This is a genomic window from Photobacterium satsumensis, from assembly GCF_050336935.1.
In the GTDB taxonomy this organism is placed as follows: domain Bacteria; phylum Pseudomonadota; class Gammaproteobacteria; order Enterobacterales; family Vibrionaceae; genus Photobacterium; species Photobacterium satsumensis.
Map to the genome: position 1 here is coordinate 634,387 of NZ_JAKJSK010000007.1, position 57,671 is coordinate 692,057.

Consider the following 57,671-nt stretch of genomic DNA (forward strand, 5'->3'; position numbering starts at 1 on the left):
TTATCGCTTCAAATCGGTGCCCGCAGATACATAGATAGCTCCCCGTTTCTGAAACCAGAAATTCTTCACCTTGGCCACATTGAGAGCAAATTGGCAGATCCTGCATACTGTTTCCAATACCTCACTTAAGAATACAGATAATGACTGAGTTAACCTCAATATTGACGTTACTTGGGTATATAGTAATTGCACTCTTATATATTGAGTATCAACTTAATGAATTTTTTAGAGGAAACACTAAGTTTAGAAATATTGCTGGAAGGTAAGTTTGCAAATACTTGGAAGAGTGCAACTTGAGATAGCTTGGGTATATAACGACAAAATGGTCAGTCTTGAAAAAAAGACCCGCCACTCGGCAGGTCTTTTTATTGAGTACGTTCTATACGGCCCGTATATTAGAAAGAAGTACGCTTGTAACGACGGTATTCTGATTCCCAGAAGTTATCGTTGATCTTTTCTTTAATACGCTCGTCGGTGTTTTTAGGCGCTTTATGCTGTTCTACCGCTTTTTTGGCAACCGCGAATGCAATGTGACGAGAAACGTCTTGGATTTCCTCTAGAGGTGGAAGCAGTGCGCCTTTACCGTCAATCGCAAGTGGAGAGCATTCAGCCAATGCACGGCTACTTTCCATCAGCATTTCATCAGTCACGCGACGCGCGCCGACAGCCAGCACACCCAGACCGATACCAGGGAAGATGTAGCTGTTATTACACTGCGCAATCGGGTAAGTTTTTCCGTTGTGAACCACTGGTTCGAACGGAGAGCCTGTAGCAACTAGGGCATTACCATCAGTCCAGCGGATAATATCAGCAGGTGTTGCTTCGACACGGCTGGTTGGGTTCGATAGTGGGAAGATAATCGGACGCTCGCAATGCTGGTGCATTTCACGGATCACGTCTTCACTAAATAGGCCCGGTACGCCTGATACACCAATCAGTACAGTTGGCTTGGCATTACGCATCACATCGAGAAGAGAGATGTTGTTATCTTCAGTATCCCACTCATTGATCGTTGAGCGTGCCTGAACTAGCTTCTTCTGGAAGTTGATCAGGTTTGGCATGTCATCAACAAGCAGACCCCAACGGTCAACCATGAATACTTGACCGCGAGCCTGTTGGTCAGAAATACCTTCAGATACCATCTGGGCAATAATTGCTTCTGCAATACCACAACCTGCAGAACCGGCACCTAGGAAAGTCACACGCTGCTCAGACAGTTTGCTGCCTGCTGCTTTACATGCCGCCAATAGTGAGCCTACAGTGACTGCCGCTGTACCTTGGATGTCATCGTTGAAGCAGCACACTTTGTCTTTATAGCGCTCAAGCAGTGGCATGGCGTTTTTCTGGGCAAAGTCTTCGAACTGAATTAGTGCATCAGGCCAACGTTGCTTAACTGCTTGGATGAACTCATCAACAAAGTTGTCGTATTCCTGACCAGAAATACGAGGGTGACGCCAACCCATGTACATAGGATCAGATAGGCGCTGAGGGTTGTTGGTACCCACATCAAGAACAACGGGTAGGGTATAAGCCGGGCTGATACCACCACACGCGGTGTACAGCGACAGTTTACCAATAGGAATACCCATACCGCCGATACCTTGGTCGCCCAAACCAAGAATACGCTCACCGTCTGTTACAACGATTACTTTTACGTTGTGGCGCGACGCATTGTTTAGCATGTCTTCAATGCGGTCACGGTTAGGATAAGAAATGAATAGACCACGACCACGGCGGTAAATGTTTGAGAAATCTTCACATGCCGCACCAACGGTAGGGGTGTAGATGATAGGCATCATCTCGGTGATGTGGTTTTCAACTAAACGGTAGAATAGGGTTTCATTAGTATCTTGGATGTTACGCAGGTAAATGTGCTTATCCATGTCGTTTTCGAATTTCAAAAACTGTTTATAAGCACGTTCTGTTTGTTCTTCAATGGTTTCGATAGCTTCTGGAAGCAAGCCTTCCAGGTTGAAGAACATACGTTCCTCGACAGAGAATGCACTACCTTTGTTAAGCAGGGGAGTTTCAAGTAACGCAGGGCCAGCGTAAGGGATGTAGAGGGGGCGTTTATCGTTATTCATGCTATAGACTCTGTTTCATTGGTAGTAAAGGAATGGGCTATCGTAAGATTTTCCATTTAGGCGCTAATCGTAGATCTACCTTGCTGATTATTCAAAGGGAAAGCGCAGAAATTTCGAGGGCTAGATCAAGTTTTGGATGGGTTTTTTACGGTCATTAACACGGTAAAAGGTGCTCGTTTGATTTCTGGTTAAATTTATTGCGTAGCGGTGTGGGTTGTGTGATCTTTTGGTTTCATAATGTTGTGCTTGTGTGGCCAAAAGCTGGGTGATTTTCCCTCCGGACGCGGGAGGGGTAAATGTGACATTTGTGGTTGGTTTATTGTTGTGCTTGTTGTTGCTTGGTTATCGATTGGTTGCGCGTATGTATTGGTTTCGTGTTGTGCGTGTTATTGCTCGTCATCAAGTAATGGGTCAAAAGGAACTCTAAGTACATTCAATATGTCAGTGTCTCGATACTGTAATCGGTGTAACCGTTCTAGAATAAAATCCAGAAATACCTCTGCTTCTGCTGACATAAATTGCCGAGGCGGGTGAACAAGCCACGCGAAATTCCTGTTCGGTGCGTAGTTTGGCAATACGTGTTGGAGTAGACCTCTTTTGGCAAAAATAGAACCAATACGTTTTGAAATAAAGATAAACCCTTTGTGCTGGATAGCCGCTTCAGCGAGCAAGGCAACGCTGTTCACTATTAAGCTTCCCTTGGGCTGGATGATGTCACCATTGTCGAGTACCAGTTTATTGTGCAGTTGACCGTTACTAAAGCGGTAGACAATCATTTCGTGATGGGTGAGGTCCTCTAATGATGAAGGCTCCTGATGAGTCTCTAGATACTGTAGCGATGCATACAATCCATATGGCTCGTTACTGAGTCCTCTTGCAACAAGGTTTTCTTGAGTGACTTCATTGCTTAACCGGAAGGCGGCGTCAATTCCATTCGTAATAAGATCTTGCTCGTAAGGCGAGCTGATAATTTCGACTTCGACTTTTGGGTGTAGAGCCATGAAATCAAATACTAATTTTCCTATGTTCATCATAATAGGGGCGATCATGACTTTCAGTTTGCCTTTGAGTTCTTGCTCAGGATTCTGCAGTTTTAATATCGTTTGATCTAATTTACTGATGATGGAAAGCGTGTCTTTATAAAACGCGGTCCCCGGACTGGTCAGCGTGACGTTTCGGCTATGTCGGTGAAACAGCTTGATCCCCGTATCGCTCTCCAGCTGTTTGATCCTACGGCTAATGTTTGATTTAGGTAAATCCAGCCATTTGGCCGCTTCAGTCAGTGAACCAAACTCCACCACTTTGTGAAACAGTTTTATGTCTTCTGTTTTCATTTCTGGCTCACTTTCAATTGTTTGATGGCTAGAGTTCTAGTTTATCAAACGTAACCCAAGACATCGTTCTATTTTGCAGAACGATAGGTTGCTATTTTGGCGGTTTATCATGGATAAAAGCATTCCTATACTCAGCGACCTAATATGATAGATGAATTACATAAAGACATGGCAGACTCGTGTAAGCACAGAATAGTAGTGAGGGTTAAAAGACGTTGGTGGCAGCGCCTGTTCATTAGGCAGATTTACCGCTGTACCTGCTGTAACGAGGAGTTCAAGCTCTGAGCTTGGATAGCAAAAGGACTCGAGAGCTTGTGCTAAGGAAAAGCGCTAACCATCTTCACGACGTAAGGAAAAGGTTTGTAGAAGGCTATATTGCCAAGAGCTTTAAATCAGCTCCTCAGAATAAAAGAAAACGCCCGCATTCATAGAATGACGGGCGTTTTAGTTTTATCCAAAAGGAAGGATAGTTACTTCATCGTTTCAACTTTTTGCTGTAGAGCATCAAGCTGTTTCATCTTGCCTTGTAATCCCAGTGACTGGTAGTTAATAGAGGCAGGATTCATGATTAGACCTTGTTGCATCGGGTATTCAGGCAATGTCTTGAAGAAATCACCGATCACATCCTGAATTGGGATGAATAGCCACATGTTATCGGCCATCCAACGCAAGTACATAGCTGACTCATGAGGGGCTTTTTCAAACGGATCAGCGCGTAGGTGAATGATCTGCGGCCAGTTTTGCTCGAAGCGAATGGCATCAGCGATATTACCTTCCATAACGGCAAAGTTCAGTTTCCAGTCGTGCCAGCGTACCGCATTCAGCTCACCGTTAGCTGAGAAGTAAAGCAGGGACTCACGAGGCCCTGTGTCTTCCTTACCTTCAAAGTAAGGTTTGAAGTTGTAGCCATCAAGGTGTACTCGCCATTCTTTACCATTTGCTGTGTAGCCGTCAGCCAGTTTATTTTTCACATCAGGTACACCGGCTGCTGCCATAAGAGTTGGTAGCCAGTCTTGGTGAGCCATCATGTCATTGATGCGAGAACCTGACTCAATAACACCAGGCCAGCGAACTAACTGAGGAACACGCATACCGCCTTCCCATGTTGTTCCTTTTTCGCCATGGAATGGTGTTGCGCCACCATCAGGCCAAGTCGCGGTTTCTGCACCGTTATCGGTAGAGTAGATAACAATGGTGTTATCGGCAATCTTCAACTCGTCCAGCTTGTCGAGCAAGATACCAACATGATCATCATGCTCTAGCATACCGTCGGCATAAATACTAATCCCTGATTTTCCTTGGTATTTTTCCTGCAGGCGAGTCCAAACGTGCATGCGTGTGGTGTTGTGCCAGATGAAGAAAGGTTTGTCGGCTTTAACGGCTTTTTCCATGAAGGCCAGAGATGCTTCGAGGAATTCTTCATCCGCGTGTTCCATACGCTTACGCGTCATTGGACCGGTATCTTCAATCTTACCGTCAGCGTAAGACTTGATCACGCCGCGAGGGCCATAGTTCTTACGAAACTCTGGGTCTTTCGGGTAGTAGTAAGTTTCTGGTTCTTCTTCAGCGTTGAGGTGATAGAGATTGCCGAAGAATTCATCAAAGCCATGTGCGGTTGGTAAATGCTGATCTTGATCACCGAGGTGGTTCTTACCAAATTGCGCAGTCATGTAGCCTTGATCTTTTAGTAGATCAGCAAGAGTTGGCGCCCAGTCAGGGATACCGTGAGTAGAGCCTGGCATACCAACAGTCAGTAGGCCTGTACGGAAAGGCTCTTGACCTGTAATAAAAGATGCACGGCCTGCGGTACAGGACTGTTGGCCGTAATGGTCAGTAAACAGTGCACCTTCATTGGCGATACGGTCAATATTAGGGGTTTCATAACCCATCATACCTTGGTTATACGCACTGATATTCCAGTAACCAACATCATCACCAAAAATCGCCAAAATGTTCGGCTTTTCAGCTGCAACAGCAGCGCTTGATGTTGCAAGAACCCCAAGACCGACAGCCAGTTTACTCACATGGTTTGCCATAGTAACTCCATTCAAATTTAGAGAGTTTTTTACTCAGCACATAGCGTGCTTATTTATTGTTGGTGGCTAAACTACTGGTAAATAGGTGCTCTGTCGCTTTATAGCGGTTATAACCTTTGGTTAATTACATTTTGTAAGTCGCTGTTTTGTTTTAGTTTTTGTGGGTTGGTAAACAAGCTCAGTAAAACATCAGTTGTGATGGCTATCACATCATGTTCCTGCTTAGTATTTTCTACGCGGTATGTACCTAAGCAAAAAAACATCTGAATTCTCGCTGAACTAAGTCGCGGAACTACCCATTGTGAGCTATTAATCTTTGTTGCAGGACGCCATTTCACTTAGTGACTGAGGTTTATATGACAGCGAGAAAAGGCTTTAAAAGCCGAATTATGATACTTGCCACACTGCTAGTCAGTGCTGCAAGCAGTAGTATCGCAGCAGAGAAACCCAATATTTTGGTTATTTGGGGTGATGATATTGGGCAAACCAATCTTAGTGCCTACACATTTGGGCTGGTAGGCTACAAAACGCCTAATATCGATAGCATTGCAAAAGAAGGGATGATGTTTACCGATTACTACGGTGAACAATCCTGTACTGCAGGCCGTTCTACCTTCATTACCGGGCAATCAGTGTTGAGAACCGGTTTGAGTAAGGTGGGGCTACCGGGTGCTGATCTAGGTTTGCAGGCGGAAGATGCGACTATCGCTGAATTGCTTAAGCCTCTGGGTTATATGACGGGGCAATTTGGTAAGAATCATCTAGGTGATAAAGATGAGCACCTGCCAACTAACCATGGCTTTGATGAATTCTTCGGCAATCTCTATCACCTCAATGCCGAAGAAGAGCCTGAAAATGTTGATTACCCTAAAGATCCTGAATTCCGTAAGAAATTCGGTCCTCGTGGGGTTATCAAGTCTTATGCTGACGGTAAGATTGAAGATACTGGTCCACTGACCCGGAAACGGATGGAAACGGTGGATGATGAAACCCTTGAAGCTGCACTCGACTTTATGGATCGCGCTGTCAAAGCCGAGAAGCCATTCTTTGTGTGGTGGAATGCAACCCGTATGCACTTCCGTACCCATGTCAAAGAAGAGAACTCGGGTAAGACAGGTATCAGTTTTTATGCCGATGGTATGGTCGAGCACGATAACCATGTCGGTGTATTACTGAAGAAAGTCGATGATCTTGGTATCAAGGATAATACCATTGTCTTCTATTCCACAGATAATGGCCCTCATATGAACTCGTGGCCTGATGCTGGATTAACGCCATTCCGAGGCGAGAAGAACACCAACTGGGAAGGGGCATACCGTGTTCCAGCGATGGTGCGCTGGCCGGGTAAAATTGAGCCAGGCAGTGTTTCGAACGAAATTATGCATCATATGGACTGGATGCCAACCCTACTTGCGGCCGCAGGTGATGATCAGGTTAAAGAGAAGTTGTTAGATGGCTATCAAGCGGGTGATAAGAAGTTCAAAGTTCACCTTGATGGATATAACTTCTTGCCTTATCTGACCGGTGAGGTTGATGTTGGCCCACGAGAGGAGATTTTTTACTTTACCGATGATGGTGATCTGAGCTCACTTCGCTACCATAACTGGAAAATTGTGTTCTTGGAGCAGCGTGCCAAAGGGACACTGCGTATTTGGGCTGAACCCTTTACGCCGCTTCGTGTACCGAAGATCTTCAATCTCAGAATGGATCCTTACGAGGTCGCCGACATCACGTCAAATACCTACTACGATTGGATGTTAGATCGTGCCTACATGCTAGTACCAGCACAGGCTTATGTGGCGAAGTTCCTTGAAACATTTAAGGAGTTCCCGCCAAGGCAAAAAGCAGCGAGTTTCTCGCTTGATCAGGTTATGGAAAAACTCCAACAACCACAAAATAAATAAGATATTGAATAATGGGGCTCTTCGGAGCCCTTTTTATCTTTCGTACTCTATCTTTATTTTAGGGAATGCAAGTCTTCAAGGATGATTATGGCGCGATTGATCCAGTCTGGTAGATGTTTGATCTTAGTTCTTGGGTTGTTGGTTAGTTTATTGATAAGCCTACCAGCAATGGGGCAGTCTTTGGGGTATGTGGGGAGTGAGGCCTGTGCGGGTTGCCATGATGGGCAGGTGAAAGCTTGGCAAGGCTCACACCACGAAATGGCAATGAAGCATGCGACATCGCAATCGGTCTTGGCGAATTTTTCTGATCAGACGTTGCCGCTTGACGGGAAGCAGGAAGGGAAAGCTAACCGCTTCTATAGGAAAGGTGAAGAATTCTGGGTCAATATCGCGGGTGCTGATCAAACATTCTCGGACTTCAAAATTAGTTATACATTTGGTTCCTATCCGCTACAGCAGTACATGGTTGAGTTTCCTGATGGCAGGATCCAATTAATACCGTTTGCATGGGATTCCCGCCCGCCAGAGCAGGGTGGACAGCGCTGGTTTAATCTCTATCCAGAGACAACCCCTATTGATGAGTTCTATTGGACTAATGCCGGTCAGAATTGGAATTTCATGTGTGCCGACTGCCATTCAACCAACCTAAACAAGAATTATGATCAAAAGACCAACTCGTACAAAACCACGTGGTCCGAAATCAATGTTGGCTGTGAGGCCTGCCATGGTCCAGCGAGTGATCACATCGAATATGTTGCGAAACTCGGTGATAAACACGCTGATTCGGATGCGTTAAGAGGCCCGAACTCGAACTCTTTAATGGGCTTTGAGCGAGACCTCAGTGTATCGGTTAAAGAATGGATTGCCCTGAATGGCCATAAAACCTTGCAACCGAAATCCATAAAGCCAACCGACCAAGTCCAAACCTGTGCCCAGTGCCATAGTCGGCGTACACAGCTCAACGAGTCGGCTGATCATGTTAAAGGGGCTTTTTTAGATAAATATCGTCTGAGCCTGATCACGCCTGAGCTGTATTTCCATGACGGCCAGATTTATGACGAAGACTATGTCTATGGTTCTTTTTTGCAATCACGAATGGCGGAAAAAGGGGTGAATTGTACTAATTGTCATGATCCGCATACGGCAAAGTTAACAGTTTCCGAAGAAGCCGTATGTAGTCAGTGCCATATATCCCCTGACTATGCCTCCAGCAAGCACACTCTTCATGATGCTGGAACGGAGGCGGCCAAGTGCACCACTTGCCACATGCCAGAGACAACCTATATGCAAATTGATCCGAGGCGAGACCACAGTTGGCATGTACCACGGCCAGATTTAAGTAAGCATATTAATACCCCAAATGCCTGTACCGGTTGTCACGAAGATAAATCGAATCAGTGGGCGGACGAGGTGTTAGCGAAGCGTTTCCCTAAGTCTGATTACCGACAACAGCATTTCGGGGTGGCTTTCTATGCTGACAGCATTGGCCATAGAGCTGCGCCAGATGCGCTCTCGTATACAGCGCAAGATGCCAGCTTAAGCAACATTATACGTGCATCGGCACTGATCCGAATGGCAGGGAATACGAGCCAGAATACCTTGGTTGCGTTAGCCAGGGCGGTAAAACATGACAGTGAATTAATAAGGTTGGGCGCCATAGAGGGTTCATCGGGTTACGGCTGGCCGGAACGCTGGCAAATATTATCCCCCTTGCTGAATGACCCTGTTTTATCAGTGAGGACAGAAGCGGCAGGTGCATTAGTTGGGTACTGGACGCTGATGAGTTTGCCACAGCGGGATAGCCTCTTTAAGCCTCTTCAAGAGTATATTGAGATACAGCAATTCAACGCAGACCGAGGCTTTGGCCGAACCAATCTTGGCAATGTTCACCGTGCAATGGGTGAGATAGATGAGGCCGTTGAATGGTATCAAGGCGCTATCGAGATTGAACCTTATTTTGCCAACAGCTATGTCAATTTAGCCGACCTTTACCGCAGCCAACAAAACGAAAAGCTTGCCTTGCAAGTACTGCAGCAAGGTATGAAAGCCCAACCGAATGATAGCGCACTGCCTTACAGTACCGGTTTGGCCTATTTACGTGCCGGTGAAATGCAACAAGCCCATCGCTACTTGAAGCAAGCCGCCGAAAAGGCCGCAGAGAACCCTCATTACTGGTATGTCTACGGTTTGGCATTGGAAAAAAATGATGTCTTGGGGTCTAGCAGGGCGCTGTCTACCGCATTTCGTATCAGCGGTAACCCGCAGCACTTGTATGCCCAATGTGAAGTGTTGGCGAGGAATTACCAGCTTGGCGCAGTGGCTAGCGCCTTCGAGAGTTGCACCCAGCAGTTAGGTAAAGTTGTACCGCCTGAAGTGGTTAGTCAATTGAAGTTACAGGTAAGAAAATAAGCATCTCCCACTTAACCTGTAATGGGCTTTATAACCAATAGTTATCGGCCTTCTCGGTACGATAGCGATAAAAATTGTAAAACTCCAAATAGGTGAGGGTAAGTCATGAACCAAGCACAGCAGGCAATTCATCAGCTCATTGAGCAAACAGAGAAAAGTGTGATTGGTCAGCGCCATGTTGTGGAAGCGTTAGTGATTGGTTTGTTGGCAAATGGTCATATCTTATTGGAAGGCTTGCCCGGTACAGCGAAAACACGCTCGGTTAAATCCTTAGCGAACCTGCTGAGTACTGACTTTGGCCGGATTCAGTTTACCCCTGATCTTTTGCCTTCTGATGTGACAGGTACGGAAATCTATCAAGATCTCGATGGTAAGCCTCAGCTGCATTTCCAACCGGGACCTATTTTTAACAGTATTGTTCTTGCCGATGAAGTGAACCGTGCGCCAGCGAAAGTACAGGCAGCTTTGCTCGAAGCAATGGCAGAAGGGACAATCACTGTTGGTGATACGACCCATCAATTACCTGAATTATTTATGGTGCTAGCCACCCAGAACCCAGTAGAGCAGGAAGGTACATACCCGTTACCGGAAGCACAGATGGACCGCTTCATGATGAAAGTGACTGTCGAGTATCCGGAGGACGAGGCTGAACGAGAGATCATCCGCTTAGTTCGAAGTGAGGAAGTTCAAGGTGAAGGAGTTCGTGGTGAAGAGGTTCGTGGAAAAGAGAAGACAGCGGCTTCTGTCACTGACACAAATACAGAGAATTCCCAGAGAGAAGCGCTGAGCAATATCGAGCCGGATGTTGTGCTGGAAGCGCGCCGTCAACTGCCAAATGTCACCGTTTCTGATTTGGTCGAACGCTACATTGTTGCTTTGGTCATGGCAACACGTAAGCCAGAGCGTTACCCCGACTCGAAGTTAGCCAAATGGATTGAAGTGGGCTCCAGCCCGAGAGCGTCTATTGCCCTTGATAAATGCGCACGCGCTTATGCTTGGCTGCAAGGCCGTGATCATGTTTTACCCGACGATGTCCGTGCTATGTCACCAATGGTGTTGGGACACCGCTTCACGCTTACTTACGATGCCCTTGCCGATGGGATCTCTCATTTAAGGATTGTCGAGGAACTGCTCGACCATGTAGAAATCGGATAATCGGGGGCAGTATGGCAAAGCCAAACATAGCACCTCATTCAACTGGACTTGATGCCCGAATTTATTGTGATTACTCGCGTTTGGTACGTCTTCAGTCTCAAATCGGTGCGTTTAGTCTATTACCTCATTTGAAGGCTGGCAGTGTACTGTCGGGCAGACACAACTCTTTGTTTCGTGGACGAGGCCTTAACTTTGAGGAGTTACGTCATTACCAGCTGGGTGATGATATTCGTAATTTGGACTGGAAAGTCACATTGCGCACGGGCAAACCCCATGTGCGAAGCTATACCGAAGAAAAAGATAGAAATGTCATTATTTGCGTTGATCAGCGCAGCCAGATGTTTTTCTCATCGACAACAGTGATGAAGTCGGTTATTGCCGCAGAAATTGCAGCCATGTGCGGTTGGCGGGTACTAAAAGACGGTGATCGTGTCGGTTTAGTTATCGCCTCGGCCGAGAAGATTTATCACAGTAAATCCCAACGTTCGCAACATGCTTTTATGGCGCAGTTAAAGCTATTAGCAAGTGCCAACCAGCAATTGAATGTTGAAACTACCAATAGTGACAGGGTGAGTTTTTCGCTGTGGCTTGAGCAAATCAAACGCATGAATCTGTCTCAGTCGACCATTATTTTTGTTACTGACTGGCGAGATTGTGAGGAAGACCACCTTGAACAGCTCAAGCAATTACAAATACACAATGACGTATTAGCCGTGTTAATTAATGACCCGCTAGAGCAAGCGTTACCCCAAGAATTGGCTAAATCAAATTGGGTCGTGGGCGATGGGCAGTATCAATTGAGCCTAGATACCAAAGAAAAAGTGGATCAGGCCAGTGCGAGCATGAATGAGCGAAGCTTACTGACTCGCCAGTCATTGACCCGTTTGATGGCACTGAAGAACCTACCGTTTATTGAGTTGGACACTTCAGGGGCACATATTGCCCAGTTTCAACGGTTCGTTGGGAGGTAGTTGCCATGAGTATTGAACACTCGCCTCCGAGTACGTACATATTGCGTGAACTCTTTGATGTCACCGTACCCGACAGCGTCAGCTGGATGCCGCAAACCGTCGGCTGGAAAGTCTTGTTGGTCTTGTTAATCGCGATTGCTGGTTATTTAAGTTACCGATGGATACTTCGCTGGTGGCACAACCGTTATCGAACAGAAGCGATAGCCGTATTACATCACCTATCGATTGAACGCCTTCAATTCGAAGATACCGTGTTTTCTATATTAAAAATTGTACTGGTGTATGTAGATCCCGCCAATGGCAAGTTATTTGGTGCTCCCTTTCTCCAAAAGCTTGATGAATTAAGTGATGGAAGCGCCCCTTTTAATGATGAATTAGCCCACAAATGGGTTCAGTCATTGGTAAACCCTTCAACGATCCTTGATAAAGCGGAGCGAGAGGTATTGCGTGAACGTGCTTCGTTATGGGTTAAATCGCACCAAGGAAGAGAGAAGGGGGGAATCCGTCATGTTTAACCTGTCGATATTCAACTTAGAGTTCACTTATCCGTGGTGGTTTCTGGCCTTGCCTTTACCTCTGGTTGTTTTCTTTTTTGTCCCCGCTTACCGGACCAAGCAAAGTGCGATTAAAGTGCCATTCTTCAGCCAGTTAATTGAAGCCTTGGGTGAAGTGCCATCGACAGGGGCGAACCAGTTAACACCATCGTGGTGGCAGCGTATGACCTTGGTGATTTCTTGGGTATTGATCATTACAGCGCTAGCAAAACCGACCATATTGGGGGAACCCCAAGTGCGAGAAAGCTATGGTCGGGATGTCATGGTGTTAGTGGATCTTTCGGGATCAATGGCAGAAACAGATTTTACTTCACCGGATGGGCAAAAAGTGTCACGCCTTGATGCTGTGAAAGAGGTGCTGGCTGAGTTTGTCAAAACCCGACAGGGGGATCGCTTAGGGCTTATTTTGTTTGGTGATGCGGCTTTTTTACAAACCCCCTTTACGGCTGATCAAGATGTATGGCTTGCGCTTCTTAACCAAACCGAAGTGGCTATGGCTGGCCAGAGTACACACCTTGGCGATGCAATGGGGCTGGCAATCAAAGTGTTTGAACAAAGCCATCAGGAAAAAGCTGAGGCGGACAGGGAGAAAGTGGCCATCGTACTCACCGATGGCAATGATACTAATAGCTTTGTTGAACCGATAGAAGCAGCCAAAGTCGCAAAAGCCAAGGGTGTTCGTATCCATATGATAGCGATGGGTGATCCGCAAACGGTCGGTGAAACAGCACTAGATATGGTCACGATCAACCGTGTTGCCAAAGAGTCAGGCGGTCAGGCATTTGTTGCACTCGATCGTGACGCTCTTTCGACCGCCTATGAAGAGATCGGTAAGTTGGAGCCGCAGCTCTATGAAAGTACGACATATCGACCTAAGCAAAGTATCCATCATTATCTGATTGCTGTTGTGGTCGTGATGTACCTAGTCGCAGTTTCGCTGGCAACGCTCACTCGTCGCAGACAGTTAAGTGCAGGCACTGCTGAGTCGGAGAATAATCATGTTTGACAGCCTTAGCCTGCAACAGGTGCTTACTCAATTTCATTTTATCAGGCCACTATGGCTACTGGCTTTTGTGCCAATGGGATTATTGTTCTGGTTACGTTGGCGGAAAGCAAACCAACCGGGCTGGAAAGATATACTGCCCGATCACCTTCGTAAGGTGTTAACCATCGGCGAGAAAGGTTGGAGCAGGCAACTCCCTCTTAAGCTCCTGATGATGATTATTACGATTGCTATTTTGGTCTGTGCGGGACCGACATGGCAGCGACAAGCTTCGCCGTTTGGCGAAGATAAAGCCTCAATGCTGGTGCTTTTTGATAGTAGTGAATCCATGCTGGAGCAAGATTTACCGCCAAGCAGGTTGGAGCGTGCTAAACAAAAGGTACGTGATCTGTTAGTGCTTCGACAGGGTGGCAGCACGGGGTTGGTTGTATTTGCTGGCTCAGCCCATGTTGCCATGCCGATGACTCAAGATACCAAGGTATTCGAGCCAATCTTGGCGGCAATTTCTCCTGAGATTATGCCCGTTGAAGGCAAATTTGCGGAACAAGCTTTTCCGCTAATCGACCAGCTATTACAGGGAAAACCAGGCTCAACGGTGCTATTGGTCTCTGATGGCGTGAACCCGAATACCCTTGCTGCTTTTAAGGAATATTTCAGCGGCCAGCCTTACCAGTTGATGATACTGGGGGCGGGTAATCGCAATGTGGTCAGTGATGCGCCTGCTGATTTTGGTTCTTTGCGCCAATTGGCTAGTGAAGTGGGTGGACGGTTTATCGAAATCACGGTCGATAATAGCGATGTTGAACAACTCAATCGTTCTGTTGAGCGTAATATGCAGCTCAACGGCGAGTCGGCCATGCCGTGGCAGGATATGGGGTATCAACTGCTGCTTCCTATCGCTTTGGTGATGTTGCTTTGGTTCCGAAAAGGCTGGCTGGTTCAGTGGTGTGCAGTGCTAACACTGACTGGAACTTTATTGGCTGCCCCAGCGGTAAAAGCCGAAACGCTTGTTGAATCAAAGGCGCAAACATCTCAGCCTGTTGAAGTGGTGACTGTATGGGATAAAACGGCTCAATGGTGGTGGGATTTGTGGTTAACGTCTGATCAGCAAGGCCAGCGCCTCTTTAATCGAGAAGAATACCTTGAAGCAGCAAAGCACTATGTCGATCCCCTGAGAAAGGGTACCGCGTATTACTATGCCGGTGAGTATAAACAAGCCCACCGCTCTTTTTTGCAAATGGACAATGACTTTGGCTTATATAACGCCGCCAGTGCATTAGCGAGGCAACGAGAATACCTCGCGGCAAGGGACTTGTTACAGATGCTTGCAGATAAAGAATCCCTAGCCGCAGATTTACGGCCGGGTGTTGAGCATAACCTCAAGGTGATAGGCGGTATTGTTGAAGAGATCAATCGAACCAGTGAAAGCCAAGCGGGCACAACCGACGGACCCGAAGAATCGTTTGAACTCAGTGATGATAAACCACGTACGGCTGATGGGGCCGATGAAAAAACAGCGGCTGAGTTAATGATTAAGGAAACACTCAATGCCAATGAAATTTTGGGCAGCAATGAATTGGCAGATAAGTGGTTAAAACGGGTAGAGGCCGATCCTAAATATTTTCTACGGGCTAAATTTCAGATCCAACTTAATGAGTCAAATAAAACAGTTATGCCTAGTGGCCAAAGCGTGTCGACGGGTACAAGCGTGGGCGGAGAAGCGCAGCAATGATATCTCTATTTTCATTTAAGATGTTGAAGCCGTGGACAAAGAGCCTTGTTCACTTCTTCTTGCGTTTAGTGGTTGTTTTCGCCTGTGTGGGTAGTAACTTGAGTTACGCTGTCACAATTTCAGATTTACAACGTAGCAATGATGTTGAGATTAAGTATTGGTTGGCTGACTCTGATACCACTGCAGATACAGGCCAGAAACAAGTGCCTAGCTTCAGTGTCAACCAACAAGTCATTCTCTATATTGAAGTCGCTACTCCGCGCTGGTTCACCGGCGGTACGCGAATAGAGGCGGTAGAAATACCCAATGTCATCGCTAAGCAGCGTAACCAGCTTGCGACTAATTATACCGAGAGAAAGGGGGGCGTCACCTGGTCTAGGCAGCGTTGGGAGATCACTTTATACCCAGTAACATCGGGAACGTACTCTATACCGCCTTTGGCGGTGAATGTACAAGTGTCAGCGCCGGATGGGTCCAATGTGTCGGGCACTTTGTATACCAAACCAATGACTTTCAGCGTCAACCTCCCGTCAGGCTTGCTTAGTGAGCAAACACCATGGTTTACCGCATCCAATGTGGAGGTTAAACAAGAGTGGAAGCAATCGAGTGACGAGCTGAAAGTCGGTGATGCCATTACTCGCAAAGTGACGATTCAGGCGCAAGATAGCCTGTCTGTATTACTGCCTAACCTGTTGAGCAGTGAATCATCGGCATATTTTCAAGGTTATCCTCAACCACATCGTTTAGATGACTCGCAAACACGAGGGGACTATCAATCGAGCAGGATTGAAGAAACCGTGTATGTGATTCAGCAAGGTGGCGATTTTAGCCTTCCTGAGTATCAATTCCAGTGGTGGAATGCCAAGGCAAACCAACTGGAAACCGTAACGGTTGAAGGTAAAAACTTTCATGCTCGCCATACCCTGGCTTCTTTTGTGAAAGCACACCTGCGCATATTGCTTACTGCTGTTGTGGTCGTTGCTGCCGCACTGACAGTCTTCTTTGCTGGACGACGCTTTTATCGTACGCAACCTAAACCACCATGGCTTCTGTTTTTGCTTGACCTCAAAAAGGGTCAGTGGTCGAGCGCGAGGGGGCAACTCTATCGCCACTTACGCCTTTCAACTGACAAACTCGAAATGAATAAAGTCACGAATGATAGCAATTGGTTGAAAACAAGTAGTCAGATCCAAACCGGCGAAGAAAACGCAAACCTATTTAAGAAAATGTGGCGGTTGATCAGTCGCCATCAAAGATCACTTGATAAGCTGACGTTACCTAAAGCGCTCCCTAAGCTAGAGAAGGTTCACAAGGAGCAATGATAGGCCTTTATATTACTGAAAAATAATGCCTATTATTGAGCATTAAAAGAATAATAAAAATGGATCCAAGATGAAAAGTACTGATCTTAATCTCATTCCTATATTTGTGGCGGTTTTTGAAGAGCAAAGCCTATCTAAAGCCGCTGTGCGTATGGAAGTCAGCCAGCCAGCAGTGAGCAAAGGGTTAAAACGTCTTCGTGAAATTTATGATGACCCCTTGTTTCACCGTAATGCAAGCGGCGTAGAGCCGACTGCATTTGCCAGTGATATCTATCCGGCCCTGGCGGCTTCTTTGAAGAACTTCAGTTCGACCTTATCGGCTTCTCGTGGGTTCGATCCGAAAACATCAAAGCGGATATTTTCTATCGCCTGTGTGTCGGTGGCGAGTTATAGCGTTATTCCGGCATTGATTGAGCGGGTGCGTATGGAAGCGCCGAATATTGCTTTTGAGATCCACCCTCTGTTCACCGAAGATATGGAGGCGGACTTACGGTTGCAGCGGTATGATCTGGTGATCGATCTGCCTCCTCGAGGACGTAGCCTGTTAAAATCTCAAGTCCTTTATTCTGAGGAACTTAGCGTGGTGTGCTGTAGGCATCACCCTCGGCTCTCTGATTCGATCACTATCGAAGAGTTTCTTAAAGAAGATCATGTGGTGGTGTCTCGCTGGCACTCGCGCGGTAGTTTATTAAATGCCGAAGACATTCCGGAGCTTGATCAGCGAAATATAGTTGTGCGTGCGCCGGGGGCTGTAGAAATGCTGCCTATAATCGCGGGCTCTGACATGATTGGCATTCTGCCAAAATCCACCATCGACTCCTTTTCTGAGCTGTATTCCATCAAAGCGCTGCCATTACCATTTGGTCAAGATCTTTATGATCTGTGCGCTATTTGGCACCCCAGTCGGACTTCGGAAACCAGTCACCGCTGGCTACGGCAATTGCTGTTTAAAGTGGTCAAAGATAATTAACACTGGGATTACCTAGTGGTTGAGTGACTGTTTTCGTTACGCTATCTCGTCGTTCATGGTTACACCTTTCTACATTTAAACGTCAGCTAATGCCTTTTCGTCGATGTAGACGTATCATTGCTAATAGACACTTAAGTGTAAGTTGAATACATGGAGACTTAAAGCGATGAGTAAACGAGAAGGGGCTGAAAAAGCTACCAACATTTTCACACTTAATGAGTTTGCGAAGGTCTCGGATTATTCTTTCTTGGATACACTTAATCCAGACCCTGATGCCACAGAAGATGGAGTCGACTTTTTTCCTAGGCAAGTTTTTTCTGGGCATTATGTGCCAGTTAAACCTTCTCCAATTGCAGATCCTATCTACGTCAGCCATGGCCATCAGTTTTTTAAGGAGCTGGGATTAGACGATAGCTTGGCGTTTACGGATGAGTTTGCAAAGCTATTCTCTGGTGATATCGCCGAGGTCCCTGAACCTATGCGAAAAATGGGGTGGGCGACAGGTTATGCGCTGTCTATTTTTGGCAATGAGTACACAGAGCAATGCCCTTTTAAGACGGGTAACGGTTATGGCGATGGCCGTGCCATTTCGGTGTTTGAAGGCGTGTTAAATAACAAGCGGTGGGAGATGCAGTTAAAAGGCGGCGGACCCACGCCATATTGCCGTGGTGCAGATGGCAGGGCAGTACTGCGTTCTAGTGTAAGGGAATTTCTCGCTCAGGAGTATATGCATGCACTTGGCGTTCCTTCGACCCGATCGTTAAGCCTGTTTGTATCGCAATCCGAAACCGTTGACCGTCCATGGTATAGCGAGGGCTCCCGTTCGGAAAACCCAGATATTATGGTCTCCAACCCTGTTGCTATTTCCACCCGTGTCGCGCCATCCTTCTTAAGGGTGGGCCAGTTGGAACTCTTTAGCCGAAGGGCTCGTATTGGAGGCCGACCAAATGCAATGGCCGAGCTGGAAATGATCGTTTTGCACGTTATCGAGCGGGAATATAAAGCGCAGATTGATGCTGGTTTGCCCATAGCAGATAAAGTACTTACCTTAGCTACTGAGTTTAGGGACAGGTTGACGTCCTTGGTCGCGAACTGGCTGCGAGTCGGTTATTGCCAAGGTAATTTCAACAGTGATAACTGCGCCGTGGGCGGGTTCACCATTGATTACGGCCCATTTGGTTTCTGTGAATACTTTGACCCTTATTTCCAACCATGGACGGGTGGTGGCCGCCATTTCGCTTTCTTCAACCAACCTCTGGCTGCCGAGAAGAACTTCGAATCATTCTGCTCAGCGTTAAAACCTCTATTGCAATCAAGTCCAAAAGCATTAGAGCAACTGGAACAGATCATCGAAGGTTTCTCCACTGTGATGGAGGATAAGGTCGGTAACATGTGGGCTGCAAAGCTTGGGTTGGAATCACTTGATAATGAGCTGTTTAGCCAGCTCTTATCACTGATGATGAAAACCCACGTTGATTACACAATCTTCTTCCGCCAGCTATCAAACCTGCCCAAAGAGGTTTCAGGAATATCGGATAGCTTCTATGCCGCGCCAAGCGAAGAGCTTGAAGAAGCATGGAATCAGTGGTTGAACGCGTGGCGTGAGAAGTTCAATCCGGAGCAAGATCTTAACGAGATTTCAAATCAAATGAAGCAGGTAAATCCAAAATATACCTGGCGTGAGTGGCTAATTGTTCCTGCTTACGAGCAAGCGAAGAGTGGAGACTTTACCCTTATCCATGAACTGCAAAAAGTTCTAGCCAATCCATACGATGAACAGTCTGAGTGGGTGGAGCAGAAATATAATCAGTTAAGACCGTTAGATCTTTTCACCGCTGGTGGGGTATCTCATTACAGTTGCTCATCATAGCGGTTTTACACAAGCGCCAAAAATAATATCAAAACTTATGGCTGGCGCTATTAATCATGCATTATGAATTTTCCTCATATTCTAAGTGAAACAAAAGCAATTCTATTCAACTGGTGAACAAAGTATAAAAAAGACTGCTCTTTGCGTTAGATAGATTACAGTCTTTTTTATATCAGACTCTTTGTTGTAAATAGCAAAGGACTGTGAAAGTTAACGATTGGGAAAAATATAAATAGAACTATCCCCATAAAAACAGTCAGGAATAAGTTCAGCTTTTTCAAAGGAAATAGGATACCAAACCACGATGAATAACGATTTCACATTTGCTATTAAGAGCATTTGTTTTGATGAGAATTACCAGCCATCAGATAACACCCGAATCACGACTAACTTCGCTAATTTAGCTCGAGGAAACTGCCGCCAAGAGAATCTGCGCAATGCACTTCGCATGATCGACAATCGATTTAATGCCTTAGCGCATTGGGATAACCCGAATGGTGACCGGTATTCTGTCGAGCTTGAAATTATCTCTGTAGATATGGAGATTCAAGGCAGGGGAGAAAGCTTCCCATCAATTGAAGTACTGAAAACCAATATTATTGACCGCAATACCAACGAACGTATTGAAGGTATTGTCGGGAATAATTTTTCGTCTTATGTACGAGATTACGATTTTAGCGTTCGACTGCTGGCTCATAATAAGGACCAATCCCAGTTTAGCATTCCGGATGATTTTGGAAATTTGCATGGTAATTTATTTAAGTACTTTGTTAACTCAGGATCGTATAAGCAGCACTTCCAAAAGCCACCAGTGATCTGTCTGAGCGTGTCGGATAATAAGGTGTATCGCCGTACTGAAAATCAGCACCCTGTTTTGGGCTTTGAATATCAGCCAAGTGAATCGTCATTGACCGAGCAATATTTCCAAAAGATGGGCTTACAGGTTCGCTACTTTATGCCGCCGAATAGCGTTGCACCATTGGCGTTTTATTTCTTTGGTGACTTGCTCAACGATTATTCAAACCTTGAGCTAATCAGCACGATTAGCACCATGGAGACGTTCCAAAAGATCTACCGACCTGAAATCTATAATGCCAATGCTGTCGCAGGTAAGTGTTATCAACCAAACCTGAAAAATCTAGATCATTCGTTAACTCAAATCGTTTATGACCGAGAAGAACGCAGCCAGTTAGCGGTTGAGCAAGGAAGGTTTGCTGAGGAGCATTTCATCAAACCCTATCAATCGATTCTTGAGCAATGGTCTGCAAATTACGCTTAATAGATAACGAGAAACCATATCTAGAATCCATACCTCGAATCTATACCTTGAATTACGGGTAGCATTTACTATGAAAACATTATTACCAACATCAACGGCTGGCAGCTTGCCTAAACCTTCTTGGCTGGCTCAACCTGAAACACTTTGGTCGCCTTGGAAATTGCAAGGTGAGGAGCTCTTAGATGGCAAACGCGATGCTTTACGTGTGTCTTTGCAAGAACAGCAATTTGCTGGGATTGATATCGTGAGCGATGGTGAACAAACGCGCCAACACTTTGTGACCACGTTCATTGAGCACCTGAGTGGGGTGGATTTTGAGAACCGTAAGACAGTTAAGATCCGTGACCGTTATGAGGCGAGCGTACCAACAGTTGTTGGTCCAGTGAGTCGCCAAAAGCCCGTTTTTGTTGAAGATGCCAAGTTTCTGCGTCAGCAAACCAAGCAACCTATTAAATGGGCTTTGCCAGGCCCCATGACGATGATCGACACGCTTTACGATAGCCATTATCAAAGCCGTGAAAAGCTCGCGTGGGAATTTGCCAAAATACTTAATCAGGAAGCCAAAGAACTGGAAGCGGCAGGTGTTGATATCATTCAATTTGATGAGCCAGCCTTTAATGTATTTTTTGACGAGGTTAATGATTGGGGGATTGCTTGTTTAGAAAGAGCAATTGAAGGCCTGAAGTGTGAGACAGTTGTCCATATTTGCTATGGCTACGGCATCAAAGCCAATACCGATTGGAAAATGACGTTAGGCTCTGAGTGGCGACAATACGAAGAAGTGTTTCCTAAGCTGCAGAAATCTAATATCGATATTATCTCGCTAGAATGTCACAACTCTCGTGTGCCTATCGAGCTACTTGAGCTTATTCGAGGTAAGAAAGTAATGGTCGGGGCGATTGATGTCGCAACCAACATCATTGAAACGCCAGAGGAGGTCGCCAGCACGTTACGAGAAGCGCTTAAGTATGTTGATGCCGACAAGCTTTATCCTTGCACCAACTGTGGCATGGCCCCTTTATCTCGTGAAGTCTCGACTGCCAAACTCAATGCCCTAAGTGCCGGCGCAGAAATCGTCCGACGAGAGCTATCTGCTTAGCATTACTTGAAACAACTCGATTTTTTTGAACAGTAAAAGCCAAGAGTTACTCTCTTGGTTTTACTCCCTCTGGGCTTTTTTTTCTTTCACAGCTCTGCAGTTTATCCCCAAGTTTGCTATCGCTGCGCACTGCCTAAAGTTGGCATCCATCTTGACTGTTTTTCTGTATCAGGAATAGGGCGTCGTAATTACAACAACTCGCCCTTATACATATTGAATTTGTTAGCAGAAAGATAATGGAGGTTGCAACATGCGAATCAATTTGAAAAGTACAATCACAGTAGCGGCTTTATCAATCTCAGTATGGTTTTCTGGTAGTGCATTGGCTAACTCAGAACTTGGTGACGATAAACAAAGCCTAGTATTCGGTGTGGTGCCGCAACAATCAGCAGCAAAGCTAGCCAGACAGTGGGGGCCTCTACTGAAGGCATGGAGTGATGTCACCGGGATTGATATGCGTTTTGCGACTGCAAGAGATATTCCTACTTTTGAAGAACGTTTGGCCGCGGGTGAGTATGATATTGCTTATATGAATCCATATCACTTCACCTTGGTTAACCAAACGCCGGGATTTACAGCGCTTGCTCGAGCCAAAGATAAGCGGATTACAGGGATCATGGTGGCTAAAAAGGGCTGGCAGGGTGACGTTGAGGATTTGAATAATGCTTCTTTGGCGTTTCCTGCGCCGCGCGCCTTTGCGGCCTCTATACTGACACAATCAGAGTTACGTCAAAAAGGGCTTTCAATTACTCCCAATTATGTCGGTGCTCATGACTCGGTTTATATGGCTGTTGCTAAGGGGATATACCCTGCTGGTGGTGGTGTTATGCGAACCTTTAACAGTTTGGATGAGTCAATAAAAAAACAGTTGACTATAATTTATCGAACTAACAGTTATACCCCTCACGCCATTGCTTTCTCTGACAATTTAGATGAAGTCACCGCATTGAAATTAAAGCAAAGCCTTAAACCATTAAACCAAAATGCCGAAGCGCAAGCGATGTTTGAGCAGTTGAGTATTAAAGGTTTAGAGCCTGCTAAAGATAGCGACTGGGATGATGTTGTAGCCCTAGATATTAAACTATAGCTATCAGCATGGGTGAGGCGGAGTATGACACTACGAACTAAAACCATACTAGGTATCGCATTAATTGAAGCCTTGGTTTTGGCGCTATTAATCTTTACTGGTTTGCAGTGGTTGAAGACGTCTAACAATAGCCGCCTTGAAACGGGTAGTAAGCAGTTAGTGAGTGTTTTCGCCAGCGCAACACGAGATGCGGTACTGGCTACGGATCTTGCCTACCTTGATAGTTTTGCTGAGTCGATAACCAATGAACATAACCTTGCTTACATACGTATCGTTGACCGTAATGGCGTTGAACTCACCCGCCACGGTGAATACCAAGATGTAACGGTGGATAGCTTGCCTTCAGAAGTTATTGATGGTGTTTACGATGTTTATAGCAACATTGAAGTCGCTGGTCAGTATTACGGCAAAGTTGAAATGGGGGTGAGAGTTAGCGATTTCCAGGCTTTAATGTCGCAAGCCACTCGCCTGAGCATACTTATAGCCGTATTGGAAATGGTGCTTGTCGCGATTTTCTCCTTTGCTCTAGGGACTTATCTGCTACGACGTTTAGATAAGCTCAAACAAGGCGTTGAGCGTATTGAGAAAATAGGGCCGGGTGCGCAAATCACGGTTACCGGTAATGATGAAGTTAGCCAAGTGAGTGAAGCCTTTAATTCAATGTCCCGATCTCTGGCGAATGCCCAAGAAAATCTTGCTAAGAAACATGAACAGCAAGTTGTATTGACCGAGAAAATAACCGAACTGGCACAAGTGGCTGAGCATGCAAGGGATGCCATTATTATTACGGACGCAAAAGGGCTTATTACGTGGGTTAACCCTGCCTTCGAGGTGCTGACGGGGTATCGCTCGGCTGACGTCATTGGCAAGCAACCCGGTAAATTATTACAGGGGGCAGGGACAGATGCCGCTACGGTAGAGCAAATGTCGAAAGCGCTGGATGAAAAACGGCCAGTAAAAGTAGAGTTACTTAATTATTCTAGTAATGGACAGCCGTACTGGGTCGAGATGGATATCTCCCCGGTACTGGACTCTGACGGAGAGGTTATTCGATTTATTGCCGTTGAGCGAGATATAACTGAGCGGCGACAGGTGAATAAACAACTTGAATCAGCATTGGAACAAGCAACAAAAGCTAACAATGCTAAATCTGAATTTTTAGCGAATATGAGCCATGAAATTCGTACCCCGATGAATGCGATTATGGGGCTAAGTGAAATGCTGCTTGATCAAGTCACTGTTCCTGAGCTGCATGGGAAACTGAAGATCATCAATAAGTCTGCAGAAAACCTCGTCACCGTTATCAACGACATTCTTGATTACAGCAAAATTGAAGCAGGAAAGTTAACGCTTACACAGTCGCCGTTTGATTTACGCGAAGTTCTGGAACAAGCCATCGAGCTCAGTGCTTATCAGGCAAAGAGCAAAGGTTTACCGGTAATACTGGATATGCCATCAGATATAGATACCCGAGTTGTTGGCGATAAAGGGCGCTTGAACCAGGTATTGCTGAACCTATTGGGCAATGCAGTGAAGTTTACCGAGAAAGGGCACATTAAGCTGACGGTTGCTGAAGTCGAGTCTATGGCCTCCCAAAGTGTTAGTTATCGGTTCATTATCGAAGATACGGGAATGGGTATTCCATCCGACCGTCTCCCTTTTATCATGGAAAAGTTCGAACAGGTTGATAATTCAGCGACTCGAGAATTTGAAGGAACAGGTCTTGGCTTAGCTATCTGCAAACATCTCATTGCGATGTTTGGTGGGCAGTTGGCAGTAGAGTCTGAAGAAGGGGTTGGTTCACGTTTTTCATTTACTATCCCCCTTGAACCGCAACCCGCCCAACAAGAACAAACAGTCCAGCCATTGCGTACTGTTGCAACTGTCGATGAAAGTGTTTTACCTAAGCTTACCGTGCTGGTGGCTGAAGACAGCCAAGTAAACCGGATGCTGGTCGAAGCCATGCTAGCGAACAGTCAATTAGAGTTGGTTTTCGCCAAAGACGGTATCGAAGCCGTGGAGTTATATCAACGACACCAGCCAGATATGGTCATTACCGATATCTCGATGCCGCGCAAAGATGGTTACGCGGCAACAGCCGAGATAAGGGCGTTACAGAAAAATGGACGGTTCCCTTGGTGCCCTGTGATAGCGTTATCTGCCCATGCGATGGTAGAAGAAAAAGAAAACAGCCACCAACGCGGACTGGATGATTATTTAACCAAACCAGTTAAGAAAGTTGAACTGGTCAATATGATAGCGAAGTGGAGTGAGGTTATTAGCCAGCAGGTAAAGGCAAAGAAAATGATTGATTGAGCTTTCACTGACCGTTACGCGCTGTTATTTATTGCTAACCCCATCTTCCTCATCATTATATCGCCGAACCTGATGCAGCACTTGTTTACTCTTATACATGATAATGAGCGCTAGGTCATAGCTCTATAACTTAGGGTTATACTCTCTGCTTCTTAACGAATTGGTCAATAATTTACAAAGCTGTAACACTCAATTTAACTAAAGCGGATTAGTTAAAGAGAGTATTTATGACTAGACAAATAAAAGTGGCCGGTGCACAACTAGGCCCGATACAGCGCTCAGAATCAAAACAAATAGTAGTGAAAAGAATGCTACTTCTTTTGGACCAAGCTCATAAGAGCAATTGTGATTTTGTAGTGTTCCCCGAGTTAGCTTTGACGACATTTTTCCCTCGCTGGAATATTGAAGACAAGCAAGAAGTTGATGGCTATTTTGAAGAAGAAATGCCTAATGCTGTTACTCAGGAGCTATTCAATAGAGCCAAAGAATATCGGATCGGCTTCTATTTGGGTTATGCCGAGGCCGTGGTAGAAGGAAATTCGAAGCGCTACTTCAATACTTCTATCTTGGTAGATGCCAATGGTCAGATTATTGGTAAATATCGGAAAATCCACCTGCCCGGACACGACAAATTTGATCCTGATAGAACTTTCCAACACTTAGAAAAAAAATATTTCGAAGTTGGAAACCTAGGCTTCCCAGTTTATCGCAATGAACATGGCTTGTTTGGGATGTGTATTTGTAATGACAGACGTTGGCCAGAAACCTATAGAGTTATGGGTCTACAAGGTGTTGAGTTGGTAGCTTTAGGCTACAACACCCCGACTACAAATTCACAGCGCCCCGAAGAAGGGGCAGAAGACCGTACCTTTCATAGTGAGCTTTCTATTCAGTCCGGAGCCTATCAAAACGGAACTTTTGTTGTTGCCGTAGCAAAAGCTGGGTTAGAAAACGGCTTCCCGCTTCTTGGCGGTTCTATCATTGTTCACCCCTCGGGAAAAGTACTCGCAAAGGCCACCACACTTGAAGATGAGCTAATTACAGCCGAAATCGACCTTGATGACACTGTATTTTATAAGCAAACAATTTTTGACTTTGCGCGGCACCGACAGCCTCAGCATTACGGTCGAATCGTGGAACAAAAAGGTGTTCTTCTACCAGAGTGATTGATTATGTATAGAGTGACCGTAATAAATCCAAACAGTTCACCAGAGGTAACGGAGGTTATTCAAAAATCCATTGGTAATAAGTTTGATCATATTTTAGATATTAAGTGCCTAACGTTAAATGATGGTCCAAAAGGTATTGAGAGCCAGAGAGATGCCGATAGTGTTATTGCCCCTTTGCTGGAATTGATCTCTGATTGTGAAGCCTATACAGATGTATTTATTTTGGCTTGCTACTCGGATCCGGGAATATTTTCAGCAAGGGAAGTTACCAATAAACCCGTATTAGGTATCGCGCAATCGGCGCTGTCCTATGCATCGAACCTTGGGCAAAGGGTGGGGGTTATTTCAATTACAGATTCTTCTGTAGAGCGCCATACTCGCTATGCCCGAGCGATTCAATATGATCCATTTATTGTGGCAGATATCTCCGCCAACCTATCCATTAGAGAGTTATCGGATCCTGATGTGGCTCTCAGTAAGTTGCTTAGGGTGGCGAGAACCCTAAAGCAGGACTACGCCACTGATATCATCGTGTTGGGTTGTGCAGGTATGGGGAGTTATCGCCACTCAATTGAGAAAGAGCTGAATATCGCAGTGATTGACCCTATACAAGCGTCAATAGGGTTAGCGTTGTCAACGGCTGCCTACCGCTATTCTGCATCAGTCTAGATAAATTAAGTTCGACACATATTAAGCAAGGAGAGGCTATGGGAATCTCTACATATTTCCAATTTGATACTGTTGTTCGAAATGGAACCGTGATTACTGCAACAGAGAAAATGCACTGTGATATTGGAATCAAAGATGGTGTGATTACTGCCCTTGGTGCTGGGCTTCCTTCAGGGGAAAATGAAGTTGATGCTCAAGGAAAATACATCTTACCCGGAGGGGTTGAGGCTCATTGCCATATAGAGCAATCGTCTTCCCACGGGATCATGACTGCAGATGATTTCTATTCAGGCTCAGTTTCTGCGGCATTTGGAGGTAATACCACCATAGTACCCTTTGCCTGCCAACATAAAGGCCAATCCCTTTTACAGGTGGCGGATAGCTACGAGCAGAGTGGTAAAGAAAAGTCGGTAATTGATTTCTCTTACCATGTGATTGTTTCAGATCCCACAGAAGAGGTGCTCAACGATGAGCTACCCACACTTATCCGCCGGGGAATTACCTCGTTTAAGGTTTATACCACCTATGAGCTACTCAAATTAGACGATTATCAGATGTTAGAGATCCTAGCTCTTGCTAGAAAAGAGCAAGCCTTGGTGATGGTTCATGCTGAGAATTACGACATGATTCGCTGGCTTACAGATAGGCTATTAGCAAAAGGGCACACTGAACCTAAGTTTCATGCCATTAGCCATCCACAGATTGGTGAAGGTGAAGCAGCCAATCGAGTTATAAGCTTATCTGAGTTTATTGATGTACCTCTGCTTATCGTTCATGTCTCCTGCGCGGAGGCTACCAAAGCTATTCGGGAGGCTCAGACTAAAGGACTTAAGATTTACGGTGAGACCTGCCCCCAATATCTCACTCTAACGATGCAAGATTTAGATCGAGAGGGGATGGAAGGGGCGAAATTTTGCTGCAGTCCGCCACCTCGAGACTCTGATTCGCAGGAATCGATATGGAATGGCTTGAGTAATGGTACCTTCCAAATCCTTTCTTCGGACCATGCCCCTTATCGTTTCGATGACTCTGGCAAGCTCAATCAGGGGGTGAAAACTCCGTTCAATAAGATCGCCAACGGTCTTCCCGGTATAGAGGTGCGATTGCCTCTGTTTTATAACGAAGCTGTGAATACGGGAAGGTTAGATATCCACCAGTTTGTTGCTTTAACTTCAACAAATGCCGCTCGAATCTATGGTCTGTTTCCACAAAAGGGCACGATTGCCATCGGCTCGGATGCAGATTTAGCAATCTGGGATATGGAAAAAGAGGTAGAGATAAGATCTGAGGATTTGCACGACAACGTTGACTACACCCCTTATGAAGGAAAGCAAGTTAAGGGGTGGCCAGTACAGGTGATGCAGCGTGGAAAGTTAATTGTCGATGGTCAAAAGCTGGTTGCAAGTAAAGGTGAAGGGCAGTTCCTCCCTCGGGTAAGTTCGTCCTTTAGTAAACCTTTAGGAAGAAAGATCAAAGAGATGGATGTCACTAGAAATTTTGGGGCCGATCTATTTTCGTAACACTCTATAAGTAAGGGATTTAGCTATGGAACGATTTAATAGAAAATTGAAAACACTGCCACTTTTACTCCTTCCCCTTTTGGCTGCGCCGAGTTATGCAGAACAGGTGACGATCCGCGTGTTAGGCTTTTGGGGTAACCAGCCTCAGGTAGATGATGTTGATAAAGGTGTATGGCAATCGATAGAAAAAGAGACAGATGGCCGTATTAAGGTTGAATATGTCACGCTAAACGAAGCGGGAGTAAAAGGAAATCAAGGCCTTAGATTTTTAAAAAAAGGCACATTTGATATCATGACTATCTCCGTCAGCTATGTGAGTGGTGATGAACCTTCGCTTGTTGCTGTTGACCTCCCTGCAATCGCCTACGACTTCGATACGCTAAAGAATATTTCAGACTCTTATCGAGACACCATGGCGGAACGTCTTGAGCGTTTCAATGGTGTGCTCTTATCCCATTGGCCTTTCAACCCTCAAATCATGTTCTGTAAAGACCCTATTAATTCATTAGATGACCTAAAAGGGAAGAAGGTAAGGGTAAGTGGCGCACCAGCCGCTGATGCGCTTGAGAAGTTGGGTGGAACAGCCGTGAACATGACAGGGGGTGAGGTATACCAAGCCCTGCAACGTGGGCTCGTTGATTGTGCGTCGACAGGCACTACATTTGGGTTCAAGAACAAGCTTCACGAGGTAACTAACTATCTCTACGACTTGCCTATTGGTGGTTATTCTCAGGTCATTCAGGTGGCTAATAGCAAGTTTTGGGATCGACTCGATGGCAGTGACCGAGAGCTCATCCGCAGTAAGTTACAACATTCAGAAAAAGAGCTTTGGGCGATGGCGCCTGCAGTACATGAGATAGGTATAAGTTGCAATACCTCTAGCAGCCCTTGTGCTTTACAAGGTGAGCCTGGGGTTATGAAGTACTCTGCGGTATCGGTAAGCGATAGGGATAAACTGGCGAAGATCCTCCATGAGGATGTAGTACCTAAATGGGTTTCTAGCTGTAACCGCGTTTATAAAGAGTGTGGTGATCGATTTGAAGCTTTGATTTTACCTGAAACTGAATAGCATTTTAGGAGTTCTATCATGAATACAGTTCATCGGATAGAGTTTAGGTTAAAACAGGCCTCATCAAAGCTGTGTATTGTGTCTGGGTGGTTGCTTATATTGCTTTCGCTAGCGGTATGTTTTGAGGTTTTAGTAAGGAAGATTTTTAACTATTCATTACAAGGAGTAGATGAGTATGGCGGCTATATCCTCGCTATCTCGTCTGCATTGGGCTTCGTTTACGCCTTTTACGCCAACTCCCATATAAAGATCGATTTGTTGGTGCGTAGGTTACCGAAGAAAGCTCAGCTTATCCTTAGTTTATTTAGCAATGCGTGTTTGATGTTTGTGGTTCTGTTATTTGCTTACCAGACATTACTTCTTGCCTATGAGTCGTGGGAATTTATGGCAATATCGAACACACCGTTACGGACACCTATTTATATTCCTCAGCTAATTTGGTCCCTTGCATGGTTTAGTTTTGCCATCGCTATAGCTTTTCGTATCACAAATATGCTGATTTATATTCGCGTCAATGATTGGGGGAAACTTCAAGAATTACAGAAAAGCTATGATCCGGAAGAGGAGCAAAGTCAGGCATTGCGACCAGTGAATGCCGAAGGTGGTTTGGTTTCAGTACAAGAGGGGCAATCATGATTTATACAATGGGTTTGGCGGTCGGTCTGATTGTACTTCTGTTCATTGGTTTACACGTTGCCAGCGCTATTTCGGTATTGGCGTTTACGGCAGATTTCTTCCTATTGGATGGCCGTATGATGGCGAGTGCTGCATCAATAGCCTGGGATAGGATGAATGAGTTTTCTCTAATTGCGATTCCGTTATTTGTGTTACTCGGTGAAATCCTGCTTCGCTCCGGGATTGCTAATCGGCTTTATACGGCCTTGGCTGCATGGTTAGAAAACCTACCTGGAGGGCTATTGCATACGAATACAGTGGCGAGCTCTCTGTTTGCGGCAATGTCAGGATCCAGTGTTGCTACAGCAGCAACGATCGGTACTGTGGCAATCCCGACCCTAGAAGAAAGAGGCTATAACAAGCAGATGGTGCTTGGTTCATTGGCGGCCGGGGGAACTTTGGGGGTTCTGATTCCTCCAAGCATCTTGATGATTGTTTACGGTGCGCTAGCCGATGTGTCTGTTGGTAAGCTGTTTGTTGCGGCTGTCATACCTGGGCTGATCTTAACCCTATTGATGTCTGCCATCATTATCACAGTGACACTGTTTATAGGCTCTGATTACAAGAAGGGTGAGAGCATGAGTTTTAAGAAGAAGATCAAACTTCTTCTGGACATATTGCCGGTGACCACTATTTTTGTCGTAATTCTGGGGAGTATCTATTTTGGTTTCGCAACACCAACGGAAGCCGCGGCACTAGGTATTATTGCAGCACTTGGATTGACCCTCTACGAAAAGAAACTCAGCATATCCATGCTACACAATGCCTTCTATGGCACCTTTAAAACCACGTCAATGATCATCCTGATCATAGCGAGTGCATTTTGTTTGAACTTTGTGCTGTCGTTGCTTGGTATCCCCCAAGCTGCATCCAAGGCGATAATGGAGGCTGGGCTATCTCCCTACACCATGATCTGGATGTTAGTTATCTTTTACATCATTCTTGGGTGTTTTCTCGAAGCCGTATCGATGATGGTAACGACAGTAGGCATTGTCGTACCGATTGCCGTTGCTGCCGGTTTTGATTCCTTGTGGTTTGGCATATTCTTAACCGTATTGATGGAACTGTCGCTGATCACACCGCCTGTCGGCCTGAACTTATATGTAGTCCAAAATTTGAGGAAAGGGCAGACGGATATTACCGATGTGTTTGTTGGCGTGCTCCCATTCGTGATGGCATTTTTTATCTTGATAGCCATACTTATCTATTATCCTCAGGTGGCATTGTGGCTGCCTTCGATGATGAAATAATGAGTAAAGGAGCTTTTTAAAGCTCCTTTTTTTTGGGAAATTGGAAGTAATCGTTAAAGAATATCTTAGCTATTCTTGATAAAGGCTTGGTTCTTGGAGTGGCCGAAAATATAGTTATCGAGTGCTTACCAGTAATGGGAATAAAGCGGATATTATCAAAGGCTCGATTACGCAAGGTAAACTCGTCAACAATGGCAACTCCAACACCGGCATTAATCAAGTTACATGCAGTAGCACAGTACCTTACCTCGATATCAACTTGTTGTTCGACTTGGCTTTGAAGGAAAACATCGTTGATGATCTGCCCTATGGGTGAGCTCCTAGGATAAGAGATGAGTTTGTTGTTGTTGATTTGCTCTATCGAGATGCAATCAAGTTGGTTGAACTCATGCTCTTTATGAAATGCACAAACAAGTTTTGCTTGGCTTAAAGGCTTGCTAATGATCAAGGGGTGGGCCAGTGGCGTGATGGTTAAGCCAATTTCATATTGATGTTCTAATAAAAGCTGAGTCATGCTTTCTTGGTTAGGTGTGTCAAAGTAGAGTTTCACCTTAGGGTAATCATCAGAAAAGTTAACAAGGGCATCCGTTAAGATAGATTGGCTGAAGCTAGGGCTTGCAAGGATCTTTAAAGCGCCTGATTTTGAGTCCCTTATTCTGTCGACCTCTGAGCTGAACTGGTTAAAGGAAGAAAAAATACTGTTTGAGCTTTCAAAGAGTTGCTCAGCTTCAAATGTGGGAACAAGGCGTCCACCAATCCTTTTAAATAACGTAAACCCCAACTGACGTTCAAATTGAGCCAGCATTTTGCTTACTGCGGGCTGAGAGATCAGAAGTATTTTAGCTGCGTTTTTAGTGGAACCTGTTTCCATTACCCTGCGGAATATTTCGACATGGCGTAAATTCATAGCATTTCCATATACTAGAACATTGAGATGCCTACAAGGTATCGAGGGTCGGCTGGTGTTGTCAATGTGGAGGGATGTTGCGTTTGCTTTAAATCCTTTTGTTTATAGAGCATGCTGAATTTACAGAGCCTGCTCAGGTGGAGTAGGCTCTTTATAAACTTATGAATTATTAGTTATTTGAATTTACTTCTTTTAACACCTTCCCGGTCGCACCACTAGGCAATGTAATGCCGAGAGCATTCGATAAGGTCGGTGCAATATCATAAGGGGTGATCTCGCGTGAGACTTGATTGGCTTTAATGCCATTGCCCGCAAAAATAACCGGTACATGGGTATCGTAGCGCCATGGGGAGCCATGAGTCGACGCGATGGTTAGGCCATCCATATCATTAATATAAGTACGCGGCGCAAATACCAAGTAGATATCACCAGACCGCTGTGGGTGATGGTTATTCTTTACCAGTTGCATCAAGCGGGTATCTGGTAGATTGTTTTCCATGATGTCGGTACTGGTGACCGCATGATCGATCCCATTGATTTTTTGAGCTTCTTCAGACACGACCCGTTGAACCGCTTCCAGTGAAACGCCTTTATCTTTGATGACTTCATGGTTGAGGTAAATATATGGCTGTGCATACAAGCGAATAGCGTCTTCATTCAAACCAAATTCTTTATTCAAACGACTGAGCAGTGATTCGCTGATAATAGTGTCTTTGTTGAAGTACTTGGCGGTGCTGTAACCCAGCGCATTCACGGTGGGTGCAGCTTCCGGTACGCCGTGATCTGCTGACAACACGATAAGGGTGTTATTCAGTCCAACTTGTTTTTCGACATTGGCTAAGAAATTGGCCAGCGTTTGATCTAAGCGGATCAAGTTATCTTCAGCCTCTAAGCTGGATGGGCCGTACATGTGAATCACATAGTCATTGGATGAAAAGCTGACGGCTAGGTAGTCGGTGAATTTACTCTGGCCGAGCTTTTCTTGTTCAATAAGTGCAGAAGCAAAGTCGGCGGTTAGTTCATCTCCTGCAGGGCTTAGCGTCAGCATCGTGCTGAAGTACTGAAAGCTTGATGGGCCATAAGGGTGAGGGAAGCTGCGCTTAAAGCCAGCAAGGTCGACCTTGTGTTCTTGTGGTCCTTCTTTAAGGGTGTAATTATCCCTTTCTAAACTGAGGTCCCACTTCTGCTTGCTGTAGCGGGAAGGATGATCCTCCGCATTCCATGCAGTTACCCAAGCCGGGTATTGCTCGTAGTAATAATTGCTGGTGACAAATTCCGATTGTGCCTTGGAGAACCAGAAGGCTTTTCCTGAGTGTCCTGCCAATGAAATCGCGCCACGGTCTTTTACCGACACCGAGAAGATTTTCGATTCGCCATTACTGGCAACGGCGAGTTCGTCACTAAAGGTGGTGGATAGAATCGGTACCGGTGAGCGGCCGTCAAGCTTGGCGGTTCTTTGAGTAGGGTCGATTTCAGTGGATTGGTTAACGCCTGCGCCTTGGGTCAGCATGGTATAGTCACCGTCTTCGACGTTATAGACCAACCGCTCTTTTTGGCGGTCGTACCAGACATTACCCACCATGCCGTGCACACTCGGTGGCGCGCCGGTTGCTAGGGATACATGACCAACAATCGTTTCGGTATTACCATGCTGATAATGCGCATTGGTGTAATAAGCCCCCTCATCCATTAAGTAACGGAAACCTTTATCGCCAAAGTTGTGTTTATAGCGCTCTAGCAGATCTCCACGCAGTCCGTCGACAGTAATTTGCAGAACCAGTTTTGGTGCTGGTGAAGGCGCGGCAACGGCATTGGCGGTGATTAAACTTAAGCTAAGACATAACAGGCGGGGTACTGTTGCTATCTTCATTGATAGAAGCTCCGTTTTTATGAAAAAGAACACTTGAAGTGTAGAAGAGAAAGTCCTCGATACTAAACAGAGGACTATGAGACAAATAGCTCTTAAATAGAGGGTTATTAGATGTCGCGAGCCAGCCTTAACCCCATATCGGCCATAATGACGTTTTGGCTGGCAAAATCACGTCGATAGCTTTCAGATAATGTTTCGTCGTAAGAAAAGCTTCCACCACGTACAGATTTGTGGGCAAGGCCAACTTTGGTATCGTGTGCATTACTCGGGTTGTCGGTTGGGCCATAGCGGTAGAAGCCTTCATCGTAGGCATCGATAACAAATTCACCGACGTTACCTGTCATATCGTAGAGCCCCAGCTCATTGGGTTTTTTCTGGCCAACGTGATGGGCGCGGTTGTTGGCATTCTCGGAATACCAGGCCACATCATCGATATTGTTTGAGCCACTATAGATATAGCCTTGGCTCTGGTTCCCACCTTTGGCGGCATACTCCCACTCGGCTTCAGTAGGCATGCGGTAGTTTCCACCGGTAAGGGTGTTGAGCTGCTCGATAAAGTAATTGGCTTGCTGCCAGCTCAAGTTATTCACCGGGACGTTGGGATCGGAGAAGTAGCTCATCGAAGAGCCCATCACGCTTTCAAATAATTCCTGCGTGACTTCAAACTTGGAAATGTAGAAGCTATCGACCGAAACGGTTCTGGCGGGGCGCTCTGCTTTACTGGCTTCAGCGAGGTTGGAACCCATTTCGAATTGTCCACCTTCAACCAGCACCATATCGGCTTCTATTTGCTGCATGATAGGGTGAGGCTCTTTGGCAAAAAGATCTGTATTAAACCAAGCCGTTGCGGCAACCAATGTGAGCCCAGACAGGGTGAACAAAACAGTTCGCTTTCGGGTTGGTGATAGCATTAAAGCCTCCGTGAATCAGTCATGAATTCATTAAACTGGGAGGGTTATTGTAATGAAAATCCCCATACCTAAAGGTTATAAGGGGTATAACAAGCGTTGGTGTGTAGCACGCATTAAAATCAGCGTACTTAAATCTTTATAAGTAGGTGAAATATGCTGATTACTCAGGGCCCGCAATACAATGGCAAGGCATCAAAGCGACTACATGTCATGGCAAAACCCATTGGTGCCGCGTGCAACATTGATTGCACCTATTGCTATTACCTGAGTAAACAGGACTTACTGGAGTACAAGAAGGGCTGCTCGCCAATGATGGATGAGGCCACACTCGAGACCTATATACGCCAATATATCGATGGCCAGAATACCCCTGAGATCATTTTCTCCTGGCAGGGCGGTGAGCCTACCATGTTGGGTGTTGATTACTTCCGCAAGATTGTTGAACTGCAGAAGAAGTACCAACCAGAAGGCATCGTGATATCTAACGATCTTCAAACCAATGGTACGTTGCTCAACGATGAATGGTGTGAGTTCCTGGCTGAAAACAAATTCCTGGTTGGATTGAGTATCGATGGCCCGGAGATGCTGCATAACGCCTATCGTACCAACCGTGCTGGCCGTGGCACATTTAAGCAAGTTATGGCTGCAGTTGAGTTACTCCATAAACACCATGTGAAGTTTGCCACCCTAACTTGTATTAATAACCTAACGAGCAAGAACCCACTCGAAGTCTATCGTTTCTTGAGAGATGAAGTAAGATCGCCCCAGATCCAGTTTATTCCTATCGTTGAGCAAAAGACGTTCAGAACAACGGCACCGCAGAAATGGGAGGCCAATGAGCAGTTACGTCAAGGTGATAAACGATTAAACCCATGGCATAAGAACTCGGTGGTGGAACCTTGGTGTGTGTCGGCAAATGGTTGGGGTGACTTCCTTATTGCTGTTTTCGATGAGTGGGTGAAGCATGATGTCGGCAAGGTTTTTGTTCAGTATTTTGAAGCCAGTGTTGAAACTTGGATGGGACGGAAAAACCCGCTTTGTACATTAGGTGAAATCTGCGGCAAAGGGTTGGCCATGGAGCCAAATGGCGATGTCTTCACCTGTGACCACTATGTTTACCCTGATTACCGAGTTGGAAATATCCACCATCAAAAGATTGATGAGATGGCCTACTCAGACGCTCAGCAGAAATTTGGTTTTGCCAAGTCACGGTCACTGACCAGCCAGTGCCAACAGTGCGACTACAAATTTGCGTGTTTTGGAGAGTGCCCGAAGAACCGTTTTATCCGCACCAAAGACGGTGAGCCGGGGCTGAACTACCTTTGTGCGGGCTGGAAAAAGTTTTTTAGCCATGCTGATAAAGCATTGGCTTTTGTATTACGAGCAACAGGGAACCCTGTCATCCATGGACAGTTCTCTGATGAGCGGTTAAAGGCCGTTGCACCTCGTCATCCTTATTTTCCCACCCGATTTTAATCTGAGGTAGTGGTAATGAAACGTACTATCACAACGATGCTTCTGTGCTCTGTTTTAGTGTCTCCTTTAACGGTTGCTGCCGAGAAGGGAAATGCTGATCTGTTTGCTGGAAGTCCCCTTACAAGCCAGCAAGATATTCAAGCCCAGCAGATCCAGCAATGGGTCATGATTGCTCAGGATAATCGCCAAGATGATGAAAAGCGTGCCGATGCGCTAAGGCAATTGGCCAGATACCCGAACCAGAATAGCTTAGTTGCAGTAGCCCGCGGCCTCCAAGATGATAACCCTTTGATACGAGAGGCTGCTGTTGTGGGCGCCGAGCCTTATCAATTTGCCCATCGTTGGCGCATGCTTTCCCCATTGATTCAAGATAGCGAACAAAACGCCCGACTGACGGCGACTATGAACTTAATCCGTAACTACGGAGAAATGGACACAGAGCAGCAAGCATTGATGGATCCTGTTACCGCAGAGCTGATTAATTACCTCATAGATAAAAAAGACCTGCCGTCTCAACTGTTATTGGCCGATGTTTACCGCTGGCACCAAGAGTTTGACAAGGCGCACGAGTCATATATCGCTTTGCAGGGTACTGATGATCAGAATCCTCAAATTTGGTTGGGTCTTGCAGATAATTACCGTGCTCAAGGGGATGACCTGCAAGCCAATATTGTTTTGGAACATGCACAAAAAGTACTGCCAGAAGAAGCCAACCTGTTTTATTCCCAGGCTTTGACGCTGGTGAGGCTAGACGAGAAAAAGCGGGCAGCTGCAGCTATAAAGGTAGCGACAGAGTTAGCACCAGATAATAGCTATTTCTGGTATTTAAACGGTGTATTGCAAGAAGCTTTCAATGTTGATGACGCAACGACATCATTCGAAAAAGCTTATGAAATCTCTGGGGCACCAGAGCAGTTGTACGCCGTGTGTGATATTTACGTGAGATATGGCCATCTTAATACTGATGCATGTTTGGAATCACTGGGTAAAGTTGCCCCCGACTTTGTTATAGACGAACTAAAATCTAAACAGGGCTAATAAGCCTAATTAACTATTAAAAATAATAATGAGGGAGCAAATGCGACCATTAAAATCAACGCTGGCAGTGATGTCGGTATTGTCTTTACCTGTTCAAGCGAGTGGTATTTTCTTGCAGGAAGCGGTAACCGCAAATGCAGGTACAGCGGGCGCGGGTGATGGTGTTTATACCGGTTCAGCAGCGGCAATGTGGGTTAACCCCGCAACAATGAGTGGCATGGGGGAGAGCCTGACAACGTTTAACGTGCTCGGCTTTGATCTCGAAATGAAATATCGCGATAACGCAGATAATGGCGACGGTAAAGCCCATTCTGTACTGCCATCCGCTGGGGCTTTTCATGCCCGCCAAATTACCGATGATCTCCATGTCGGCATTGCACTTGGTGCTGTGGGGGGATCAAGCCTTTCTTATGGAACGGACTGGGCAGGTGCAGCGGCACTGGATGAAATTACCCTAACCGCAATGCAAATTAACCCAGCTGTCAGTTATCAAATCAACCCGCAGTGGTCGGTTGGCGCAGGAGTTCAGCTAAGCTGGGCCTCATTAGAGCAATCGACCAACCTACTCGATATCGATAAGGATACTGACTGGGCCTTTGGCGCGAACTTTGGTGTGATGTATCAGCACGATGAGCGATTGGCGTTGGGAGCGAGTTACCGAACCAAATTGGAGCATGAATTTGGTACCCGAGTATCGGGGCCATTGAATGGCCCAATTATCAGTAGTCTGCGTACAGATATAACTGTTCCAGCCATTGCAGACATCAGCGCCAGCTATGCGGTTAACTCAAAGCTAGACCTACTGGCTTCGGTGCAGTGGCACCAGTGGAGTGAGTGGGATAACACCGTGATGGAGTTTGGTCTTGTTGCCGACCAAACGAGGACGGCTACGATTGATCGAGACTGGGATGATGTATGGAAGTTTGCCTTTGGTGCGGATTATCAGCTTAACAACCAGTGGCGACTGAAAGCCGGTTTCTCATACGAGACGTCACCACAAGATGATCCAACCAAGCAATGGGTAGATGTCCCGGTCGGCGAACAATATCGATATTCGGTCGGCGCAGCGACGAAGTGGAATGACGTGACGATTGATATGTTCTATGAATACGCTGATTTGGGTGAAGTGGATATAAACCGAAGCTTTGACCGAGTTCTACTAAATGATATCAATGGCACCTTCGATAGCCGGATTCACTTTTTGGGTGTGAGTTTTACCTACTAAAACAAGTAGATAATGACTGTTGGTTAATAGGAAAAGCCAAATCATCATGATTTGGCTTTTTCTTTTTGCTTTGCTTTTTGTACTAAAATTGACTTTCGTACTTGCTTTAGGTGCTGTTGGGCTAAAAATTTCACCCGCTGGGAATGATTCATCACTTGATACTCAAAGGTGTAAATTCAAAAGGATTATATAAGTGATATTGACGCTTGTGATGGTAGCCGAAATTCCCACAGGAATAATTGTTGCTGTTAATAGCCCTCGAAGGTTGCAATTATGGGAGTCAGAAGCTTAGTTAACCATTGAATTTTTTCTGACTGTCTTTGTGACGCTTTGGTGATGATAGCGACGGTAAGGTCAATATCGTAATCGGTTTGCTGTTCCTTGTCAGGAGCGTAACGAAGGGTATAGCAAGTATCCATTAATTGAGTGGTAAGAATATGATTATCAGTGACAATTTTGGTTTCGATTGTAGGGTCTATTTTCTCATACCGGTTTTCGAATTCGTTAACGCCTGAAATAATGTATTTGACGTATTCTCCCTTGATATTCCCCTCAAAATGCGCCCGCCCTTTAAACAAAGGCTTCTGGTGTAACGTCTGTGGTTTGTTGTTCAAGATGTGTATGCCTATATCGACAATTTCTTCTTGAATCATGGTTTCGCTTAACGGACTCCATTGTCGTATATCGATAACTGCATCCGTTTCTATACGTATAGCATCAATAATATCCTTGCCGATGGTGATTAGATAAGGCTCGATAACATGTAGGGTAATTTTATCGAGTCGCTTGGGGTCAAACTCTTCAGGCTCCAAGGCGGCACTGACTTGATCTAAAGCCAAACGTAATCTTGGTTCAATACTAACGGCGTAACTGGTCGGGGATAATCCTTCAGCACTGCGGACAAATAGCGGGTCATTTAGCTTTTCGCGCAACTGAGCTAGAACTTTTGATACATAGGATTGGGAGCGACCTAACTTTTGGGCGGCCCTAGTGGTCGAGTGGGTTTGCATCAAAGCAATAAAGACATGGAGCGCATTTAAATCATTCATAATTCAATAATTTCTAATATTCCATTTCTACAATTATCCAATAATCTTAGTTGGTTTGAAAGCTTAATAGTGTGCTCGTTGTTTGGAATATCGATAATTCCAAATTCAACGGAGTGAATCGATATAATCTTGTCGTCTCTCAGAAAAGGTGCTGTTTCACGGCAGATTTGTCTTTGTTAGTACTCCTGGTTGACAGCTAATAATAACCATTATGCTAGGGATTTGCCTTTATGTTATATGATGTAAAGGCATTTTTTATTTATGTTCAAGACAAACACACAATTGCAACAACATATCCAGCAGCATAATGAAAAGTATATTTTTCAGGTGATTATTGCTGTTGTTATTATTGCTGTCGTTTTATCGCAAGTGACAGAATATTGGTTGGATGAGAGTGTTATTATCGACAACGCGCTTGAAAGGGAGCATGTTAAAAATCTCTTTTTGTTTGGTATTCCGACCGTCGGAATTGGACTGTTGCTCTCTGGAAGTATCACGAATCAGGTTGCACTTCATCAGAAAATCTCTATATTAGTGGTCGTAAGTATTGTTGCTACCATTCATACTTTATCTATGTCTATGCTATCAGATATCTCTATTATCAGCTTGATAATGATAACACTGGTCGCAAAGCTACTGCTTATTACTCCTGCTTTTTCATTGCTTGTCTATACGATATATATTGTTCAAGCTAATATCATGGTTGCTGTCTTTCATACAAGTGTTGTTTTATATTCCAATTATTATTTTTCATTGATCGCTATGTTTTTATGGCTTAACTACTTATCTATTGATAATTATAAGCGATTCGTCAATGAATATAATCATGAGAAAAAGAAGAAAACATGGATGGCGAGAGCGGTTATTCATAATAGGGAAATAGCAGCTAAAAATATTATGCTCAACTGTTACTCGTATATTGATGAGGTCACTGGTTTATATAACAGAAGGTATTTACAAGAGAAAATGACGCTTTTGAATCAAGGTAACAGGCAACTTCAACTCGGAGTGTTACTGATCGATATCGACCATTTCAAGCAGATCAATGACGCATACGGTCATTCCAAAGGTGATGAGTACTTGAAGGCGGTATCACAAGCTTTGCGGTGTGTTTTCAAACGAAAATCGGATTTGGTTGCCCGTTATGGCGGTGAGGAAATTGTCGTGATGCTAACAGAAATCACCAAAAGTGATTTGGAAGAAAAGGCGAGGCAAGCGTGTGCAGCGGTAAGAGCGTTGGCATTGAAACATCCTTTACGAGAATGCGTGAGTGTGAGCATTGGTGGTATTCATACAGGCTTGGATTATCATCCGGCAGAGCATTACCTTGATGAAGCCGATGCATGTATGTATCGAGTAAAGTCGAACGGGCGTAATGGTTATCGGGTTGAATCTCGCTGAACCAGGCAGCTTGAAGTTACTTGGGGATATGTATAAAAACGCGCCCTCGGATCTTATATAGAGTCTGCGGGCGCTGTATATTCTTATGGTGTCGCTATTAGTAGTGCCAAGGGAACTTACTAAAGTCTTGGTCGCGCTTTTCAAGGAAGGCATCACGACCTTCTTGCGCTTCATCGGTACCATAAGCAAGACGAGTGGCTTCGCCCGCAAACAGTTGTTGGCCAACCAGACCATCATCCGGTAGGTTGAAGCCATATTTCAGCATGCGCATGGCTGTTGGCGACTTGCTGTTGATTTCTTTGGCCCAGCGAAGCGCTTCTTCTTCCAGCTCGAAGTGGTCAACAACCTTGTTTACCATACCCATTTCATAAGCTTCTTGTGCACTGTAGTTGAAGCCACAGAAGAATATTTCACGAGCACGCTTCTGGCCGATCATTTTCGCGAGGTAAGCTGAGCCGTAGCCTGAATCAAATGAAGCAACATCTGGATCAGTTTGCTTGAAAACGGCGTGTTCTTTCGATGCCAGTGTCAGATCACAAACTACATGCAGGCTATGACCGCCACCAACAGCCCAGCCAGGAACGACAGCGATAACCACTTTAGGCATAAAGCGGATCAAACGCTGAACTTCAAGGATGTGAAGGCGACCCATACGAGCAACGTCTGCTTTGCCAGCTTCTTCACCTTCACCTTCGTATTTGTAACCGTCTTTACCGCGAATGCGCTGATCGCCGCCTGAAGAGAATGACCATTGGCCTTTTTCAGACGGGCCGTTACCGGTAATGAAGACACAACCAACATCAGACCATTGGCGAGCGTGATCTAGCGCTGTGTAAAGCTCGTCTACCGTTTTTGGGCGGAAGGCGTTAAGGCAGTCTGGACGGTTGAGTGCAACACGAACAGTACCTTGATCTTTGGCGCGGTGGTAAGTGATATCTTCAAAATCAAACCCCGGGACTTCTTCCCAAAGCTCTGGATTAAAAATCTCTTTGCGAGTCATGATGACGTTTGCCTCATTGGATAATGCTCAGTGTGGTATAAGCTAGGGAGTTACAGCTAAATGTCAATGGTTTATGAAAGAATGTGACTGGATGGCGAGGGATTTAAGCGAGGTGGGGTATTTATCAATCAGGCACGCCCTAGCTACGCTCTGGTTAAGCGATGAAGCCACCAACCAAAGGCTGGTGGCTTTACAGGGGAGGCTGAAGCTTATGCTTTATAGTTTAACCAGCATCTTACCCTTGTTCTTGCCTTCGAATAGGCCAATGAACGCATTGGGGGCTTGTGCGATACCCTCGAACACGGTTTCTTCCCATTTAATTTTGCCTTCGGTGATCCACTGGCTCATCTGCTTGGCAAATTCGCCGTAGTGTGCCCAGTGATCAAAGACAATGAAGCCCTGCATTTTTAGCTTTTTGATGATAAGCATCGCCATGTTACTAGGGCCGGGCTGTGGCTCCGTTGTATTGTACTGAGAAATCAAACCGCATACCGCAATGCGACCGTAGTCATTCATATTGTTAAGGGCGGCTTCCAAGTGCTCTCCACCAACATTTTCAAAATAAACATCAATACCTTGCGGAGAAGCTTCTGCTAGGGCTTGAGTCAAGTTGGTTGCTTCTTTGTAGTTGATCACTGCATCGACACCCATTGAAAGCAGGTAATCGGCTTTCTCTTGCGAACCGACCGAGCCGATCACCGTACAGCCATGCATTTTTGCAATCTGGCAGGCAATGCTCCCCACAGCGCCAGATGCAGCCGAAATAAACACCGTATCTGTTGGCTTTAGCTCTGCGATGCGGAATAAACCGGTCCAAGCTGTCATGCCTGGCATCCCCATGATGCCAAGAAAGCTCTGGTCTGGCAGGGGACTTTCAGGCAGACGCGTTAACCCTTCGCCATTGCTGATAAAGTGGGTGCGCCAACCAAGCATGCTGCTTACCTTGCAGCCAACTGGGAAGTCAGGGTTGTTGGACTCGGTCACTTCACCAATTGCACCACCTTCGAGTGCTTCACCAATCTGAAATGGCGGCACATAGCTTTTGCGGTCAATCATCCGGCCTCGCATATAAGGGTCGACTGACATCCAGGTGTTTTTTACCAGCACGTCACCGGCTTTAAGTTCCTGGTGGGGGAGGGTTACTAGTTCAAAATTGTCAGCGGTTGGAGTGCCTTCTGGGCGGGATGCAAGATGGATCTGTTGGCTGTTCATTCTCAATCCTTATCAGTTCAGTTTGATACGGTTTAACTTGTTTGATGGTTATCGTGTTAGTTATTGCGATAAATATTTGTGCGCAAACTATTTGCCTATTAACTTACTGATAGAGCCGGTAACATGCAATAGCTTTGTGGTAAAATAATTTGCGCGCAATGTATTTCGTTCCTCAGTGTTTCTGTTATCATCACAAGCAAATAGAAATTACAGATAAATTAACTTGGATCTTAGTATGGCCCAGAAGCTTTCTGACAATGTGTGTTTTGCCTTGTATACCGCCTCGAACGCGCTGGTTAGGGCCTACCGTCCATTGCTCGATGAATTTGATTTAACCTATCCGCAATACATTGTGATGCAGTCGCTGTGGTACAGCGATGGAGTGAGTCTGAAAGAGCTTTCAATGAGCGCTCGTTTAGATTCAGGAACGCTAACGCCGATTGTTAAACGTCTTGAGGCTAAGCAGTTGTTGACTAGAAAAGTTTCTGTTGAGGATGAGAGAAAAAAAGTCATTTCACTGACCCGTGAAGGCCTAGCTCTGCGTGATAAAGCCAAAGATCTAAAAGCACAGTTAGAGGCAAAATCCAGTATGAAGACCGAAGATGTGGAGTCGCTTCGGAAACTGTGTTTGGAGTTGGCGAATAATTTGGCTTAATTCCTCGGCTAAGCAGGGTAGAATTTGAATTGCTTACCATGACATAGTCAGTAATTCTTGTCACAATACGATTCATGTTGTTGAAATAAAACCTGTCATGACTATCTCATTGCCTATTGACTCGCTCAAAGCCGAGTTCCTTGCCTCCCTTGAACAGTCCCACCTTGTCGTTTCGGCAGAAACCGGCTCGGGTAAATCGACTCGACTCCCTATTTGGGCTGCAAAGTGCGGCCGTGTTTTGGTGGTCGAACCCCGAAGAGTCGCCTGCCGCTCCTTGGCTGAATTTATTGCCAGTGAAAGGGGTGAGAAAATAGGTGAGTCGGTTGGTTACGCCATCCGGTTTGAGAATTTCTTTTCAGATGACACTCAGGTTGTGTTTGTCACCCCAGGGGTCGCTTTGCGTTGGCTGAATGAAGATGGGTTGGCAAGCTTTACCACCATTATCATTGATGAATTCCACGAAAGGCGCTGGGACACCGATTTGCTGTTGGCGATGCTTAAGCAGAAAGGCAATCACAGGTTGGTTGTGACCTCGGCTACCTTGGACAGCGAACGGCTGGCGACTTACCTTCAAGGGAGATGCCTGCGGGCGGAAGGACGCAACTTCCAAGTTTCAGTCGAGCATATTGCTTCAGATAGCCGCAACATGCCGGATATTCGCCATGTTGAAAACAAAGTCAGAGAGGCTCTGGTTGCCCGCTACGAATCTCATCAAGATATCTTGGTGTTCTTGCCGGGCAGAAAAGAAATCGCTCAATGTTTATCGACGCTGAAGCAGGTGTTAAGGGATCAGATTGAACTGGGTATGCTAGACATCATTCCTTTGCATGCATCAGTGAGTGATGATGAGAGACACCGTGCCCTGACCGAAAGTGATAAACAGCGGATTATACTGGCTACCAATGTGGCGGAGACCTCCCTGACTATCCCCGGCGTGACCCTGATTATTGATACCGGTTTAGAGCGCCGAACTCACCAGCGCAACGGGCGAACGGTGCTTGGATTGCATGCTATTTCCAAGGCCAGTGCCGAGCAGCGTAAAGGGCGGGCAGGGCGTGTGACTGACGGTACGTGCGTTAGGTTATATGGCAAGGCGGCACCGCTTGAATGTATCACACCTCCAGAAATGCACCGTGAAGAACTTGTTGAACCCATGCTTGCTGCGGCTTGTTGTGGTTACCCGATAGATACGCTGGATTTTGTTGATACGGTTCCTGAAAAGTCTTTGCTACTTGCCAAGGAAAAACTTATCCAAATGCAAGCCATTGATAAGGAAGGCAAGGCGACCGAACACGGTCAGATCTTGTACCCATTGCCAATTGATACCTTGTTTGCCCATTTGATCACGGCCATGCCTGATAAATCTAGCCGTGAAGCCATGGTCGATCTCGCCGCCTCGTTAAGTGTGTATCAGCGGATTTGGCAGATGCCGTCGGGTGAAGAAGCCCGTGAAAAGCTGGCTCAATGGGAGACTAAGCACTGTGATGCGATGGCGCTTATCAAGCTGTTGCGCGGTAGTGAGCCGGAATGGTTAAGCTTTGATAAAGATGTGCTGGCTGAAGCAAGAATGCTATCCGATCAGGTGCGTGAGGCCCTTGGGCTGCCAGCGCTTGAAGTGGCGTCATCCGTAAAAAGGGATGCTTGGTTGATTGAAGTTATGAAAGCAGTTCCTGAGCTGGTTTTTGTCCGGCGACAGAAAAGGCGACAGGCATTGGGTAATGGTTATAGTGAAGTAAGTACAGGTCGTGATAGTCGGTTCCCTGACAATGCAGAAGCTGCGATTGTGTTTGACCAGTTCGCTTTGCCGGGTAAAGGGGTAAAACAAAACTTGGTGTTGGCAACCTGTATGGCACCGATCAATGTCGATTTAATGAACCAGCTCGATATGGGGGAAGAGATCTTCGGCGAAACGCGGGTGTCGGAGACGGGTTGTTTGGTTGAAAAGCAGCGGGTTTATGCTGGACGTGTGATTAAATCTGATTGGGTGGCACCGGAGGGGGCTTCTGCTCACGATACTTTTGTCGATATGATTTTAGCCGGTTCAATTTTGCTTGGTTTAAGCGGAAAAATCACCGCGGATATCCATCAATGGAATCTGTATTTGGCTCTGGGTAAATACCAAGCTGATGTGTGTACCCGTTCAGCCCAGCCTGTCGACGTTCGCCAATGGCTTAGCGAGCAGATAGAAGCGCTAGGGGTTGAGTCAGCAGACGACTTTGAACTGTTCACCATTGATGATTTTATCTTTGACGGGATCCCGGAGTGGGAGAGAGCGGACTTTGATCAAGCCTATCCTTACAAGGTTTCGCTGACCGATCTCATCATGCGGATTGAATATCATATAGCACGAAAACTGGTATTGGCCGTCCATGAAAGCGGTAACCGTAAGGCCGATCCTAAACGGTGGGAACTCCCTCGTTGGCAGGGCTGGAAGGTACAATACCGTAAAGCCAGCCGGACCATTGATATCAGGTAGCGAGCGATTTAATGAACGTTATCCCACCTAGTTGGTAGTTATTCGTCGTATCATCTTTCTCGAAAACTTGGAAAGTTGGAGGTTAATCAACCATTATCTTTATGGTTATTTTCTCGTGGAGAGGGATGATGAACAACCTCAAAAGAAGCACTCGCTCTACATTTACCTATTCAGTTTTATGGTTCTTCGCTATTTGTAGTTTAGGACTCACAGGCTGTACTACCTCGGAAACAGCCAAGGACGAAGAGTTCTCAGGTTTTCTTAGTGATTATTCACAGTTGACTAAAGGCTCGAGTGTTGACGACCAAACAGTGGTACTTAAATGGATGAGTCCAGTATTAACAAGCCGGCAATATACGAAGGTTATGCTCGATCCTGTTGTTATATACCCTGCACCTCAGCCTGGGCCGCAGCTGCGTTCAGAGGTGCTCAAAAGTATGCTGGCTTATTTAGATAAAGCGGTTGAGAGAGAAGTGGGTAAAAACTATGAGATAGTCACTCAGCCCGGTAGCGATGTGGTTCGTCTTCGCGGAGCGATAACGGGGGTTAGAACCAAAGCGGAAGATTTAGCGGCTTACGAATATATACCCATTGCCCTTGCTGTAGCGAGCGTTTCAACTGCAGCTGGAACTAGAGACCAAATGGTAGAACTTTTTTTAGAAGCCGAGCTCACGGATAGTCAATCAGGGGAACGTTTGGCGGCTGCGGTAAGGAAAGGATTTGGTGAACCTGTAGGGAATACCAGTGAGCAAGTGAAGCTTGAAAATGTACGACCTGTGCTGGATGGTTGGGCACGGTCAGCTGCAAACCTTTTGGAAGCAACGATTAAGTAGTGTATAGCGACCTTGATGGCAAGCGGCATGTTTCGAGTATCGAAACATGCCGTATTTTCATTTGGCTATGACGCTCGTAAATCTTTGAATGGGTGACAAGCGACTTCATCGCCGTGGTAGTGACAAAATTCACCATTAGCATTTATCCATGCTTCTTCTTTCTCTTCATATGTTCCGTCAAGGATGGATGCCAATGTCATAGCATCTCGGGTGATACCCAGTGAAAGTCCTTCTTCAGCAGCACAAGCAAAGACATTACTCGTAAATAGCAGGCTAGCTAGCAGACCGAATAAAATAATAAGATTTTTCATATTGGTTAAGAGGGCTATTGCTAGCCCTCACCTCTGTATTATTGATGGACAATCCTGGTTAGCAGTTACAATGACGGCGAATGTTATTGATTAGCGAACAATCATTGGGATTTCAGAGCCGTCTTTCGGTTCTTCAAACTTAGCAATAAAGTTAGCCATGTCTTCCGCCGTTCCTGTCGTTAAGCCAAACTCTCCAGCCTTTGCGGCCTTGGCCATGGCTGCATCTCCGCCGCCGGCGAGAAGATCTTCAAGTAAGCTTCGAGTCATCTTTATTTCTAGTTTCGGCTCAGGTTTGCTGAAGTGCTGAACTTCCACAATGCCATTGCGAATCTCAAAGCTGTATGCCTGCTCAATGTCGGTAAAGTGGATATTCACCACATAATTCACTCCAATGGTATCTTCCGCTTTGAGCTTAACGGTCATCATATCCATTACCATTTCAGTGGGTAGGTTCTTCAGGACATCGGTAGACGTGAAATCAATTTTCTGGTGGTAGTCTAAATCGCCGCGAAGCTCACCAGCGGCAGTCATTGCCCAATTTCGCCAATTGATATTGCTTTGCTTGTATCCCCACTCGGTGTAAGCCTGCGCTTTTAATTCACGGGCTTCGGTATCGTCGTTATCAACTCGGATAGGGTAGGTCAGTATTTCTGCTGCGTACGTAAAATCACCGTTCTTGATATAGGATCTGGCTGCATTGACGATATTGTCCCGGCCACCCATCATCCTGACATATTCCTCGGCGCGCTGGGCGTGTGCCATTGGTTCTAGTTGCCAAGGATCACCATGGAAAAAGCCAATATAGTTACTAAATTGCTGCTGCACGGCGTGAGAAACCGTACCATAGCGCTGTAATAGCCAAGGGTGAGTTTCAAGGTGCTCTGGTAGTTTGACGACTTCGATCATTTCAAAAGGTGTCAAACCATCGTTTATTGCCCGTACAGACTGGTCATGGACGAACTGAATGCCATCGCGATAGGCGGTAAGAACATCCATGACTTCCCAGTTACCTTCAACCGGGCGACCATGGGCCACAAGCATGATTTCAACATCGTGGAAGGTGTTGCGCATATAGTCGATGCCCTTGTACCACACCTCTGCATCACGAGCTTTGGTGCCGCGGATAGTATGCAAATTCGGGAAGTTCTCGCCTTGCAGCACTTCGGCGGCATGCAATATTTTCTGATCTGGTAGCCACATGACGATTTCATCATCAGTTTCTGAAGGCACATAGTGAAGCTCAAAGTCTAAGCCACCGTTGCTGACTTTAATAACATCATCAAATTCAACCGTTGGTGGAATAAAGCCGACTTCACCAAGTTGAACCTGTGGGCCCAGACCATCGGTCACCGAGCCATGAACACCGGCGCCAGTGCCAGCATATGTCGCGGCAGTGTAGGTGGTGCGGTGGCCAAGGATCGTACCCACGTTTGAAGCCCAGTTAGCAACGGCAGCAGTAAGAGTAGAGTGTGCGTAGATTTCCACTTTTCCTGCAGCGACATCTTCAGGTGTTACCCAGCCTTTGACTCCCGCAAGATGATCAAAGTGATTGTGTGAGTAGATGATGCCGGTGACGGGTAAATCAATGCCGGTGACATCCCGGAAAACCTTTTCGGTTTCTGCACCGTGTTCGGTTGACTCCCCTGGATCCATAACGACGAGACCGGTTTCACCGACAAAGACAACCGGTGATGTTAGGCCGTAACCAAAAATTTTATATACATTGTCGTCAATCTTAAGTACGGCTTCGCCTTGTGATGCGCCAAGATTACGAAGGTCTTTATGGATACGTACATCAGATTGACCTTCAGGTGTGCCAGCAAAGGCGCGGTTTTCACCTGTAGTATGTATAAGCTGGACACGTTGGCCTTCGCCAAAAGAAAAGCCATGCTCCGAAACAGCCAACTGCTTATCGTTTGCCCATGTACCAAAAGAGGTGATGCTTGCGATTGTAAGTGCCAGGAATGTCTTTTTCATCTGTCTATCCCACTTGTGTCGTTGATATGGCGGTATCATAGCGACAATAAGGGTGATTAAAAATTAGGCAGTTGATATGCTTCACATAAGCATTGCTTATGTAAAAACCAATGAAGCTGAAAGGAGAGACAGCTATCCTGCTGATTGCTCTAGCGGGGTTGGGTAAGGATTGATTTTAGTGTATTTCTAAGTTGAATATGACGGTTGCTACCTGACATTCGCTTATGGTAGAGCATGTTGTAGTTGAGCTTATCTACCTCGAATGGCAGTTCTATCATTTTCAATCCTAGCTTACTGGCGAGTGGCTTCATCGACTCTAATGCTGCGCAGACAGACTCTGTACCTATGATAGACAGCAACATATTCGAAGGGCTGGTAACGGTTCTCACTACTTTTCGTTCCAAGCTCTTACCGGAGAACGCTTCAATGGCGTAAACATTATTTCTCCTGAGCTTTAATACAATATGTGTGCGGGATAGGTATTCCTCGAGTGAGATTTTATCGCCTATAGAGCTGTTCTTGTCACAGGCTAACATGATTCTATCGCTCACTATGTGCTCAGAGGTAAAGCTCGATTCAGTTGAGTTGACGAAATCTATCACCATGTCTACTTTCTGCTGACGTATATCTTCAAGTATCCGTTCTTGTGATGCAGGACTCTCTATCATGTGGACATCTTCCATTATCGGCATCTGCATCATCAAGCTTTCGTGTACATAGACCACTAAGGGCCTGTCGAAATCAAGCGCTCGTTGGTAGTGCTCTGCCATTTTGGAAAAATGTGATGCGAGCTCATGAGCATCTTGCGTCGGTTCTATTCTCCGTCCATGCCTGATAAACAGTTGGCGGTTTAAGCTCTCTTCTAAGCGCTTAATCGCCAAGCTCATTGCTGGCTGGGAAACATCCAGTGCTTGAGCGGCTTTGGTAATGCTATTGAGCTCGTATATTTTCAAAAATGGCGTGATTAAGTTCCAATCGATCATTGTTATTACCCATTAGCAATAAAAGCCGTAAATTAAAGCGCGAGAGTTTTCATATGTTTACTATGGCAAATATCGGTAAGGAAATCATGAATAACAGCAAACCACGCCTTATTAGCCAACGGCCAGTCGGCTTGATAATTATCGATGTTGGTGATGATTGAGATTGCACGGGAAGTGTTAGCTGCCAAGTGACAGTGATTCCACAGTAGGGAGTGATAAGCTAAATAGTATTGCTTAGCTTTTATTTCTCAATTTGCTTTTTAGGTTGTTTATAAACGTTTTAAAGTGCGGGAAGAAGTCTACAAACAAAGGATGTTTGCGATCTTGCATCATCACTGGGCCCAGAAGGCGCAAGGCCACACCAAGGCGAGTTGAATTGTTTTCGTTCAAACCACTGCCTTGTTTAATTGCTTCAACAATGGCAAACATATCTTCGCGGTCCTGGATCTCAAACTGCATAGCTTGCTCATTACCTTCATTGGTACGTTCGATCGTAATACGGTAGTTGTGTGGTTGTTTCATAATATTCTCCGGTCTTGAATTTGCGCTCAATTAAGTTGATAATGTCAACTATAGTGCTTTAGTTGATAATGTCAACTTAATTTTATTCAAGGGAGTCAAGATGTCAGAGTCAAAGTCACTAGAAAGCCTGTTTCAATTAGTCCATATGCTAAAGCGCCACATGCATGAACATATTGAACAGTTGGATTTGAGCATTACGCCAATGCATCTACGAGTACTTAAAATTATCAAAAGAAAACAAACATGTACTGCTATTGGTATTGCTCAGTTCATGAACCGCGACAAAGCTCAGGTGACCCGCTTGCTCAATGAACTGATTAAACAGAGCATGATCGAGAAAGTGCCAAATCCAGAAGATAAACGAAGCCAACGTTTGTTGGTTACTCGCGAGGGAGAAAAGATTTTGGCTCAATTAGCCATTATTGATGGCAAGATGAATGAGAAAATGATGAAAGGGGTTTCGCCTGAAGAGCTGAAAGAGTTCAAGCGCATAACAGGCTTGATGGCAGCAAACCTTACAGATATAGCATTAAAGTAACCTGAGCGCTGAGTTACCAATGCCTTCTATATCAATATGGAAGGCTTCTGTGATTTTAATAAAGCTCTTCAATCGCTTCTTGTATTGTATGTACTAGCCACTTTGAAAAAGGCGTAGAGCGGAACTTATATGACATATAGCAAGCGATAGGACGATGATTTATTTCTTCCCAGTGATTGATATCAATTAGGGTTAACTCCTCAAACAACTGCGATTTAACAACTTCACTAACCGCCATGAAGCTGGGGATTTTGCGTATCGTTTCTAAACAAATATCTACCTTATCCGATCTCAATAAGATATTCGGGCTATAGCCTCTTTTTTTGAAGTAATTAACGACATAGCTCTCTTTTTGGACAAAGTGTGGCTGTATAGCTAACACGAGAGGGTATTTGGCGGCGTCTTCAACTGTGATGGATTTAGCTTTCGCTAGTGGACTATCTTCATGGCAGCAAATCTTAAATTCGGGATAACAAATCGGAATTTGACTAATGTCTTTTGCTACCTCAAGGGGATAAAAATTGAGGCCAACATCGACAGATCCCTTTCGCAAACTGAACTCCGTTCCTGCCGACCAATTTTCGAGAACAATGGTTGCTTTTGGGGCAAGACGATGCAAAGTCTCAAAGAGCTTAGTCATTGTGCCGTAGCAGAGTATTGAATTGATGTGTATCCGGATAGTCCCTTCATAATTTGCTGGGGAAAATTGATTAATCTCGCCGTAAAGTTCGTCCAAACCGGTCATTATGCTTGGTAATTTATTTAGCAATCGAGCGCATTTCTCCGTCGGCTCTAAACCATCTCTCCCTCGAGTAAACAAGTCATCATCAAATTGCTCCCTCAGCCGAGATAGCGCTTTACTGACTGCTGATTGGGTGACATATAAGCGCTCAGCTGCGCGTTTTGTATTTTCTTCTTCACCAAGCACCTTGAGTACTTTCAAGCTATTGAAGTCAAGGTTGAATAATTCTTCATCTTTCACGTACTCGCCTCACTTAAAGCTATCTTTAGACAAACGAGGGTAGGCATATTGAAATTTCGGGTTTTGGTACATTGCTGTAAGCTCGCTCAAAATCTGGGTTGTGATTTCTATTAACCATTTTGAATAGGCTGAGTCTTTGACCCTATCATGGATAAAGTATGCGATCGGATAGTGTGGAACACCATCCAGGTGGTCAATATCAAGCAATATTAACCCTTCCTCATCCATGATTGGAGCAACCACCTCACTGACAGGCATTAGGGCATGAGTACTTTTAAGCACCTTACTACAAATATCTAACCTGTCTGTTCGAAGTACTACATTGGGTTGGTAGCCCCTACGTTTCAAATAGGTTTCGGCCTCGCTCTGTTTTACTTCGTAGTCAGGCATGATTGCCAGTATCAAAGGGCTATTTGCAATGTCTTCGAGGGAAATTTTATCAATTTGAGCCAATGGGCTATCTTTCGCGCAGCATAACTTAAATTTTTGATAACAGATGGGTTGTTGAAAAATTTCAGGAGAAACGTCTAAGGGGTGATAATTGATACCTAAATCTACTTGACCAACTTTTAATTGCTGCTCGGTATCGTATGACCAATCTTCTAATTGAAGCATCGCCTTAGGCGCATATAGGTGAAGACGTTCGATAAGAATACTGGTGAGAGGGTGGCACAGTGAAGCGTTAATGTGGATCTTAATTGAGCCCTCATAATGCTCTGGCTCAAAGGTATTGCTGTCTTGGAATAATTCGCCTATTTCTCCCAATATTTGAGGGAGTTTATACAGAATCAGCTCACATTTTGGGGTCGGTTCTAGGCCGTGTAGCGTGCGAGTGAAAAGTGGGTCATCAAACTGCTCTCTCAGGCGCTTTAAAGCCTTACTAATTGCAGACTGCCCAATCTTAAGCCTATCAGCAGCTCGATGAGTATTATTTTCTTCACCGAGTATTTTCAATATTTTCAGAGTGTTAAAGTCTAGCCTGAACATATCCTCATCTTTCATTGCTACCTTCTCCCTGTTTATCCTCTTCATTCATCATATATGAATTTGAGGACTTTTTTAAAGTCTCTTGATTCCATTTGAGAAAACAATTCTCTCGGTTAAATTACACGCATCGAAACGCTTTAGCTCAAACATGAATGGGCATTTAATTTACCGATAAGGGGCACAATATGTGGAAACTTACTCAATCACCAATCGCATTAGCAACAACACTAGCACTATCTTTGGGCGCTGCGAGCGCATTTGCAACCAACGACGCACCTATCCCGGTTACCGTTGAAAACTTTGCTGAAGTTGAGATGGATGCACGTATTCAACGCTTTTTTGATGCGGGTGGTATGAATACGGGGTTAGTTTTTTCTGAGCCAACGCCGGTTGACCTACAACCTGTACCACGTATGAATCGCGATACTCTGTACGCCGGTATTTCTGTCGATACATCTGAAGGTTTCACTATTACGATTCCTGAACATCCAGAAAACCGTTATGTGACTGTCTACCTATTGGATAACGAGCACAAAACCATTGAAATCCTCAGGGGCTCAAACTCGGTGCACGAGTTTGAAAAACAAGCAGATACACGTTACATCGTTGCACTTCCTCGCATCCAATTATTCGATGCACAAGATGAAGCGGACATTAAAATTGCTCGAGACATTCTTGCTGGCGTAAAAGTTGAATCTGGAAGTATGGAGCCGAAAGTTCTACCTAATTGGGATTGGGCTGGCATGTTAGAACTTCGTTCTTCTTATGAGCAAGAGATGCGAAAAACGATTACTCAATATCCAAATGATTGGCAAGGTAAGCGTGGCGAAGTTGACCGTTATGAAGGCCACAATATGGCCGTTGCAACGTCGTGGGGGCTCTTCCCTAGCTCTGAAACGGTCTATATCGCTCAAGCACCTGATCTAGATACAAATAAGTGCTACACCGCAACCTATGAAGTGCCTGAGAACGATGCATTCTGGTCTATTACCGTTTACAACGACACTGGCTACATGTTCTCAGAGAACAACAACATTAACAGTGAAGTTGCACAAATGAATCAAGACGGTACGTTCACGATGCACTATGGCAACACAGATGTATGTGGTGATATAGCAAACCGTCTCGACACGACAGAAGGCTGGAATCTGCTGATGCGTGTGTACGAACCTGCTCAGAAAATTATTGATGGCGTATATAAAATGCCAGAAATCACAACGCAATAAATCCAGGGAATATTCGCACAAGGACGTGTCTGTTAATTACGAATTAAAATTATAAGATTAAAATTAAAGGCACAAAAATGAAAAGCAGCAAAACACTTCTTTCTGTTGGCTTAGCAGCCGTAATGGCACTTTCGGCAACAACGGTCGCGGCAGATGAAGTTCACGACGCAGATCCTCGAAATACTGCGTGGCGTGGTGGTATCGCAACGGATAATAACGGTGAAATAAAGCTCGTTGCGGGTGGTGGATTTAATAATCTCTATGGCGGCGGCGACTACACAACACAAACAATAATGATTGGTGAGTATTTTACCCAATCAGAAAACTTCAGATTCCGTCTAGCTAACTTTGATGAGCGATTTGGCGGTGTATATGCCGATGTGAATCTGACTGAAGGGGTAGATTTCTATACTGCAGGTTATATGCTTCCCCTCACAGCAACAAATGGAACGACGTTATTTTTCCCATCGGTTAACTACTCATATGTAGATTTTGACACCGCAGAAATAGCTAATGGGTTTAATGAGCAGGCCAGCAACAGTGCGCTTGGCGGGTACTCGATGGGAAGTAATAGCTATCGACTTCAAGGGGCTGATGTAAAACACTTATTAGGTGGCGACCACGCACATGTGGCGTCGGTAAACCTATATGGCCTTCAGCCTTGGAATGACACTCATTATACCGTATTTCAAGCGTTTGGTGGTTCCAGTTATGGCGGCGTAGATATGCAGATGGTTGATTTAGTACTATTACAGGGTATGCGTACGCAACTGGGTGATGCTGTGTTCAATATTTACCTTGAAGGTAAGTATACGAATATTAAAGTGAATGATGTGAACGACCCAACGGGTAACGTTAGTCATTTACGCGGAGAAGAAACAAAAGTATCCGTTGGTTTTGATTGGCGTTTTTAACCGTCACTGTGCTTAATGTTTATCTACTAGTAAAAGCCGTAGTATAAAACTACGGCTTTAGCATTTTTTAACTATTCTACAAACGAGTTCGCCAACTTATTGAGCGTTCTTCTGCACCGCCAATTTCGCTCGAATATACTCGGAATGGTCGACATAGATAAGCTCGGACACTTGGCGGATCACCGCTTCTTCCATCGGATCCAATACACCGTCGGCATAGGCAACCTGCCACATTGCTTCAATGAGTTCATATCGTTGCTCGGGCTCTAAGGTGCGCAGTTTACTGGTGAAGTCATATAATGATACGGACGACTTACTCTGCATTCGCGCTTTATCCAGTAGCGCATCGGCATTCTCTTCACTGATATCTAGTAAATATATGAGCTGGTGGCGCTTGGCTTGGATTTCTCTCGGGTCGTCACTGTGATCAGCATTTGATACTTCGCATAGCAAACATGCCATGGAAAGGTGGAGAGTAGGGGTGTCGACAGTACCGCCATCCGTTCCTTCATTCATGACTTGGCGGAAAATGGTACGCAATTGTTTGAACATGCTGAGCCTCAGGTTTCATTTCTATTAAGTATATGACTCTTTAGATAGGCTTGGAGTTCCTTGCGTGCTGTTTAGTTGGATGTTTAGTCAGCAGTTGTTCAACAAAGAGGGTCGGGGGGAATGCGCAGCTAATACTGGAGAAAAAGAAATAGAAATAGAAATAGTAGTCTGGAGACTTGGCTCCAGACTACAATCATTTTTCAGTGTTGGTGATTAGAAACGGGCGTTAATAATCGGGAATACTGGGATATCTTTGCTGATAAAGGTACCGGATTTGTCGTAGTTGATTAGACCAATCTGAACACCTTTCTCGATGCGATCTGTGGCGTTGATGAAACCAAACTGAAGACCGTTTAGGCTACCTGCGTAGTTAAGCGCACCAAACTGAAGGCCAGTGAACTGGCTGCCCGTGTAGTTGGCAAAACCAAAATCTGCACCTGTTGCTGTGTTGTCGTTCCAGTTAGCTAGACCGAATTTAACACCTGTAGAATCACCAGTAACACGGTTGGCACCAAACAGGATACCAAAGCTTAGGCCCTTGAACGTTTGAGATTCAGCCAAACCTAGCATAGGAAGCTGGAAACCAGTTACCGATGGCGTTTGTCCATATAGAAGAGATGCGCGGAAACCGTGAACGTTACCATCAGGTAGGTTGTTGCCAGGAACAGATAGCTGTACAGGTTGGTTAGCAAAAGCAGGTGATGCCATCACAGCTGCAAGCGCAAGGCTAACTAGTGTTTTTTTCATTATTTTTACTCTATGTATGAAGTTGCGACAAAATAATACCTGAAGACATAATTCTGCTGCAAATTATGTCACACAAAATCTCTCAATTTTGAGCTGTGATTCTCCTATGCCGCAAATCAACAGATTTGTGGTAGAATTCGTGCAATTTTGTGAAATACCCAGCTGAAATATCAGGAATTCCATTGACTCAGTCGAATACTCCTCAGGCTAACGTTTTAAACAACGAAAAAACACTTAAAGCCGCGATTAAAGATTGCATGATGCGCGATCAGTTTCGTTTGCACAAACGCGTGCAAGGTGCGGCCAGAATCAAGAAAGAGCAGGCAAAGCACGCCGTGTTTGATGAAATCGCACTCGATATTGCGAAATCTATGCAAACCGTTCAGATGCGTACTACCCAGC

At 45.4% G+C, this 57,671-nt stretch carries 47 protein-coding genes and 1 pseudogene (1 of these 48 running past the window's edge); 31 read left to right on the plus strand and 17 right to left on the minus strand.

Going from position 1 to position 57,671, the window contains the following annotated elements:
* Window positions 1-395: 395 nt before the first annotated feature.
* From L4D79_RS14445 to L4D79_RS14455, 3 genes are all read right to left on the minus strand, one after another.
* Window positions 396-2,084, minus strand: a complete 1,689-nt coding sequence (locus L4D79_RS14445) for an NAD-dependent malic enzyme (protein WP_428652258.1) — start codon at window positions 2,082-2,084, stop codon at window positions 396-398.
* A 386-nt stretch (window positions 2,085-2,470) separates the two neighbouring features.
* Window positions 2,471-3,418 carry a LysR family transcriptional regulator gene (locus L4D79_RS14450; protein ID WP_428652259.1) on the minus strand — a complete coding sequence of 316 codons (948 nt, stop codon included), beginning with the start codon at window positions 3,416-3,418 and terminating at the stop codon, window positions 2,471-2,473.
* A gap of 470 nt (window positions 3,419-3,888) precedes the next feature.
* Window positions 3,889-5,454 (minus strand): arylsulfatase, encoded by a 1,566-nt coding sequence (locus L4D79_RS14455; RefSeq protein WP_428652260.1) that lies wholly within the window; start codon window positions 5,452-5,454, stop codon window positions 3,889-3,891.
* 356 nt (window positions 5,455-5,810) lie between these two features.
* Between L4D79_RS14455 and L4D79_RS14460 the strand changes: the two genes are divergently transcribed.
* From L4D79_RS14460 to L4D79_RS14555, 20 genes are all read left to right on the plus strand, one after another.
* Window positions 5,811-7,358: an arylsulfatase gene (locus L4D79_RS14460; protein ID WP_428652261.1), complete on the plus strand. Its 1,548-nt coding sequence runs from the start codon at window positions 5,811-5,813 to the stop codon at window positions 7,356-7,358.
* Window positions 7,359-7,445: 87 nt separating this feature from the next.
* On the plus strand, window positions 7,446-9,767 hold the full coding sequence (locus L4D79_RS14465) for a multiheme c-type cytochrome (RefSeq protein ID WP_428652262.1): 2,322 nt from the start codon (window positions 7,446-7,448) through the stop codon (window positions 9,765-9,767).
* 105 nt (window positions 9,768-9,872) lie between these two features.
* Window positions 9,873-10,922 (plus strand): AAA family ATPase, encoded by a 1,050-nt coding sequence (locus tag L4D79_RS14470; protein WP_428652263.1) that lies wholly within the window; start codon window positions 9,873-9,875, stop codon window positions 10,920-10,922.
* 11 nt (window positions 10,923-10,933) lie between these two features.
* Entirely contained in the window at window positions 10,934-11,893 is a 960-nt protein-coding gene (locus L4D79_RS14475; protein WP_428652264.1) for a DUF58 domain-containing protein, read from the plus strand.
* A 5-nt stretch (window positions 11,894-11,898) separates the two neighbouring features.
* Window positions 11,899-12,408: a DUF4381 domain-containing protein gene (locus tag L4D79_RS14480; protein WP_428652265.1), complete on the plus strand. Its 510-nt coding sequence runs from the start codon at window positions 11,899-11,901 to the stop codon at window positions 12,406-12,408.
* The gene (locus L4D79_RS14485) at window positions 12,401-13,453 is read left to right on the plus strand and encodes a vWA domain-containing protein (RefSeq protein WP_428652266.1); all 1,053 of its coding nucleotides are present in this window, start codon (window positions 12,401-12,403) and stop codon (window positions 13,451-13,453) included. Before L4D79_RS14480 ends, L4D79_RS14485 begins: the two co-directional genes overlap by 8 nt.
* Window positions 13,446-15,182 (plus strand): VWA domain-containing protein, encoded by a 1,737-nt coding sequence (locus L4D79_RS14490; protein ID WP_428652267.1) that lies wholly within the window; start codon window positions 13,446-13,448, stop codon window positions 15,180-15,182. Before L4D79_RS14485 ends, L4D79_RS14490 begins: the two co-directional genes overlap by 8 nt.
* A 20-nt stretch (window positions 15,183-15,202) precedes the next feature.
* Window positions 15,203-16,504 carry a BatD family protein gene (locus tag L4D79_RS14495; protein WP_428652605.1) on the plus strand — a complete coding sequence of 434 codons (1,302 nt, stop codon included), beginning with the start codon at window positions 15,203-15,205 and terminating at the stop codon, window positions 16,502-16,504.
* 70 nt (window positions 16,505-16,574) lie between these two features.
* A complete protein-coding gene (locus tag L4D79_RS14500) occupies window positions 16,575-17,474 on the plus strand; it encodes a LysR family transcriptional regulator (protein ID WP_428652268.1) in 900 nt (299 codons plus the stop codon).
* A gap of 166 nt (window positions 17,475-17,640) precedes the next feature.
* On the plus strand, window positions 17,641-19,344 hold the full coding sequence (locus L4D79_RS14505; protein ID WP_428652269.1) for a protein adenylyltransferase SelO: 1,704 nt from the start codon (window positions 17,641-17,643) through the stop codon (window positions 19,342-19,344).
* Between the two features lie 304 nt (window positions 19,345-19,648).
* Window positions 19,649-20,623 (plus strand): DUF1852 domain-containing protein, encoded by a 975-nt coding sequence (locus L4D79_RS14510; RefSeq protein WP_428652270.1) that lies wholly within the window; start codon window positions 19,649-19,651, stop codon window positions 20,621-20,623.
* 70 nt (window positions 20,624-20,693) lie between these two features.
* The gene (locus L4D79_RS14515) at window positions 20,694-21,722 is read left to right on the plus strand and encodes a methionine synthase (protein ID WP_428652271.1); all 1,029 of its coding nucleotides are present in this window, start codon (window positions 20,694-20,696) and stop codon (window positions 21,720-21,722) included.
* 250 nt (window positions 21,723-21,972) lie between these two features.
* The gene (locus L4D79_RS14520; RefSeq protein ID WP_428652272.1) at window positions 21,973-22,809 is read left to right on the plus strand and encodes a phosphate/phosphite/phosphonate ABC transporter substrate-binding protein; all 837 of its coding nucleotides are present in this window, start codon (window positions 21,973-21,975) and stop codon (window positions 22,807-22,809) included.
* A gap of 24 nt (window positions 22,810-22,833) precedes the next feature.
* Window positions 22,834-25,125 (plus strand): hybrid sensor histidine kinase/response regulator, encoded by a 2,292-nt coding sequence (locus L4D79_RS14525; RefSeq protein WP_428652273.1) that lies wholly within the window; start codon window positions 22,834-22,836, stop codon window positions 25,123-25,125.
* A gap of 227 nt (window positions 25,126-25,352) precedes the next feature.
* A complete protein-coding gene (locus L4D79_RS14530; protein ID WP_428652274.1) occupies window positions 25,353-26,291 on the plus strand; it encodes an N-carbamoyl-D-amino-acid hydrolase in 939 nt (312 codons plus the stop codon).
* A gap of 6 nt (window positions 26,292-26,297) precedes the next feature.
* Window positions 26,298-26,963, plus strand: coding sequence for an aspartate/glutamate racemase family protein (locus tag L4D79_RS14535; protein WP_428652275.1), 666 nt, complete (start codon window positions 26,298-26,300; stop codon window positions 26,961-26,963).
* 38 nt (window positions 26,964-27,001) lie between these two features.
* A complete protein-coding gene (gene hydA, locus L4D79_RS14540; protein WP_428652276.1) occupies window positions 27,002-28,483 on the plus strand; it encodes a dihydropyrimidinase in 1,482 nt (493 codons plus the stop codon).
* A gap of 25 nt (window positions 28,484-28,508) precedes the next feature.
* Entirely contained in the window at window positions 28,509-29,552 is a 1,044-nt protein-coding gene (locus tag L4D79_RS14545) for a TRAP transporter substrate-binding protein (RefSeq protein ID WP_428652277.1), read from the plus strand.
* 18 nt (window positions 29,553-29,570) lie between these two features.
* Window positions 29,571-30,188: a TRAP transporter small permease subunit gene (locus L4D79_RS14550; RefSeq protein ID WP_428652278.1), complete on the plus strand. Its 618-nt coding sequence runs from the start codon at window positions 29,571-29,573 to the stop codon at window positions 30,186-30,188.
* On the plus strand, window positions 30,185-31,477 hold the full coding sequence (locus L4D79_RS14555; RefSeq protein ID WP_428652279.1) for a TRAP transporter large permease: 1,293 nt from the start codon (window positions 30,185-30,187) through the stop codon (window positions 31,475-31,477). Before L4D79_RS14550 ends, L4D79_RS14555 begins: the two co-directional genes overlap by 4 nt.
* Before the next feature lie 16 nt (window positions 31,478-31,493).
* On the opposite strand, the gene L4D79_RS14560 is transcribed toward L4D79_RS14555, so the two are convergent.
* The 3 genes and pseudogenes from L4D79_RS14560 to L4D79_RS14570 all read right to left on the minus strand — a co-directional run.
* Window positions 31,494-32,384 (minus strand): LysR substrate-binding domain-containing protein, encoded by an 891-nt coding sequence (locus L4D79_RS14560; protein ID WP_428652280.1) that lies wholly within the window; start codon window positions 32,382-32,384, stop codon window positions 31,494-31,496.
* Between the two features lie 169 nt (window positions 32,385-32,553).
* Complete coding sequence (locus tag L4D79_RS14565; RefSeq protein WP_428652281.1) at window positions 32,554-34,254, minus strand: alkaline phosphatase family protein; 1,701 nt, start codon at window positions 34,252-34,254, stop codon at window positions 32,554-32,556.
* A gap of 107 nt (window positions 34,255-34,361) precedes the next feature.
* Window positions 34,362-35,060, minus strand: a pseudogene (locus L4D79_RS14570) (formylglycine-generating enzyme family protein); the annotation flags it as partial.
* 258 nt (window positions 35,061-35,318) lie between these two features.
* Between L4D79_RS14570 and L4D79_RS14575 the strand changes: the two are divergent.
* The 3 genes from L4D79_RS14575 to L4D79_RS14585 are packed head-to-tail and all read left to right on the plus strand — an operon-like array spanning window position 35,319 to window position 38,904.
* On the plus strand, window positions 35,319-36,641 hold the full coding sequence (locus tag L4D79_RS14575) for an anaerobic sulfatase maturase (protein WP_428652282.1): 1,323 nt from the start codon (window positions 35,319-35,321) through the stop codon (window positions 36,639-36,641).
* 15 nt (window positions 36,642-36,656) lie between these two features.
* A complete protein-coding gene (locus L4D79_RS14580; RefSeq protein ID WP_428652283.1) occupies window positions 36,657-37,679 on the plus strand; it encodes a tetratricopeptide repeat protein in 1,023 nt (340 codons plus the stop codon).
* Between the two features lie 40 nt (window positions 37,680-37,719).
* A complete protein-coding gene (locus L4D79_RS14585) occupies window positions 37,720-38,904 on the plus strand; it encodes an OmpP1/FadL family transporter (protein WP_428652284.1) in 1,185 nt (394 codons plus the stop codon).
* Window positions 38,905-39,152: 248 nt separating this feature from the next.
* On the opposite strand, the gene L4D79_RS14590 is transcribed toward L4D79_RS14585, so the two are convergent.
* On the minus strand, window positions 39,153-39,953 hold the full coding sequence (locus L4D79_RS14590; protein WP_428652285.1) for a LysR family transcriptional regulator: 801 nt from the start codon (window positions 39,951-39,953) through the stop codon (window positions 39,153-39,155).
* 261 nt (window positions 39,954-40,214) lie between these two features.
* Between L4D79_RS14590 and L4D79_RS14595 the strand changes: the two genes are divergently transcribed.
* Entirely contained in the window at window positions 40,215-41,354 is a 1,140-nt protein-coding gene (locus L4D79_RS14595; RefSeq protein ID WP_428652286.1) for a GGDEF domain-containing protein, read from the plus strand.
* A 97-nt stretch (window positions 41,355-41,451) separates the two neighbouring features.
* Here L4D79_RS14595 and L4D79_RS14600 read toward each other — a convergent pair whose 3' ends face one another.
* Both L4D79_RS14600 and L4D79_RS14605 read right to left on the minus strand, forming a co-directional pair.
* Window positions 41,452-42,354 carry a 1,4-dihydroxy-2-naphthoyl-CoA synthase gene (locus L4D79_RS14600; protein WP_107348096.1) on the minus strand — a complete coding sequence of 301 codons (903 nt, stop codon included), beginning with the start codon at window positions 42,352-42,354 and terminating at the stop codon, window positions 41,452-41,454.
* Between the two features lie 216 nt (window positions 42,355-42,570).
* Entirely contained in the window at window positions 42,571-43,566 is a 996-nt protein-coding gene (locus tag L4D79_RS14605; protein ID WP_428652287.1) for an NADP-dependent oxidoreductase, read from the minus strand.
* A 235-nt stretch (window positions 43,567-43,801) separates the two neighbouring features.
* Between L4D79_RS14605 and L4D79_RS14610 the strand changes: the two genes are divergently transcribed.
* The 3 genes from L4D79_RS14610 to L4D79_RS14620 all read left to right on the plus strand — a co-directional run bounded on the left by L4D79_RS14610 (window position 43,802) and on the right by L4D79_RS14620 (window position 47,530).
* Window positions 43,802-44,221 (plus strand): MarR family winged helix-turn-helix transcriptional regulator, encoded by a 420-nt coding sequence (locus L4D79_RS14610; RefSeq protein ID WP_428652288.1) that lies wholly within the window; start codon window positions 43,802-43,804, stop codon window positions 44,219-44,221.
* Window positions 44,222-44,318: 97 nt separating this feature from the next.
* Complete coding sequence (locus tag L4D79_RS14615) at window positions 44,319-46,697, plus strand: helicase-related protein (protein WP_428652289.1); 2,379 nt, start codon at window positions 44,319-44,321, stop codon at window positions 46,695-46,697.
* Window positions 46,698-46,822: 125 nt separating this feature from the next.
* Entirely contained in the window at window positions 46,823-47,530 is a 708-nt protein-coding gene (locus L4D79_RS14620; protein ID WP_428652290.1) for a DUF3313 domain-containing protein, read from the plus strand.
* Window positions 47,531-47,595: 65 nt separating this feature from the next.
* Here the strand turns inward: L4D79_RS14620 and L4D79_RS14625 are convergent, their stop codons facing one another.
* The 4 genes from L4D79_RS14625 to L4D79_RS14640 form a co-directional block, all read right to left on the minus strand.
* Complete coding sequence (locus tag L4D79_RS14625; RefSeq protein WP_428652291.1) at window positions 47,596-47,841, minus strand: hypothetical protein; 246 nt, start codon at window positions 47,839-47,841, stop codon at window positions 47,596-47,598.
* 90 nt (window positions 47,842-47,931) lie between these two features.
* On the minus strand, window positions 47,932-49,818 hold the full coding sequence (locus L4D79_RS14630; protein WP_428652292.1) for an alkyl sulfatase dimerization domain-containing protein: 1,887 nt from the start codon (window positions 49,816-49,818) through the stop codon (window positions 47,932-47,934).
* A gap of 149 nt (window positions 49,819-49,967) precedes the next feature.
* Window positions 49,968-50,801, minus strand: a complete 834-nt coding sequence (locus L4D79_RS14635) for a LysR family transcriptional regulator (protein ID WP_428652293.1) — start codon at window positions 50,799-50,801, stop codon at window positions 49,968-49,970.
* 234 nt (window positions 50,802-51,035) lie between these two features.
* Window positions 51,036-51,323: a DUF3861 domain-containing protein gene (locus tag L4D79_RS14640; RefSeq protein ID WP_428652294.1), complete on the minus strand. Its 288-nt coding sequence runs from the start codon at window positions 51,321-51,323 to the stop codon at window positions 51,036-51,038.
* Window positions 51,324-51,423: 100 nt separating this feature from the next.
* Between L4D79_RS14640 and L4D79_RS14645 the strand changes: the two genes are divergently transcribed.
* A complete protein-coding gene (locus L4D79_RS14645) occupies window positions 51,424-51,861 on the plus strand; it encodes a MarR family winged helix-turn-helix transcriptional regulator (protein WP_428652295.1) in 438 nt (145 codons plus the stop codon).
* A 55-nt stretch (window positions 51,862-51,916) separates the two neighbouring features.
* Here L4D79_RS14645 and L4D79_RS14650 read toward each other — a convergent pair whose 3' ends face one another.
* Together L4D79_RS14650 and L4D79_RS14655 are read right to left on the minus strand one after the other, a co-directional pair.
* Window positions 51,917-52,843: a LysR family transcriptional regulator gene (locus L4D79_RS14650; RefSeq protein WP_428652296.1), complete on the minus strand. Its 927-nt coding sequence runs from the start codon at window positions 52,841-52,843 to the stop codon at window positions 51,917-51,919.
* A gap of 9 nt (window positions 52,844-52,852) precedes the next feature.
* Window positions 52,853-53,845, minus strand: a complete 993-nt coding sequence (locus tag L4D79_RS14655; RefSeq protein WP_428652297.1) for a LysR family transcriptional regulator — start codon at window positions 53,843-53,845, stop codon at window positions 52,853-52,855.
* 170 nt (window positions 53,846-54,015) lie between these two features.
* On the opposite strand from L4D79_RS14655, the gene L4D79_RS14660 reads away from it, so the two are divergent.
* Window positions 54,016-55,056, plus strand: coding sequence for a DUF1214 domain-containing protein (locus tag L4D79_RS14660; RefSeq protein WP_107348087.1), 1,041 nt, complete (start codon window positions 54,016-54,018; stop codon window positions 55,054-55,056).
* Window positions 55,057-55,133: 77 nt separating this feature from the next.
* A complete protein-coding gene (locus L4D79_RS14665; protein WP_428652298.1) occupies window positions 55,134-55,970 on the plus strand; it encodes a hypothetical protein in 837 nt (278 codons plus the stop codon).
* Window positions 55,971-56,066: 96 nt separating this feature from the next.
* On the opposite strand, the gene L4D79_RS14670 is transcribed toward L4D79_RS14665, so the two are convergent.
* Together L4D79_RS14670 and L4D79_RS14675 are read right to left on the minus strand one after the other, a co-directional pair.
* A complete protein-coding gene (locus L4D79_RS14670; protein ID WP_428652299.1) occupies window positions 56,067-56,522 on the minus strand; it encodes a tellurite resistance TerB family protein in 456 nt (151 codons plus the stop codon).
* A 213-nt stretch (window positions 56,523-56,735) separates the two neighbouring features.
* Window positions 56,736-57,269 (minus strand): LA_2272 family surface repeat-containing protein, encoded by a 534-nt coding sequence (locus tag L4D79_RS14675; protein WP_107348084.1) that lies wholly within the window; start codon window positions 57,267-57,269, stop codon window positions 56,736-56,738.
* Window positions 57,270-57,451: 182 nt separating this feature from the next.
* Here L4D79_RS14675 and hrpA point away from each other — a divergent pair, with 182 nt between their 5' ends.
* Window positions 57,452-57,671: the beginning of an ATP-dependent RNA helicase HrpA gene (hrpA, locus tag L4D79_RS14680; protein ID WP_428652300.1), read on the plus strand. 3,695 nt of this gene lie beyond the right edge of the window; the window shows 220 of its 3,915 coding nt (coding positions 1-220); it begins with the start codon at window positions 57,452-57,454; its stop codon lies beyond the right edge, outside the window.

Bases quoted from the DNA above. Each gene is read 5' to 3' on its own strand.
- L4D79_RS14450 (WP_428652259.1), bottom strand. From the start codon at position 3,418: ATGAAAACAGAAGACATAAAACTGTTTCACAAAGTGGTGGAGTTTGGT.
- L4D79_RS14490 (WP_428652267.1), top strand. From the start codon at position 13,446: ATGTTTGACAGCCTTAGCCTGCAACAGGTGCTTACTCAATTTCATTTT.
- L4D79_RS14500 (WP_428652268.1), top strand. From the start codon at position 16,575: ATGAAAAGTACTGATCTTAATCTCATTCCTATATTTGTGGCGGTTTTT.
- L4D79_RS14580 (WP_428652283.1), top strand. From the start codon at position 36,657: ATGAAACGTACTATCACAACGATGCTTCTGTGCTCTGTTTTAGTGTCT.
- L4D79_RS14520 (WP_428652272.1), top strand. From the start codon at position 21,973: ATGCGAATCAATTTGAAAAGTACAATCACAGTAGCGGCTTTATCAATC.
- L4D79_RS14530 (WP_428652274.1), top strand. From the start codon at position 25,353: ATGACTAGACAAATAAAAGTGGCCGGTGCACAACTAGGCCCGATACAG.
- L4D79_RS14550 (WP_428652278.1), top strand. From the start codon at position 29,571: ATGAATACAGTTCATCGGATAGAGTTTAGGTTAAAACAGGCCTCATCA.
- L4D79_RS14635 (WP_428652293.1), bottom strand. From the start codon at position 50,801: ATGATCGATTGGAACTTAATCACGCCATTTTTGAAAATATACGAGCTC.
- L4D79_RS14590 (WP_428652285.1), bottom strand. From the start codon at position 39,953: ATGAATGATTTAAATGCGCTCCATGTCTTTATTGCTTTGATGCAAACC.
- L4D79_RS14615 (WP_428652289.1), top strand. From the start codon at position 44,319: ATGACTATCTCATTGCCTATTGACTCGCTCAAAGCCGAGTTCCTTGCC.
- L4D79_RS14555 (WP_428652279.1), top strand. From the start codon at position 30,185: ATGATTTATACAATGGGTTTGGCGGTCGGTCTGATTGTACTTCTGTTC.
- L4D79_RS14460 (WP_428652261.1), top strand. From the start codon at position 5,811: ATGACAGCGAGAAAAGGCTTTAAAAGCCGAATTATGATACTTGCCACA.
- L4D79_RS14525 (WP_428652273.1), top strand. From the start codon at position 22,834: ATGACACTACGAACTAAAACCATACTAGGTATCGCATTAATTGAAGCC.
- L4D79_RS14465 (WP_428652262.1), top strand. From the start codon at position 7,446: ATGGCGCGATTGATCCAGTCTGGTAGATGTTTGATCTTAGTTCTTGGG.
- L4D79_RS14595 (WP_428652286.1), top strand. From the start codon at position 40,215: ATGTTCAAGACAAACACACAATTGCAACAACATATCCAGCAGCATAAT.
- L4D79_RS14625 (WP_428652291.1), bottom strand. From the start codon at position 47,841: ATGAAAAATCTTATTATTTTATTCGGTCTGCTAGCTAGCCTGCTATTT.
- L4D79_RS14630 (WP_428652292.1), bottom strand. From the start codon at position 49,818: ATGAAAAAGACATTCCTGGCACTTACAATCGCAAGCATCACCTCTTTT.
- L4D79_RS14665 (WP_428652298.1), top strand. From the start codon at position 55,134: ATGAAAAGCAGCAAAACACTTCTTTCTGTTGGCTTAGCAGCCGTAATG.
- L4D79_RS14495 (WP_428652605.1), top strand. From the start codon at position 15,203: ATGTTGAAGCCGTGGACAAAGAGCCTTGTTCACTTCTTCTTGCGTTTA.
- L4D79_RS14470 (WP_428652263.1), top strand. From the start codon at position 9,873: ATGAACCAAGCACAGCAGGCAATTCATCAGCTCATTGAGCAAACAGAG.
- L4D79_RS14620 (WP_428652290.1), top strand. From the start codon at position 46,823: ATGATGAACAACCTCAAAAGAAGCACTCGCTCTACATTTACCTATTCA.
- L4D79_RS14505 (WP_428652269.1), top strand. From the start codon at position 17,641: ATGAGTAAACGAGAAGGGGCTGAAAAAGCTACCAACATTTTCACACTT.
- L4D79_RS14655 (WP_428652297.1), bottom strand. From the start codon at position 53,845: ATGAAAGATGAGGATATGTTCAGGCTAGACTTTAACACTCTGAAAATA.
- L4D79_RS14480 (WP_428652265.1), top strand. From the start codon at position 11,899: ATGAGTATTGAACACTCGCCTCCGAGTACGTACATATTGCGTGAACTC.
- L4D79_RS14670 (WP_428652299.1), bottom strand. From the start codon at position 56,522: ATGTTCAAACAATTGCGTACCATTTTCCGCCAAGTCATGAATGAAGGA.
- L4D79_RS14600 (WP_107348096.1), bottom strand. From the start codon at position 42,354: ATGACTCGCAAAGAGATTTTTAATCCAGAGCTTTGGGAAGAAGTCCCG.
- L4D79_RS14560 (WP_428652280.1), bottom strand. From the start codon at position 32,384: ATGAATTTACGCCATGTCGAAATATTCCGCAGGGTAATGGAAACAGGT.
- L4D79_RS14535 (WP_428652275.1), top strand. From the start codon at position 26,298: ATGTATAGAGTGACCGTAATAAATCCAAACAGTTCACCAGAGGTAACG.
- hydA (WP_428652276.1), top strand. From the start codon at position 27,002: ATGGGAATCTCTACATATTTCCAATTTGATACTGTTGTTCGAAATGGA.
- L4D79_RS14645 (WP_428652295.1), top strand. From the start codon at position 51,424: ATGTCAGAGTCAAAGTCACTAGAAAGCCTGTTTCAATTAGTCCATATG.
- L4D79_RS14475 (WP_428652264.1), top strand. From the start codon at position 10,934: ATGGCAAAGCCAAACATAGCACCTCATTCAACTGGACTTGATGCCCGA.
- L4D79_RS14545 (WP_428652277.1), top strand. From the start codon at position 28,509: ATGGAACGATTTAATAGAAAATTGAAAACACTGCCACTTTTACTCCTT.
- L4D79_RS14640 (WP_428652294.1), bottom strand. From the start codon at position 51,323: ATGAAACAACCACACAACTACCGTATTACGATCGAACGTACCAATGAA.
- L4D79_RS14675 (WP_107348084.1), bottom strand. From the start codon at position 57,269: ATGAAAAAAACACTAGTTAGCCTTGCGCTTGCAGCTGTGATGGCATCA.
- L4D79_RS14605 (WP_428652287.1), bottom strand. From the start codon at position 43,566: ATGAACAGCCAACAGATCCATCTTGCATCCCGCCCAGAAGGCACTCCA.
- L4D79_RS14565 (WP_428652281.1), bottom strand. From the start codon at position 34,254: ATGAAGATAGCAACAGTACCCCGCCTGTTATGTCTTAGCTTAAGTTTA.
- L4D79_RS14515 (WP_428652271.1), top strand. From the start codon at position 20,694: ATGAAAACATTATTACCAACATCAACGGCTGGCAGCTTGCCTAAACCT.
- L4D79_RS14485 (WP_428652266.1), top strand. From the start codon at position 12,401: ATGTTTAACCTGTCGATATTCAACTTAGAGTTCACTTATCCGTGGTGG.
- L4D79_RS14445 (WP_428652258.1), bottom strand. From the start codon at position 2,084: ATGAATAACGATAAACGCCCCCTCTACATCCCTTACGCTGGCCCTGCG.
- L4D79_RS14575 (WP_428652282.1), top strand. From the start codon at position 35,319: ATGCTGATTACTCAGGGCCCGCAATACAATGGCAAGGCATCAAAGCGA.
- L4D79_RS14455 (WP_428652260.1), bottom strand. From the start codon at position 5,454: ATGGCAAACCATGTGAGTAAACTGGCTGTCGGTCTTGGGGTTCTTGCA.
- L4D79_RS14585 (WP_428652284.1), top strand. From the start codon at position 37,720: ATGCGACCATTAAAATCAACGCTGGCAGTGATGTCGGTATTGTCTTTA.
- L4D79_RS14510 (WP_428652270.1), top strand. From the start codon at position 19,649: ATGAATAACGATTTCACATTTGCTATTAAGAGCATTTGTTTTGATGAG.
- L4D79_RS14660 (WP_107348087.1), top strand. From the start codon at position 54,016: ATGTGGAAACTTACTCAATCACCAATCGCATTAGCAACAACACTAGCA.
- L4D79_RS14610 (WP_428652288.1), top strand. From the start codon at position 43,802: ATGGCCCAGAAGCTTTCTGACAATGTGTGTTTTGCCTTGTATACCGCC.